This is a genomic window from Chromatiales bacterium (assembly GCA_024234935.1).
Lineage (GTDB): Bacteria > Pseudomonadota > Gammaproteobacteria > Steroidobacterales.
This window is the reverse complement of the sequence record JACKNI010000004.1, coordinates 173015-222555: the sequence shown is the minus strand read 5'-3', so window position 1 is coordinate 222555 and position 49541 is coordinate 173015. Positions and strand designations below refer to the sequence as shown.

The window sequence follows — 49541 nt, the reverse complement described above, 5'->3', positions numbered from 1 at the left end:
CTTTCCCCCTGCCGGAAGAATCGCGGCTGAAGCCGCTCCTACCGACGCTCCTACCGCAGCTTTTGTACCCAGCATCACCTGGATATCGGCCTCGGCGAGGCCGGCTTCGCGCAGGACTTCGACGGTGTGCTCGCCGAGTCGCGGCTGCAGGCGCCGCACGCTGGCCGGCGTTTCGGAGAAGGTCACCGGATAACGCGTCATGCGCAGGCGGCCTTCGGTCGGATGATCGACTTCCTGCCAGAAACCAACCGCATTGAGGTGCGGATCATCCTTCAGCCCCTGCAGCGTGTTCACCATGTTGGTCGGCACGCTGGTCTTGCTGAACATCTCCAGCCACTCTGCCGTGGTCCGCGTGAGCATGATTCTCGCGGTTTCCTGGTAGGTGTCGTCGATATTCGCCACCCGCTTCGACAGCGTGGTGAAACGCGCGTCGGTGATCAGCTCTTCGTGGCCGCTCAGCTTGCAGAACACTTCCCAGTGAGCGTCGAGGTACGGCAGGATCGCGATGTAGCCGTCCTTGGTCTTGTACGGCTTGCGGTGATGACTCATCAGGCGCGTGTAGCCTGGCCCGCCGATCTGCGGCTCGAAAGCCATGCCCCACAGGTGCTCGGCCATCGTGTAATACACCATGGTCTCGAACATCGGCACTTCGATTTCCTGACCATTGCCGGTGCGCTCGCGGCTGTAGAGCGCGGCGGTTACCGCCGAGACCACCTGCATCGCCGTGGTCTTGTCGGCGACGATGGTCGGCAGATAGCGCGGCTCGCCGAGCACCATCTCGTTGAGCATTGCGATGCCGCTGACCGCCTGGATGGAATCATCCAGCGCGCCCCGCGTGCCATAGGGGCCTGCCGCACCGTAACCGTAGGTACCGCAATAGATGATCTTCGGATTCACGGCCTTGAAGGCTGCATAGTCGAGGCCAAGCTTGGTCATCACCTGCGGGCGGTTGTTGTGTATGACCACATCGACATTCTTCGCCAGTTTCAGCGCCGCGGCTACGGCCGCTGGCTGCTTGAGATCAAGCACGATGCTGCGCTTGTTGCGGTTGCAGGTCAGGTAGAGCGCCGCCATGCCCTTGTTGCGGTAGGCGCCGAGCGAACGGTTGCTGTCGCCATAAGGCGGCTCGATCTTGATGACTTCGGCACCCATGTCGGCGAGCATCTGACAGGCCCACGGACCGAGCACGACTGCGGTGATTTCAAGTATGCGTACGCCTGTCAGGGGGCCGGACATCGGTGCTCTTCCATGCAAAAAAAAGCTGTGGGAGCGGCTTCAGCCGCGATCCCATGCAATTGTAGCCGGGAATCGCGACTGAAGCCGCCCCTGCGGCCGCTCTTACAGCTTCTTCAGCGCCGCGCGGGCTTCCTCCAGGCCGGGATAGTCGGACTGGGCCTCGTCTACGGCGCGCTTCAGCTCCTGCTTCGCGCCTACCTTGTTGCCTGAAGCAAGGTAGGCCATGCCGAGGTGGTAGTGGAATATCGGATACTGCCCGGCTTTCGCGACCACACGCTCCAGCACGCCGACCGCCTCGGCATACTGCCCGTTCCGATAGTGCGCCCAGCCGAGCGTGTCGAGTACCGCCGGGTTATCCGATTTTTCCAGTTTCTTCGCCAGTTCGAGGGCCCGCACCATGCTCGCTTTGTCCGTGCGATAGTCGAGCAGCAGCGCGGCCAGATTATTCGTGGCCGGCTCGACGTCGGGACTGGCTTTCAGCAGGTTTTCATAGAGTTTGATGGCATCGTCGCGCCGCGTGGCCCGCTCCAGTTCAGTGCCCAGCAGCATGGTCAACTCCACGTTGTTCGGGTTGGCCTTGAGGCCGCGCTCATAAACCTTGATGCGGGCATTGATATCGTTGCGATACGTGCCGGCCAGCGATTGCCAGGCAACGACGGAATCCGGTTTCTTCGCAACCACTTCCTCCAGATAGGACACCGCCTTGTCCGGCTCACCCTGCCCGCCGTAGATCCCGCCCAGCAGGAACTTCGCAAACAGCTCGTTTTCGGTATTGTTGAGTTCCTTGTTCAGCACCGCAATCGCATCATCCGGCTTGCCGGCAGCTAGCAACGAGCGCACCAGGCCCTCCAGCGGCAAGGGATCGTTCTTGCGCGCTGCGGCTGATTTCCTGAACGCCTCGGCAGCCCCGCTGTAGTCCTTCTTTTGCGCGAGCACACGGCCCAGCGAGAAATCGCCAACGCCCTCCTGACCGGACAAGGCGGCGAGACGCCGCGCCTCGGCTTCGGCCTTCTCGCTCTGTCCCTGCGCCATCAGGACTTCAACCAGCCGCCCGGACGCCAGTGCATCATCAGGCTTCAGCGCAACCAGCTTCCGCAACAGTTCTTCAGCTTCCGGAAATTCTCCGGCCATCGCATGCAGCACAGCCAGTTGCTGCAGACCCTCCTCGGACTTGGCATCCACCTCAAGCACACGGCGATAGGTGTCTTTCGCCAGCGTAAGGTCGCCCTTCTGCGCATAGGCCTGCCCGAGCAGCAACAGCGCCCGCTCATTGTCGGCCTCCTTGCGCAGCACCAGACGCAGATCCGCAATCGCATCGTCGTACTTCTTGTCCTGGAAACGCAGTCCGGCGCGGAACAGCAGCGCACCCGGATCATCCGGTGCATCCACGAGAATTTTTTCTATCAGCTTTGCAGCCACATCGAGATGACCGGCACGAATCTCGATCGCCACGATGCGGCTACGCGCTTTCAGACCTTCAACGCTCTTCGGGCTGCGCTCCGCCAGGCCCTGATAGGCAAGCTTCGCATCCTCCGGACGCTCGCGGGTTTCCAGCAACTGGCCGAGCGCCAGCCGCAACTTGTCGGCATCCGGATTCTGGTTGATGAACTCGCGCAACGCGGCCTCGGCCTTGTCCTGGTCGCGCTGGGTGGCGAGGAACTGCACATAGCCGAGCTGTTTGTCTGTGTCGGTCGGATCACGCTCGGTGAGTCCCTTCAACAGCTTCTCGGCATCGTCAACGCGGCCCTGGCTGGTATAGAACTGGGCCAGCTGAAACTGGTAGGACTGCTCCTTGGGGAAATCCGCCGCCAGCGACTGCAGGCTCGTCTCGACCTGGTCGAGGCGCTTCGCTTGAGAGAGCATGATCACGCGCAGCTCGCGCAGCGGCCGGCTCTTCTCGGCCGGCAACCGGGCGATGGCGGTGTCGAGGGTCTTCAGGCCCTCGTCAAGGCTCTCCATCGAGTCGGCGGCGGCTTTCAGGATGATCGCATCGGCGTAATCCGGATCGAGCGCCAGCGACTTGTCGATCTCGGCGATACCGCCGTCGCGATCGCCCTTCTGCACCAGTACACGCGCCTGCAGCAGGTGAACCCGGGCATCGTTTGGCGCCATCTTCAGCAGTTCGGTCGCCTGCTTGGCAGCCTCATCCCAGGCCTGGCCGAGAAAATACAGCGTACCGAGCTTGATGCGCGCTTCAATATTGTTCGGGTCGCCGTCCACAGCCACCATCAGGTGACCGAACATCTCCTGGTATTTCTCGTCCTTCTCGGCAACGAGCGCCAGCAGATAGCGGGCTTTGGAATTCTTCGGTTCAACCTGGGCCGCGTTCTGTGCCTCCAGTTTGGCCTTGACGTACTCGCCTTCGTCATAGAAAGCCTGCGCCTTGGCCAGATACTCGGCGGCACGCTCCTCCGGCGAAGCACACGCCACCAGCAGCAGCACCGCAACCAGTCCAGCCAGATATTTTCCGTACTTCACACCAAACCCTCTTTGTGGGAGCGGCTTCAGCCGCGATCCAGCCTCTTCAAACTCGCCACACACCGACCCGCCGTTTTTCCGTCCCACAGATCAGGCCGACGGCCCTGTGGCCAGTCGCCATCCAGCACGCGGGAGACTTCGGTCATCAGCATATCCGGCTTCAGCAGCCGGTTGGTACCTTTGGTCACCGTAACCGGGCGCTCGGTATTTGGCCGGAGCGTCAGGCACGGAATGCCGAGATAGGTCGTTTCTTCCTGCACGCCCCCCGAGTCGGTAATCGCCATCGACGCACTGCTGACCAGGCTCATGAATTGCACATAGCCCACGGGCTCGCAGAGCTGCACACCGGGCGTCGCTGCCAGCCGCTCATACAGACCAAACTCGCGCAGATTCTTCAGCGTACGCGGATGTACGGGAAATACCAGCGGCAAACGGGCCGCGACCTTCTGCAGTTCGTCAACCAGCGTGGCCAGCGTGGCACTGTCATCGACATTCGACGGCCGATGCAGGGTTACCACCGCGTAGCGTTGCGGCGTCAGGCCCAGTCGCCTGACCGTTCCATCAGCCTCGATCTGCCCGCGCAGCAGCTCATAGGAGTCGAGCATGATGTTGCCAACGCGCTCGATGCGAGATGCAGGGATGCCCTCATTGTGCAGATTCTCATCGCCGTCCGGCGATGGTGTCCAGAGCAGATCGGCAAGCACATCGGTGACCAGACGATTGAGTTCTTCAGGCATGCTGCGGTCGAAGCTGCGCAGACCTGCTTCGAGGTGCACGATCCGGATACCAAGCTTTGCGCAGACCATCGCCACAGCCGCCGTCGAATTCACGTCACCCGCCACGATGGTCCAGGCCGGGCGTTCAGCCAGCGCCACCGGCTCATAGCTCAACATCACGCGGGCGGTCTGCTCCGCATGGCTGCCACTGCCCACGCCGAGGTGATGATGCGGTTCCGGCAGGCGCAGATCGCTGAAAAAAGCATCGGACATGTTGGCATCGTAGTGCTGGCCGGTATGTATGAGCCGCGGATCGAAGGTCTGGTCCGCCACCAGCGCATGCCAGAGCGGTGCCACTTTCATGAAGTTCGGGCGCGCCGCCGCAACGAGATGGACCACAGGTCGCGTCATGGCGTTGCAGTCTTGAACGGCACAGATGCCCCTGGCAAGTAATAGCTGAGCTTCGGATCCATATCGTGCACGAATGCCTGCAGACGGGCGTCTGCCGCAGGCAGGTCCGCAACGTCACCGACACCGGTGGTGACGCGCACCAGTGCGCCGTCGGTCCGGTTCTTGGTCAAGCCGTCCAGGAAGATGTACCACTTGACCAGAAACTCGTTGGTCACTGTACGGCCGCGTTGGGCAAACCAGTAATAGACCAGCTGGCGTTGCTCGCCCATGGAGATGACCACGCGATTGACGCGCTGCGCACTGCCGTCCGGGTGAACATTCGGGACCTCATATTCGCCAATCGTCTCGATTTGCCATCCGCCCCCCGGCAGGCAGGCCCGCGGCGAATGTGCCGACACGCCCTGCACCTGGGTATCGTAATAGGCGATCCACATGCCAACCGGCGACGGGTCGCCTGACCGGGTGAACACCGACATCAGGTAGTCAGCAACCCTGAGCGTATCGAGAGACAGCTGATCGACCGGCGCATCGCGACCCTCCCAGTCACCGACCTGCATCGGGAAGGTATAGAGCGGCGCATGTACCGGAATGTGGGGTGCCGGACGAGAGACGGTCAACGCGGCGACACCCGCCACGACCAGCACTGCCGTACTGACGAGTACCGGAGCATTTGGCCGTACCCGGCCATTCAGTTTCAGCAAGTCCGGCAGCGACGGAATATCCAGGCCGAAGATCTGCAGAAACTTCTGCTTCTCCATGCGCGCAAAGACCCAGATCTCGGCAAAGAGGATCAGGACGCAGCTCATGAAGATGACCCAGCCTTCGAAGTCATGCAGAAAGCCTTCTGCCTGCTCGATGCCGTAGTAATTGACGAGAATGCCGATCACCCCGATCCGGAAGCTGTTCATGAGGATCGTGATCGGAATGGTGGACAAAAACAGGATGCCGCGTTGCCACCAGCGTCCGCGCATCAGTACGGCACACAGGAAACCGAAGCTCATCAGCGGGAACAGGTAGCGCATGCCGCTGCAGGCCTCCGCCACCTGCAGCTTGTAGCTGCCGAGATCAATCACGTTGCCTTCAAGAAACACGCTCAAGCCGGCACCACGGATCACCGCCACGCCGATCTGCGAGGACAGCAACTGCAGGCCGGCCGTCAGCCGCGCCTCCAGGAAGTTGGGCAGCGGCACCATGAAGAGCAGATAAACGAGTGGCACCCAGAGCACGGTCACACCACGCAGGCCCGCTGCTGCAACCGCTACGCCCCAGATGGAGATGATCAGACCGTACTGGGAAATTTCGAAGACGGCGCTCAGGGCACCAAGCACTTGCAGTACCAGGCCGACCCCCAGACAGCCCACCCCCAGCCACGAGCCAACGGGGTCCAGTGAGTCGAGATCCTTCGCCCGCAACCAGAACAGGTAGAAGGCCACAAAGGGGATCATGTAGGCGTGGTTGTACTCGTCGGCGCCCCAGCGTACGAGCATCCGGTCGATGGCGTCGGAGTAGGTCACCAGCAGACACATCGCGACCACCGCGATGATCGCCAGATTGAACAGCCCCGCCGGCGCTACACGAGGTGACCGTGCGGGCCCGGCTGCGTCGGCAGATGCTTGGGTCATGGCGATATCAGCTAACCATTTAGTGCGGGGTACCGGGCGAAATTATCCATAATCAGCAGGCCGCGCTCTGCCGGACGGTTCTCAGATTCACGGCGTCGCGGCAGCCGTCTTGTCCGGCGCCGACTCGCCGAGCCTGGCGAGCGCCGCACGAGCTTCGTCGATGCCGGCGTACTGCGCATCACCTGCAACCGCCTGTTTCAGCTGCTGTCGGGCGCCGGCCTGGTTGTTCATGGCGAGATAGGCCATACCCAGGTGATAGTGATAGACCGGTACCCGATCATCCTTGGCGACCACGCGTTCCAGGACGCTCGCGGCCTGGGCAAATTCGCCAGCCCGGTGGTAGGCCCAGCCGACGGTATCTAGCAGCAGCGGATCATTCGACGACTCGATCTTTCTGGCCAGTTCCAGCGCCCGCTGATAGCTCGCTGCATCGCTGCGATGATCGAGAATCGCCATGGCCAGATTGTTGACGACCTGTGGAATGCCGGGATTGTTCTTGTACAGCGATTCCAGCGAGCTGATCATCGCCTCGAACTGGCCGGCCTCCTCCAGTGCGACGGCCAGCGGCAACCCGATATAGGCATTGCCGGGCAGTGCCTTCATGCCACGCTCGTAGATCCGGATCTGCGCAGCCGGATCGCCCGCGTAGAGCCTGGCGAGTTGCAGATATCCATCGGCGATGTCGGGGCGGCTCTTGATCGCAGCTTCCAGGGCTTTTTCGGCTTCTGCCCGGTCGCCGCTCTGGCCATAGATATCGGCCAGCAGCAAGTCACTGAATACACTGTTGTCCTTGCCCGAACCAGCCTTCAACTGGTTCAGCAACGCAACGGCCTCCTGCCGCTTGCCGGCCGCATTGAGCGAACGCACCAGGCCCTCGATGGCCAGCGGATCGTTCCCGGCACCCATCGCCATGGACTTGCGAAACGCCTCTGCCGCCGCAGCGTAATCCTGCTGTTCAGCCAGCACGCGGCCCACTGACAACTCGCCGAGACCACCCTGGCCAGGCAGCGCCGCCATGCGCCGCGCCTCCGCGGCTGCTTCGTCTTTCTTGCCTTGCGCCAGGAACAGGTCGACCAGCGCGCGCGAAGCCACAACATCGTCCGGGCGAACCTTGAGACGATCAACCAACAGTTGTTCGCCTTCAGCATATTCTTCCGCGGCGACATACAGCTTGACCAGTTCAGGCAGTGCAACCGCGGAGTCCGGCTGAATCTTCAGTACCTGCCGGTAGACATCCTTCGCGACCGCTGGCTCGTTCTTGGTCTTGTGTGCCTCCGCCAACAGCAACATCGCCGTGACATTTTCCGGTTCCTTGCGAGTGACCAGGCGCAAATCGGCAATCGCTTCATCGGTCTCGCCGCTCTTCAGCCGGGAACCCGCCCGCAGCAGCAGCGCCGTCGGCTCATCGGGAATATCGACCAGCAGATCATCGACAACTTTCATCGCCGCCGCATCGTTTTTGGCCGTCGACTCGATCACGGCGATACGGATGCGGCCCTTGACACCATCAACGCTCTTCGGGCTGTGCTTGGCCAGCGCCTGATAGGCCGCCTTTGCATCGTCCGGGCGTGCGCTGGCCTCATACAGGCTGCCCAGTGCCAGACGCAGCGCATCGGCGTCCGGGTAGGCCGTGATGGAAGCCTGCAGAAACTTCTCTGCCTTCTCGCCCTGCTGCTGGCCGACCAGAAACCCGACGTAGTCGATGCGCCGTTTCGCATCCGCCGGATCAAGCTCGACGAGTCGCTGATATACCTTGTCGGCATCATCCAGCCGGCCCTGCCCCGCGTACATCCGCGCCAACTGGCCCGGATAGCTGCTCTCATCCGGATAGTCCCGCATCAGCGCCTGCAGTCCTTCCTCAACCTCCTTGATGCGGTTGTCCTGGGCAAGTATCAGGACGCGCTGCTCACGCAGCGCTTTTGCCTTCGCGGCCGGCATTCGCGCAATCCCTGCATCGAGAATCGCCAGACCCCGGTCCGGATTGTCGGCAGCTTCCAGCGCACCCAGGATCAGCACCGGATCGCTGTTGGACGGGTCCAGCTGTATGGATTTTTCCAGCCCCGCACGACCGGCGCTCAGGTTGCCATTCTGCAGATCGATGCGCGCCTGCAGCAGCACGACACGTGCATCCTCGGGTGCGAGCTTGAGCAGAGCATCGCTCTGTTCAGCCGCACTATCCCAGTCACCGATTGCAACGAAGACCATGCCCAGCTTGAGCCGCGCCTCGATATTGGCCGGATCCGCATCCACGGCCACCATCAGGTGACCGAACATCCCCTTGTAGTCTTCCTTGTGTTCGGCAATGAGCGCCATCAGGTATCGCGCCTTGGCGTTCTTCGGCTCCACCTGTACTGCGTTTCTCGCCTCGAGCGCGGCCGGCTCATATTCGCCCGCATCGTAGAGTTCTTGTGCCTTGGCGACATAGGCTGCCGCCTTTTCCTCCGGGGAGGCACAGGCAACGAGCAAGGCCAGTACGACAGCAGCAAATATCGTTCGCGTCAAAATCACAGAGTTCTCCTGCAGGGAAAATCCATTCTGCCGGGTCTGGCAGCGCAGTGATGTTACGGGTTGTTCAGTAATGGCTGGCGCAGCACGGCGTCCCTGCCCGGAACATAGTCACCGAGTACCGGTGCGATAGCCCGTGCAAAGCCCGTCAACCGGGCCTCGGCATCGGAAACCCCGGCCGTATCACTGATCCGGGTGGTCAGGCGAATGAGTGCTCCATCGCTGCGCTTCAGGAGCAGGCTGTCGCGGAGGATGTACCACTTGACAAGATATTCGTTGGTCAGATTGCGGCCGCGCTGCACATACCAGTAATAAACAAGTTGTTGCTCCTCGCCCAACGCGATAATCGCCCGGCGCACGTGCAGGGCGGATCCGTTCTGCCCTGCGCCCGGTATCGGATAATCATCCAGCGCCTCTACACGCCATCCGGATCCCGGCAAGCAAGCCATTGGAGAATGTGTGGAAGCCCCCGTGACCTGCATGTCATACCATGCTATCCATAGAGAAACCGGATACGAATCTTTCGGGCGTTCATAGAACAATGCAGCCTGGTCGCTGAGCTTCAGCGCTGCAACCTCGGCAGGATCAACCTCGGCTTCGCGGCCCGTCCAGTCATCCAGCTGACGGGGAAAACCGGCCAATAGCTGCCGCACCGGATACTGCAATGCCGGGAAAGCGAGGAGCTGCGAAGCCACCAGCGACGATCCCACCAGCAAGACAGCCGTCCACAGCGGCCGGGTGGACTTGATGCGACCGGCCGCGACCGGCGATGCCGGGGCCGAATCTGCAGCAGCCCGTCGCTTGCCACGGGCATACGTCACAAGCAGCAGCGCGAACAACCCGGCACAAACCAGATAGAGCGGCAGGCCAGCCGATGCTTGCAGAAACCCGTCGGCAAGTCCCGCGCCACGGTAGCCGGCCAGCAGGCCGGCTACCGCCAGACGCAAACTGCCAACCAGAACCGGAATCAGCACGGCGGACAGCAACAGCACACCGCGCTGCCACCAGTGACTGCAATACAGGACAGCAGAAGGCACCGCAACGCTCAGCAAGGGCACGACCAGCAGTACACTGCTGCAGGCCTCGACAACCCGGATCTGGTAAACACCGACATCGACAATATTGCCGCCGACAAATACCGCGAAACCCGCGACGCGAATCAGCAGCACACCGGGCAGCGTCGCAATCAGTTGCAACAGGGATATCAGCCGATTGCCCAGGAACTGCGGCAAGGGCACCAGAAAAAAAAGACACAACAGCGGCAACCACAGCTGGCGCAGCCGGCCAGGACCGCTCACCGACAGCAGCAGTCCCCACAATGCCACGATGAAGCCGAGCTGGCTGAAGGTATAGAGCGCGCTCAACTCACCGATGATCAGCAGTGCCATGCCGGTGAGCAGCAGCCCGCCGGTCCAGGCGCAGGCTGCACGATCACTGGCAACACGGGTGGGCCGATCCGTAACACGCCAGACGAGCAGATAGATGACCAGAGCCAGAATCACCAGGCCATGGCTGTGCTGAACCGTAAACCAGCTGCGGATCATCAGCTCGACGCCATCCCGGAACAGCAGCAGTAGACCGCACAGCGCGACGACAAACAGTCCGGGTACGAAAAACCGGCCCGCGGCTGGCATGGTCTGGCGAGAGATGGCGGTCATGCGGCGGAAATCTAGCAGAGCTGCAAAAGAAAAACCCCGCACTGGGCGGGGTTTTCCCGGTTTCTGTTGAAACCGCCGTAACTTGATTAGTTAACTAATCAGGCTGCGGCACGGCGACGCGCCACGCCCATCAGGCCGAGAGCGGAACCAAACAGCCAGACAGCTGCCGGGACCGGAACAACGGCGACGTTGAAGGTGAAGTCATAACCACCGACGCCAACAACACCGTTGCTGAGCTTCCAGTTGCCGCCGCCGAGGCTCGTCAGGGCCAGGCCGCTGTATGAATTGGCCAGGCTCTGCGGAGCGCCGAGGGAAACGTCATCACCACCGAGCGTAACCGTGGTCGCAGTACCGGAGTTGCCAACGGTGCTCTCGTTGGTGAAGTTGGCACCAAAGTTGTAGTTGCCGCAGATGTGTGCGCCAACGATGCCACCAAAGACACCTTCAACGCAGGCCCATGAGGCCGCCGTTGCGGTACCGGAGCTGAGCACGCCACTGGTCATGGTGTGCGACATCAGCGGGGTCGCGCCGACTTTGGCGGTCATGTTCAAGGTTCCGCCCGTCTGGGTGGCGACACCGGTACCGGTGTTCAGATCCCAGGTGCCGGCGCTGTTAATGGTCCAGACCGAGGTGCCGCTCTTGCTGTAGCTGGTTACGCCGGTGAGCGTGGCAGTTGCTGCCTGGGCACCAACGGCTACGCCCATCAGGGCAACTGCTGCTAATACTTTCTTCATTCTAGATATCCTCCAGAGGTTTCGAATTACAAGACTATTGCTTGTGTTTTCGAAGGGCGGCCCGACTGTCTTCCCCTATTACCACTCTCGCACCACTTTCTTGGTTGGTACGGAGAGCAAGACTCGCGGCTTTCCGCCCCGGACTCACGCCCGGTTTGGCTTGGACCTTCTTGGTTACGGAATGTACAGGATAATCCGCCTAAGGGAATACCCCTAGATTACATAATGGAAAATAATTCTGACCGATCGTTAATCTCGCAAACCGGCGGTCTTAGCACTCGCAGCAAGCCCTGTTCCATGCGCTCAGCCCTTCACGAAACCCGCAACCAGATCGCTCCAGGCCTCCGGCTGCTCATCGATGATATCGATGGTACCGCCCTGCAGCTCAGCCCAGGAAAAATGCGGGTAAAGCTGCCGCGCCCGCTGTGAAAAACTGTAGATCGCATCGCCCGTATTGGCGAGGATCAGGCAGGGTTGCTGGAGGCGCTGCATGGCTTCTTCATGCTTGTAGGTCATCACGGCATCGTGCGCGTACCAGACAGTCCTGCCCGCCAGCAGGCCGTGGATGAAATTGGCGTGAAAGGCTTCCAGATCCGTCCATTCCGGCTGTGCCCCGAAGCGGAAATTCCACAGTTCGCCGAGATGGCTGCCATCCCAGCGCAGGTTCCAGTCCTTCTCGCGGGCCAGCAGCTGCCGCCACATGGCCCGCTCTTCGTCGCTCATCGGCAACGGCCCGTTGAGGACCACTTTATTGACACGTGGGGCAAACTGCAGGGCCGCCTCCGTCACGATTACGGCGCCGGTATGGTGGCCGAGCGCGCTGGCGGTCGTGATGCCGAGCTGGTCGAGCACCGCCGGGACGATATGCGCATAGTCGGCAACGGTCGGTGGTGCCGAAGGGGTATCCGAGCCGCCGAAGCCTGGCAGGTCGATGGCGATCGCGTGGATGCCGCGCGCCGCCAGCGGCTGCATGACACGGGCAAACTGAACGCTGTCGGTCGGCGACTGGTGCAGCAACAGCAGCGGTAGCCCCTTGCCGCCCTCATGGCCGCCCTCGTGGCCGCACTCCATATAGTGAATCTGGCCCCAGCGGCCCTCGGCGTAGCCCTTCCTGATCCGCGGCATTCCGTCACTCCGTAGTTGTTGGGTGGCGCAGTTTCGCACAAGCCCGTGATTTCCCTGATCTTGCGGCGCAAGAAAAATTACGTAGGATGGCTGCCTTCAGAGCAAAGCAAGCCGGGAGTGGCTGATGAACCTCAAGGACAAGACCATCGTGATCACGGGCGCTGCCCGCGGCCTCGGCGCCGCCATGGCAAAGCGCCTCGCGCAGCATCAGCCGGTGCTGGCACTGGTCGACATGAAGGCTGAAGACCTGGCCGCCACCGCCGATGCCTGCAAGCAGGCCGGCGCCCGCGTCGAGTGCTTTGCCGCCAATGTCGCGGTTGAAGCCGATGTGATCAGGCTCTTCGACGATGTCGTCGCGCGCTGCGGCGCGGTGCATGCGCTGGTCAACAATGCCGGCATCACCCGTGATGCACTGCTGATCAAGTTCAAGGACGGCCAGGTCCAGTCAAAGATGAGCCTCGCCCAGTGGCAGGCAGTGATCGACGTGAACCTGACCGGCGTATTTCTCTGCGGCCGCGAAGCTGCCGAGCGCATGATCGTCAAGGGCAACCCCGGCGTGATCATCAACATCTCGAGCATCTCGCGCGCGGGCAATGCCGGCCAGAGCAATTACACGGCAGCCAAGGCCGGCGTCGCCGCGATGGCCGTCACCTGGGCAAAGGAACTCGCCCGCTACGGCATCCGCGCCGCATCGATCGCGCCGGGCTTCATCAATACGGAAATGGTCGCCGCCATGAAACCGGAAGCGCGCGAAAAGCTGACCTCGGGCATTCCGCTCAAGCGCATGGGCGAACCGGACGAGATCGCCCGGACCGTGGAATTCATCCTGCAGAATGACTATGTATCGGGCCGCTGCTTCGAGATCGACGGAGCGCTGCGTTTATAGGGGTAGGAGCGCCTTCAGGCGCGATTCTTCTTGATGACAGCATGGGATCGCGGCTGAAGCCGCTCCCACAGGAAGCCGCGCCTACCAGCCGCCGCTGAACTTGCCGGTGTCGTAGGGATTGAATGACTCGCCGTCGGGTCTGGGTTTGTCGATGACGTGTGCCCGCTTCAGCTCGCGCTCGCCATCCGGATCGGTCTGCAGCTCCCAGGTGTAGGTGTCGTAGGGGTTGGCACCGTAGCCCGCACCGCCTTGGTCGGTATCCCGCCGGCTGCGGCCCCGCTCACCCGGATAAGCGGCATGGCGCGCGCTCGCCACCGTCGGCTTCTTCTTGAAGATGTCCAGGATACCCACGGCCCGTCTCCGCGCTCAGTTCCAGACGGAAAGCTATACCGGTCGCGCAACAGGCTATGTGATGAAGCTCGCAGTTCGGGCAGCGGGAGGCTTCAGCCGGCGACCGGCGGCGGCGATTGACGCTCAGGCGGCTGCCCGGCTTGCGTCCCCGGCGGCGCGTCACGCACGTGCAAATCGAGCTGCGGAAAGGGTATGCCGATCCCCGCCTCACGCAATGCAGAAAATATCCGCACTCGCGCCTCGCTCTCGACCTTCAGCCGCTCGTCCACATCGGGCGTCCAGGCCAGCACGGCGAAATCCAGTGAACTGGCGCCGAAATCCTTGAACAGCACCACGGGCTCGGGATGCGTTGCCACCCCCGGGTGGCCGGCCAAGGCAGCATTCAGCACTTCCAGCACCCGGCGCGGCTCGCTTTCGTAATCCACGCCCACGCGGATTTCGATGCGCCGGGTACGATCGCTCAGCGTCCAGTTGGTCACCTCGGCCGAAATCAGGTTGGCGTTCGGCACCATGACCTCCGCCCCTTCAAAGGTACGGATCCGGCTGGCGCGCAGCCCGATCTCCTGCAAGCGGCCAGTGATCTGGCCGGTGGCGATCAGATCACCCTCGCGAAACGGATGCTCGAAGGCGATCACCAGGCCAGACACGAAATTCCGGACGATATCCTGCAAGCCGAAGCCGATGCCCACCCCGAGCGCGCTGACGACCATCGTCAACTGGCTCAGCTCCAGGCCGGCTGCGGCAAAGGCAAACAGCACACCGGCTACCATGATCCCGTAATAAACGAGTCGCGTGACGGCTGATGCCGTCGCAGCCGACAGCGGCAGGCGCGACACCACATCTTCCTGCAGCAGGAAGCGCACCAGGCGGGCCGCATTGATGGCCAGCACCACGCTCACCGCAAAGGCGATTACATCGCCGAGGGAAAGACCGATGGAGCCGAGGGCCAGGGGCGTGGCAAGCGCAGTCGAGACTGCATACCAGACCGGCTGGAGCAGCGGCAGCACAACCGGCAACAAGGCCACGAAGCCGATCACCAGCAGCACCCGGAGCACCAGCACGCTGTAGTGGATCGCCTGTTCGGGATGATTGCGTACGGCACGCAGCCAGTTGGCAGCCGGTCCGTTGACGATCTGCACAACGGCATCCTGTACCAGCATGTCGGCAGCAATCCAGGCAGCCAGCGCAGTACTCAGATACAGCACGCCGCTGGTCAACTGATTACCGAGAAGCTCGGCGCCGACGGTTTCGGCGAGCAAGCCGATCAGAAGCACCCATGGGGCGTATTGCGCCAGTCCGAGGCTGATTGCCTGCAGCAGCTTCGACACGCCGCGAGACGCAGCCTGACCCGGCACTCGAATCGGACCGGCAACCAGTTTTTTCTGCAGACGGCGGAACAGCCAGATGCCGATGATCGCCAGCGACAGGCTGAGCAGACGACCGTATAACGGGTCATCGAGCAAGGCACGCTCGGCCATGGTCAGGTAGGTCGCCGTCAGCAGGCCGCGCAAGGGCATCACGGCACCGCGCACCACGAACTCCGGCAACAGCACGGCCAATGCCGCCATGACAAAGCCGGTGCGCAGGGCCGACAGGCCGGCATCCAGTTCGGGCAACAGCAGTTCCGGCCCGAACAGCATCCAGAGCATCGCGAGGACCAGAAACGGGCGACGCAGCGTGATGCCAGGCGCACCATCGGCATCGGCCGTCGAACGCCCCAGGCGCCGCAACTGCAGGGCCAGCACGAACAGTGCGCAGGCGATCAGACCGAACAGCAGCAGCGCGCCGGAATGGCTCTCCAGGTATTCAGTGGTTCCACTGAACAGAACGCCCAGACTGCGCTCCGCAAGCGCGGCGAGCGACTCAGGCTCGGGCCTTGTCCAGACCTGCTCCCAGATCGGCGGCGCAGACAGTATCCCCGCACGCAGACCGGCCATCGCGCTCAGTTCGCCAGGCCGTCGTTTTCGTCGAGATGAATGCTGGCCAGCAATTCCGGCGGCAGACTGCTGCGTGCCTTGCTCAGGAGTGCGCGGATACGGGCCGCCGGATAGCCGGTATACACACTGCGGCGCTGGTCCGCGTAGGCACTGACCGTGAAATCCTTGCGGATCGAGAACTGGTGCGACCAGGTAACTTCGATGGCGTCCTCGGTCTGCATCACCTCGACCTCGATCGGCTGGCCAGCCTCGGCGACCTGCAGCGCATCTCCACCGGAAGCCTCCAGCACCCAGGCATCGCCTTCTTCAGTGCTGAAAAACACGAAGACGCCCTTGGTCCACATGACAGCATTCTTTTCGGCCACCTTCTGCCGCAGCTTGCTGATCTCGGCGCTCAGGGTCGGCTGCGGCTGGTCTGCGCCACCGCTTTCCGCCGCAATCAGCGCCGGATCACGGGCGCAGCAATTCTTGTACTTCTTGCCGCTGCCACACGGGCAGGCTTCGTTTCTGCCGATGTTTGCCATGATCGCTTACTGCGCTTCCATGCCATCCGACCAGTTTTCGAGCTCGTCTTCGGTTGCCTTGCGGACATCAGCAATGCTGCCCTTGAAGCACAGGTTCATCCCGGCCAGCGGATGGTTGCCGTCAACCGTGACGGATTCATCGTCCATCGCGATGATTGTGAACTGGCGCTCGTCGGTATCGCTGCGCCCCTGCACCTGCATACCAATCACCAGTTCCGGATTGTCCGGGAACGCCGACCGTGGCACCTTCGCGATCAGTTCCTGCTGCGGGGTACCAAAGCCATCCTCGGGTGCGATGTGCACCTCGAAGGATTCGCCGGCCGACTTGCCACCGAGGCCCTCTTCGAGGGCCGGCAGGATCCCGGAAACGCCGTGCAGATACACCAGAGGCTCACCTTCACGGGAACGATCCAGCAGCTCACCACGATCATTGGTGAGCTCGAAATTGATACTGACCACGCAGTCGTTGGCTATCTGCACTTTTCAATTCCCCGCTCGAACATGGGCTGATTTTAGCTGTAATCGTACAGGAATCGGCTGCTTCACGAGATCGGCTCGCGCTTCCGTGGTCGGGTCTGCTTATATACTGGCCCAATACAGCCGACTGGCCTGCCTCCAGGGTTCGACCATTATGAAAAATAGACCCGGCACCGATAACGGTACCGATAGTAGCTGGAACTTCGAGCCACCCTCGGCAACGGCGATGTCGGGTGAAAGCCCGGAGGCGCTGCTCAGCCGGGCCGCTGGCCTGCACCAGAGCGGGCAACTGGATCTCGCCGAACCACTGTATCGGGAGCTGCTGGGGCTACAGCCCGGGAATGGCGATGCCCTGCACCTGCTCGGCGTGCTGCGCTACCAGCAACGCGATCCGGCCGCCGCTGTACAACTGATCGAAGCGGCGCTGAAGATCATCCCGGACAACATTCATGCGCGAACGGGCCTCGGTCTCGCCCTGCTGCGGCTCAACCGCCATGAGGCAGCGCTGGATTCATTCGACCGGGCGTTGGCCATCAAACCCGACTTTGCCGATGCGCTCACCCGACGTGGTGATGCACTGCTTGGCCTCGGACGTCAGGCAGACGCGCTGGCAAGCTACAACCGCTCGCTTCGCTACCGGCCAGACGATCCCGAAACCCTCAACAACCGGGCCGCCATATTGATCGAGCTGGGCCGGCTCACTGAAGCGATGAGCAGCCTTGACCAGGCGCTCGCCCTCGCGCCCGGCTATCTGGAAGCGCTGAATAACCGGGCAACGGCGCTGATTGCACGGAAACGCCATGCCGAAGCGCTGAGCTGCTGCGACCAGGCTCTCGCCATTCAACCGGAAGCTGCCGAGGTACTCAATAATCGCGGCGTTGCGCTGCGTAACCTGAACCGCAAGGATGAAGCCATTATCGCCTTCCGGGCGGCGCTTGCGGGGCAACCCGACTCAGCCGACTTTCATGCCAACCTCGGTGCCACCCTTCTGGAAACCGGTCAGCTCGAAGAGGCTGAAGAGCATTTGCGCACGGCTCTCGCGGGCAGAAAAGTTGCGCTGGCATTCCAGAACCTGGCAGCCGTGCTCTACCAGAGGAAAAAGTTTTCCGAAGCGCTGGACATCTACCGGCAGTGGCGGGAGTTCGAGCCCGACAATCCGATCCCGCAGCATATGGTGGCAGCTGGCAGCGACATGGCGCCTGAACGCGCGGGCGATCGGTACATCGCCGATCTGTTCGACAATTTTGCCGACACTTTCGACACCACGCTGCTCGGCCTCGGCTATCGGGTTCCCGAACTGCTGACCGCACAGATCGGCACCGCGCGGGGCAGCGATACCACGCCGCTGCGCATTCTCGATGCCGGCTGCGGTACCGGACTCGCGGCGCCGCTGCTGAAGCCATTGGCCAGACGGCTGGTCGGTGTTGACCTCTCCAGCGCGATGCTCGACAAGGCACGCGAACGCAAGCTCTACGACGAGCTGGTGGTCGGCGAACTCTGTGCTTTCATGGCCAGCCGACCGGCGGCTTTCGACCTGATCATCCTTGCCGACACGCTGGTGTATTTCGGCGCGCTGGAAGAGGCATTCAGCACCGCGCACACTGCCCTCGCACCGGGCGGCATGCTCGCCTTTGCCGTCGAATCACGGTCAGACGGTCCGGACTACCAGCTGGAACTGCATGGCCGCTACAGCCATCGTCCAGACTACGTGACCCGACTGCTCGCCGACAGCGGTTACACGCTGCAGAGCCTGGAACCCATCGTGATTCGCCGCGAACTCAATGCCGATGTCGCCGGCATCGCCGTGGTCGCGCGGCGCAAGCCCGCATGAAATGAAAGCCAGATCACGACATCGCGGCCAACCGCGCCCAGGTACGCCAGCCACCACACCCGACGTCCATGCAGACAAGCTGCAGAACGCACTTCGCCTGCATCAGCAGGGACAACTCGATAGCGCCGAAGCACTGTACCGGGAAATCCTGCAAGCCAGCCCCCGGCACAGTGGCGCTTTGCAACTGCTGGGCGTGATCGCCGGCCAGCGCGGCCAGCCGCAACAGGCCATCGAACTGATCGATCAGGCACTTGCCATCGAACCCGCCAATGCAGCTGCCTGGTCGAATCGGGGCAATGCGCTGCTGGAACTCAAACAGTATACGGATGCGCTGAAGAGCTACGATCGTGCACTGGCAATCAATCCGCGGCATGCTGATGCGCTGCATAACCGCGGCCTGACGCTGCACAATCTCGAGCGGACCGAAGAAGCACTGGCGAGCTACGACCGCGCACTGAAGTTCAAACCCGAGTATCCGCAGGCACTCAACCACCGTGGCATCGCGCTGTGCAAACTGGGCCGCCAGTCTGAAGCGCTGACCGCGTTCCGGCGCGCGGTCGTCATGCAGCCGGATGTTGGCGAGTTTCATGCCAACCTGGGCAAGGCGCTGTTTGAATTACGCCAGCTGGAAGCGGCGGAAGACAGCCTGCGACAGGCGCTGAAAATCGAGAAAACAAGTACTGCCTTTGACAGCCTGGCTGTCACCCTCTACCAGCTCGGCCGGTTCGGCGATGCCGTCGACATCTACCGGCAATGGCTGGCATTCGAACCCGACAATCCGATTCCAAAGCACATGGTGGCGGCCGGCAGTGGCGAGGCACCCGAGCGCGCAGGTGATCAATATGTTGCGAACCTGTTCGACAAGTTCGCAGGGAGTTTTGAAAAGACGCTGCTTGGTCTCGGCTATCGGGTACCCGAACTGCTGACCGCACAGATCAGCACCGCGCGCGGCAGCGATACCGCGCCGCTGCGCATTCTCGATGCCGGCTGCGGTACCGGACTCGCGGCGCCGCTGCTGAAGCCATTGGCCAGCCGGCTGGTCGGTGTTGACCTCTCCGGCGCGATGCTCGACAAGGCACGCGAACGCAAGCTCTACGACGAGCTGGTGGTCGGCGAACTTTGTGCTTTCATGGCCAGCCGACCGGCGGCTTTCGACCTGATCATCCTCGCTGACACGCTGGTGTATTTCGGCGCGATGGAAGAAGCGTTCAGCACCGCGCACACTGCCCTCGCACCGGGCGGCATGCTTGCCTTCGCCGTCGAATCACGGTCAGACGGTCCGGACTACCAGCTGGAACTGCATGGCCGCTACAGCCACCGTCCGGACTACGTGACCCGACTGCTCGCCGACAGCGGTTACACGCTGCAGAGTCTTGAAGACATCGTCATACGCCGCGAACTCAATGCCGATGTCGCCGGCATCGCCGTGGTCGCGCGGCGGGAAAACTGAGATCCCGCGAGTAGGTCAAACAGTGCACTTCGCAGGCCTGTAACCCCTCAGGCCTGCATGAACCAGGCAACCAGCGAATTCCTGACGCCCTGCGTGACCGGCGCAACCCGATGTACTTCCCAGGAGTTGAACAGGACGATGTCACCCGCTTTGCGCAACTTCGGTGCGTCCATGGTCTTGAATTCGAACTCACCACCGGCAAAGTCATCTGTCAGCAATATGGATGCTGACACCAGACGCTTTACAGGATCCGTGTCACAAACATCGGGGTGCCAGTCGTAGTGGTGACCTTCCCGATAAGTGGCAAGCTGCATGCCCCCGGCAAAGCGCAGCGGTACTTTCACCCCGAGCCGGAACTGGTGCTCGAGGACGATCCGGCCGATCTCGTCATGCAGCGCAGGGTGATCCTCCTGCAAAACCCAGCGCACCTCTGTCTTGCGCAGAGTTGCGAGGCGCCTCTCGCCATCCGGAGCATCGGGATCATAGGTCCCGGCATCCAGCGGGTCGGACGTGCGCTTCAATGCCAATGCCTGCCGAATCAGGCTGCCACCGAGGCGGTATCGAACCTTGATAATCATGATTCCGACGCGACTGATACCATAAAACGGTGGCCCTGCCTGTCAACTGTAACCAGGGATCTGCATTGTGCAGCCAACCTCCGTCAGTGCCAATGATCGCAGAGCGACAATATCCGGGGGTGCTTTCCCCGCCGATTCTCCGTCCCTGAGAAGCAACTTGCCACCCTGAACATACTGAGCCTGCATTGATACAGGGGGGAACGGATACTGACGCGCCGCCTGCTCACGGCCGTGCCACCGTCAAACAACTTCATCCTCGCGGCTACCTGTATCTGATCGGTGCAGGTCAGTACGGTGTCACCGTTCCCGACTACTCCAGGCTCGGTTGAGCTTTTTCCGCACGCAGGAATCCATACTTGTACAACCACAGGATATTCTGGCTGACCTGAGCCGCACCCCCGGGCGCTGCGCTGACCAGCGCTTCAGACAGCCGTGCGACCGAGCAACCCTCCGCACATCGATCGAGAATCCCGGACATGAGTCCAGGAACCAGAAACTCGTCGGTCTCGAAGTAAAACTGTATCGTTTTCTTGCCTGCCCTCAGCACCTTGCCGGCGTGGGTCGTGCGGAAGCGATCCTCCGGCTTCAGCGTGGAGGTCGCATAGCTCACGAAGTCCCCGGTGAAGCGCATCGCGCTCGACCGCACCGGCATTCCGGCAACCGGATTTTTCCGCTCCGCCCGCATCCGTTCCCAGAGCTTCAGGTACTGCCCCATGACCAGCTTCCAGTCGAATCCGCCGGCCCGTTCCCGGGCAGCGGCAGCCATTCGGTCGCGCAGTGCCGTGTCCGCTGCCAGCCGGGCAAGCTGCTCGCAAGCCACATCCAGATCCACCGCTGTGGTCTGGGCGCTGAACAGATGGACCAGTGAATCGTAGCGAAGGGCCAGCGCGGCCTCCCAGTCTGCCGCAGGGGCGAGCCCCCGGGTAGGAACGAGAAAGCCGCTGACGCCATCTTCGATCAGCGACCGGTAACCGTCCCAGTCACTGGCGACCACAGGCAGACCGGCTGCCATGGCCTCGATCGGCGTAAGACCGAAAGTCTCCTGGATGTTATCGCTAAGGGACAGGAATACATCGGACCCGCGCAGCAGGCGGACCTTTCGTGGCTCGTCGGGATCAGTCACGAGCTCGACGATATTCTCCAGGCCCTCGGCCTTGATCTGCTCCCGCAGGAACCCGACGTACTGGCCATCGCCGGATGAGCCGGCGAGGATGAACTTCAGTGGCCGGCTGATCTGTCGCATCAGCAGCGAGGCCAGCCGGAGCACTGGCCGCAGATCCATCTTGAACTGGTAATTGAATCGCGCCAGCGAAGTTACGACGAATGTGTCGGCGGGAATGCCGATCTGCGCCCGGGCATCGCCCTGGGATCCGGCGAAATCGGCCAGCGATATGCCGAAGGGAATGACAGCCGTGGATGGAACGATGAAGTCGGGCTGACTGGCGCCGAGGCGCGCAAATACCGACTGGACGACCGACAAGGCCGTGGGCGTGCTGCAGACGAGGCAATCATCCGTATTCACACCGTTGGCATTGTTGAGCAAGGCCCATTCCAGGAAATGCTGGTTGCCTAGCGAGTGCGTGACACCGGTGATCGGAAACGACTGCCCCGACAACCGGGAGCGGATATGCGCTGCCAGCCACATGTTCGGATCCAGCATGTGCATCACATCAACGGGCCGCGCTGCCAGATAAGCCTGCAGTTGCGCAAAGGGCACGACAGTCACCTTGGCCCGGTTTGCCCCGAATTCTGCCATCAGCGTCTTGCCGACGACCTCGACATCGTGTCGCGACGGCACGAACAGGCTGAGACGAGTGCACCCTTTCGTATCCGCAAGTGCCCGCAGGAAGGTATGGTTACCCATCACCCGACCCCACATGCGCCCGGGCTGGCCCCATGACTGCTTGACCGTCTCGATATCGAAAGGAATCGCGATATGCATCAACTGCCCCTGGAAATCACAAGCTGCGAATCGCCCGGATATTCGCAGATATTGGCCGGTCCGGACAAACCTGCTGCTGCAAAGGGGATCCGCTGCACCGGTCTCGACTAGAATAGGCTGCAACGAAGGACAGCAGCCTCGCACCCATGTTCTACAAGCCAGACTGTCGGCATTTCCGGGGCCATGTTCCCTGTCAGCCCCATAAAGACAATGGCTATCATTGCGATAGCTGCCCGGCCTACTCCCCTGCGGACAGGCGCATCCTGATCATCAAGCTCGGGGCCATGGGCGATGTGATCCGCACGACCCCGCTGATCACCCGTTTCCGGTCACTCTACCCGCGCGCGCGGATCACCTGGGTGACCATGTTTCCCGACATCCTGCCGAAAAGCCAGGTGGACGAGATCCTGCGCCTGGGCCTCGAGGCAATGCTCTACGTCAGCAACACCGACTGGGACATCGCCATCAATCTCGACAAGGAGAAGGAAGCAGCTGCCCTGCTGAAGGGCGTGAACGCCAGGGAAAAGTTCGGCTTCATCCTCAAGGATGGCGTTACGCAGCCGGTCAATCAGCTCGCCGAGCACAAGTTCCGGACGGGCCTCTTCGACGATGACTCGAAGGCAAACACCAGGAGCTATTGCACCGAGATATTCGAAATCTGTGGCCTTGAGTACCGTGGAGAACCCTACCTGCTGGACCGCCCGGCCGATGCCGCCGATGCCTGGGATATCCCCGCCGACAGAGCCGTCGTCGGCCTGAACACCGGCTGCGGCGATCGCTGGACGACGCGCCTCTGGAGCCCGGAAAACTGGGTGGCTTTGGCCAAGGGCCTCGTTGACCGTGGCTACTACCCGGTGCTCCTCGGCGGCACCCAGGAACATGAGCGGAATCTGGCCATTCAAGCTGCCTCGGGCGCCTGCTATCCGGGCTGTTTTCCTCTACCCCGTTTCATTTCACTCATGGACCGGTGCGAGCTGGTGGTGACCCAGGTCACCATGGCCCTGCACCTGGGCCTGGGACTTGGCAAGAAAGTCGTTCTGATGAACAACATCTTCAACCCCCATGAGTTCGACCTGGGCAGCAACGGCACCATCGTTCAGCCCCCGCAAGCGTGCGACTGCTACTACCGGGGAACCTGTGTGCACGGCCTGTCGTGCATGGAATCCCTGGCGCCACAAACGGTTCTTGATGCCGTCGCGCAGCTTCTGGCACCGCGATAAACCAGAGAGGCCCCGGGCTGTCCCGGACACTGTGGTCGCGCAAACCTCACTGAACGGAGGACGCGCCGCCATCAAGCGCGCACAAGGTTCGTCTTTCACTATGGCGCGACCGGACAAGCCTCGCGCACATCCGGCGGACAGGCCACACGATCAGCCGTACTCCCCGGACGCAAGCTGAGCACGTGGATCGCCTTGGCCTCAAACACCGGGATATAGATCTCTGTACGCGCCGTGGCGCCGGCACCGTCGTAACGCACACTTGGCGTACCGATGGTCGAGATGACCTCGCCAGGAGAAATCCCGGACGGTCCCATGAGGGTCTGCGTGGTACCTGGCCCATAAGCATCGTTGATATCAAAGATTACCGCGGACAGATACTCCCAGTTGGTCTTGCTGGTCGCAACCTTTGGCGTCAACAGCCAGACCTTCGATGCTTCGTCACCACCGACCACGATCCATGGCTTGACCTTGCCCTGCTGGCCGGCGATCGGCGTGAAGGGTACAGCCAGTCCGGGCGCCAGACGACCGGGCGCAGCATCCGGAGCCGGAAAGGTCGGGTTCGGCCGGATGTCGTCCTTGAGTATGTGCATCGGCCACGCTGCTGAGCCCGCAAATACGTTGCCGCTGACTGGCTGCTCCAACGCCACGACCCGTCCCGGGACCACGCTTTGCGTTACGTCAAAACAGTTATCACGCTGGTGATTGGTAAACAGGATATCGACCTTGCCATCGAGATTAAGGTCGACGATCTCAAAACCGAAGGGCTGCCCCTGGCTGGTAGGACCTGCAACATTGGCCTGCCGGACAAAGGGGCCATTCACCGGATCCACACTGCTCCAGTTCATGCCGACCGGCGCACCATAGATGCGGATTGCGCCATTGCGATTGAAGAAATGACTGGCGACGACCTCGGGCACGCCGTCATTCTCAAAGTCATACATGCGGATCGACAGGTCCGGGCCGGTGAAGGCGCTGGGATACCCGAACAGCAGGTGCTCTTCCCACTCCGTATTGGGATTGATCGCCGGGCCCGGGTTCTTGAAATACACGAGGTCGCCGAAGAAGGCACAGAAGCTGCCAGGCCCCAGCGGCTTGAATGCCGAGCGCACGGTGACGATATCCTGGTAACCGTCAGCATCCATGTCCGCGTATTGCACGTCGTGATAGAAGCGCGGCTTGTTGGCGGCAGTCCCGTCACAGGGCTGATCGGCAATCGCCGTGCTCTGATGCACGATGTATTCCTGCCGGTTCGGATCATCCATATTGATCAGGCTGAGACGCCCCGGCGGCTCGGCAGCCAGAAAGCCCTGCGGTGATACGACCGCTTCGAAAGGCACCACACCATCGGGTACACGCGAGATGTGATTTGGCCAGACGGTCTTGTATGGCGGGCCACCGAGATCGGTCAGCACTTCGACGTCGCTGTCCTTGTCGAAAGCATTCACATCCAGGGTATCCAGACCCGGAATCCGGGCCACCAGATCGCGGCTGAAATACGAGGTGACGATCGTTCCGGTCGGATCCTTGGTGACGTTGTAGAAACTGCTGACCAGCAGATCGTCCTGCTGTCCACCGCCAGACACGTTGAACTTGTCGATATGCGTGAATGCCGGGTTGAAATTGAGCGGCAGCACCCCCTTCTTCCAGACAGCCGGACAATAGTTGGCCGCATTGGCCGGCATGGCCGACAGCAGAACCAGCGCAGCCGCCGAACCTGTGAGCGACACGGACCGCAGCAGCGTGCGGGCAGCCTGTAAAGACAGCATGGTGATCGAGCCCCCTCAATTTACGTCGTTTGGAAACAGAACACCCCGCATGAGCGGGGTGTTCTGTGCATCAACTCTTGCCGGCCGATACGCCCCGACTACTGCGTCTTTCGCCGCGTCCAGCCCAGCAGGCCGAGCGCAGAACCGAACAACCAGACCGCAGCTGGCACCGGCACGACAGCCGAACTGATCGAAAAATATGTACCGGCGCCAAACTCGGACTCCGGATCAAAGCCAATCGAGACCTGCATGTCCGGTGCAATGTCAAAGGCCAGGCTGAAACCGATATTGGCCAGCACATTCAGGCTACCCGGAGTACCACTGCTGTCAACGCAGCCCGCCGTATCGAAGTCCGCCACCATACAGCCGACAGAAATCGACGCCGCCGACGGGTAGTCGACAAAACCATTCACCGTCATGCTCAGGTCGCCACCCGCGGGACTGGCAAGCCCGGTACCCGCGGCGATCGTCGACGTCGCAAAGGCGCCCGTCGTCGGGAACAACACGGTAGCGAGCACCGACAGCGTTTCCGTTGCCGAGGCGTTATAGAAAAGGAAGGAACCGGCAACCCAGGCTGCAGGGTCAGCACTAAGTTCGAAGTAACTGACCACCAGATCGCCTTCGCTGCCCGAACCGACACAGCTGAAGCTGATGATGCCGTCACAAACCGTCAGCTCTTCGAAAGAAACTGCCGGAGCGCCGTTTACTGATACTGAAAAAACCGGCGCCGCACTGCCAGTCACTGCATACAGCGACAGCAGCAAGCTACCTGCGATCGCCACCAGCCTGCGATGATCGATTACAAACATCTGACGCCATCCCCCACTGGATATCCGGCAAAAAAAAGAGCCCGCAACTGCTGCGGGCTCTTTCCTGTTTCGCTTCAGTCGTGAACGACTCAGCTGGCCTTGCGACGGGCAAAACCCATCAGGCCGAGCGCAGAGCCGAACAACCAGACTGCGGCCGGCACCGGCACCACGGCAATGTCACCGTCGAGTACTGCCCAGGCGCGATTCAGCACGCTCTTGTCGAGCACCCGCTGTCCGCCCGACGGCGGACCGAAGTACCAGGCATTGTCGGGGTTGGCCAGGTCAGGACCCGGGTAATTGCTGGTCGTTTGCAGGCCATACCAGAACAGAAAGTACTCTGTGGTGTTGTTGCCCAGGCCGCTGAATGGACCCGAGTTCTGGATACCCAGCACCGACAGCTGAGGCACATCACCTGGCATCACACCCGAATAAGGCGCCGGCGCCCAATAGGCAAGATTGCCGAGCGTATCGTAGAACATCGAGGCCATTTCGGATGCGTTCGGTCCGACGCTGACGACGTTGTAGCCGCAATCGGTGTTCTGCCGGGCAAAATTGTCCTGGCAGCCATCGTTGTTGATGTCGACCATGTTCGGCAGGCGCCAGGTATTCGCACCCAGATAGTTCGCGCTGTTCATGGCAGCGATCCAGCTCTGCGCCGTGTCCCAGCTCATCCGGCCCTGGGCATCGATGCCGCTGACACCGAAGGTATTGGTCGCCGCCAAACCGGCATTCTGAAGCCAGGTGACGTTGAGCGTGTCGTCGTAATAGGCCTGCCCACCGAGACGGCTGTACAGCGCTGCATCAGCCGACACTGACGCCAGCACAAGGACAAGAGCTGAAAGAGTTATTTTCGTCTTCATTGTATTTGCCTATCGATCTGTTGCGACAAGAAAAGCCCGCAACTCGCGTTGCGGGCTCCTTCACTACTTCTCGTCGGGCCTCAGGCGCTCAGGCGGCCTTGCGACGGGCAATGCCCATCAGGCCAAGGGCGGAGCCAAACAGCCAGACTGCTGCCGGAACCGGAACCTGCGCAAAGGTCATCACGTAGGTCTGGGAAGCGGTAGAAGTCGGCGATGCCGAAAGCGCGCGCTTGATCGTGACAGTCAGGTTGCTGCCCAGGACGGCAACATCCACCCGGCAACGGTCATTGGCGCAAGCTGTCGCGTTATCACTGCCGATGCCCGTGTACATATTGCCAGCCATGCCGGCAATGTAGTTCGTCGCGCCGCAAACTGATCCAAGCGAGTCGACGCAGGTTGCGCCAGCCAGTTTGATCAGCGAGGTGCCGGCCGCCAGCGTGGTCGTGCCGCTGAAGGAGATCGTGTAGGCATTGCCACCGGCATTGAAGCCCCAGGCGATTCCCGTCAGATCGATATTGCCGGCAGTCTCAACAGCCGTGGCAACGCCGCAGCTCGTGCAGGACGCAACACTTCCAGGTGTCGGCGCAAAGGTATTCGCGTAAGTCACGCTCGAGAGCAGATACGTGGCAGCCTGGGCGCCACTCGACAGCAACATGAGTGCCGCCATGGATACAAGATACTTTTTCATCGAATTCCCCACTTGGTTTGAGTTGATTTTCCAGGCTTCCGGACAGACTTCTGTCCGCTCCCCCGTTTCGTTTTCTTCGGCACCGCTTCGGGACTTGCCTCCCTGACGTTGCGGCCGAAGATTGCCTGCTTGTAATGATCTTGGCAAGCTGCAACTGAACATAAGGCTGGTTCGCTTTCCGTGAAATACAGAATTCAGATTGCGTTGGCCTTGATGCTGCTCATCAGCCTTGCTGCGTGGTGGCGTTGGCAGCCGCAGGACGCTCCTGCGCAACAATCTCCGACTGCGCAAGCAGTTAGCGCCGAACCACAGAATGCTGCAGAAGATCCGCAACGGCGGGAACCTGTCGCCCTCCCCGATCCTCGCAGCACGGCAGCAGAGGATGCGCCTGCCCCGCCGATTCAGGACGCCGGGGCCAATCACCCGGCAGATGCGCAGGCGCAAGTCGCTCTCGGCGACAGTTATCTGACGGGAACCGGGGTCAAGGCAGACCCCGGGAAAGCAGCCTGGTGGTACCGACAAGCGGCTGAGCAGGGCAACGCTGGTGCCCAGGTTCGGCTCGGGCAACTCTACGAACAGGGTATTGGTGTCACGCAAGACCTGACCGAAGCATTCAGGTGGTATGGGATGGCGGCCGACCAGGGCGCCGCCGCCGCACAGGCCAACGTCGGTGACCTCTATGAATTTGGTCCGGGGATCCGCAGCAACAAGGCAGCCGTCCACTATTATCGGCTGGCCGCCGCACAGGGCTATCGCGACGCGCAGGCCGATCTCGGACGGATGTACGAACTCGGCAAAGGCGTCGCGGCGGATCCCGCACAGGCTTATCTGTGGTACGCACGCGCCGCAGACCAGGGGGATGAGCTTGCCGCAAGGAACCGCGACCGCATGCGCCGCCAGCTGAGTCCGGCGCAGATTGCCGAAGCCGAGCGGCAGGCCAACTAGGGGGAAGCTGCCCCCTGTCTGCCTACGTTGCCGCATCCCAGGCCCGATACCCGTATCAGCGACTTGCTGGTTGCACAGGGCACGATAAGCGAGGACACCCTGTATCGTGCCCTGAGCGCGAAGTTTGGCGTGCCATATGTGCGCCTGGGCGAATTCGATGTCGATCCCGGGGCACTGCACCTGTTGCCACAGAACATCGTTCGTGCATATCGGGTCGTGCCATTGATGCTCTATCAGGGGCGCGTCATCGTCGCGATGCGCGACCCGACCAACAGCGAAGCTCTCAGTGCAATCAGCGCTTCGACGCGGGTGCCCGTCGAAGCCGTGTTTGCGACGGGCAACGATATCGAGGTTGCGATCGCAACCCACTATCCGCCTTTTGATGACGCGGACCTGCAGGCTGAAGCGATACGTCTGGGCCAGCCGAAGAGTGACTCGCCGGAGCAACGCGCTGCCGAACTGCAGGCGCAGGAGCAACCGATCGTGCGGCTGGTCGCCAACATGTTGCACGATGCGATAAAGCTGCGGGCATCGGATATCCACATCCGGCCACGTGAGCACAATGCCCAGGTGCTCTATCGCATCGACGGCTCATTCGTTCGAATCCGGGATTTTGATCGCTCCTTGCTGCCTGCGGTCACCGCGCGCATAAAGGTCATCGCCGAAATGGATCTTGCGGAACATCGCCTGCCCCAGGACGGCGCGATCCACCTGAATGTCGCCGAAGGTTCTGTAGACCTGCGCATCTCTGTCATGCCTGCGATATATGGCGAGAACATCGTCATTCGTGTACTGGACCGCTCGGTGGGGTTGCGACGCCTCGCGGATGTGGGGTTCACGCCCACCGACCAGCAGCGATTTCGCAACCTCCTGAACCGCAACCAGGGCCTGGTACTGGTGACCGGTCCCACAGGCTCAGGCAAGACAACGACACTGTATGCGGCGCTCCAGGAACTGAATACGGGTGAGTTTCACATCCTCACGGTCGAAGACCCGATCGAGTATCGACTCGATGGCATCGTCCAGACGCAGGTGCGCCCGGTGATCGACTACAGTTTCTCGAATGCACTGCGGAACATCCTGCGACACGATCCGGATATCGTATTGATCGGCGAGATCCGCGACGGGGAAACGGCGCGCATTGCAAACGCCCCGAAGTGGTCGATGCGGATTTGCGTCAGTGGCTGAACGTATCGCCGGAGGAACCATTCTTTCGCGGTACAGGGTGCGCGGAATGCAACGGCACCGGCTATCGCGGGCGGATTGCAGTGTATGAACTGCTGGAATTGAGTCCTGCGCTCCGTGCGGCGATCGCCGCGGGTGCGGGCGATGACGAGCTGCAGGCGATCAGCGTACGCGAAGGGATGGTGCCCCTGACGCAGCAGGCATTGACGCTGGCCAGGACCGGGCAGATCTCGCTGCAGGAAGTATTCCGGGCACGGCTGGAATAAGTCATTCATGTAATGGCAGTCCTCACCCGGCCAGCGGCATAATCCAGGGAAATGCTTCGCCGGAATACGCCGGCGCGCAGACTACCGCCCCAGGCTGACAATGAGGCAAACAGTGTGACCAGGCGACAGGACTTCAGCGCCGAGGAGTGGCGGGCCTTGCGCAATGCGCCGCAGCTGGTGGCGATCGCGACAGCGGCCGCTGGCCACAGCGGCTTTTTCGGCACCCTGTCCGAGGGTATGTCGGCCGCTTCAGCCTTCGCAGCCGCGAGGCGCGCGAACAACGAACTGATCAAGGAGCTGTTTGGCCCAGAGGAAATCCGGGCCGCACACGGCGATATCGGCGAGTTGCTGGGTTCAGTGACCGAGCCTTCTGCATTTGGCACGCAGCTGCAGGACGGGGCAATTGCTGCAACTCGCAAGGCTCTGGCGGCCTTGGGCGCCCATCAAGCCACGGCTGATATGAAGGACTATCGCAAGATGCTCGCCTGGCTCGCCGAGGAAGTGGCCAATGCCGCCCGGGAAGGCAGTTTCTTCGGCTTTGGCGGGGTACGGGTGAGTGAGGGCGAACAGAAGTTTCTCGACAAGCTTTATGCGGTCGTGAAGACAGGGGACGCTGCCCCTTGACGGACATTCGACGGTCCGGAGCAGCCCCGGTCTCAGGCCATCGCCACGGCCAGCGCCTGATCGATATCCGCGAGGATGTCCTCGATCGCTTCGATACCCACACAGAGACGGATCATGTCGGGCGTCACGCCCGCACTCTTCAATTCAGCCTCGCTGAGCTGACGGTGGGTTGTCGACGCCGGGTGAGCCGCAAGGGACTTGGCATCGCCGATGTTGACCAGCCGCTTGAAGATCCGCAGCGCGTCGTAGAACTTCACGCCCGCATCGAATCCGCCCTTGATCCCGAACGTCATCAGGGCCGAGGGAGATCCCTGCGTATATTTCTGTGCGAGGCGATAGTACGGCGACGACCTGAGACCCGGGTAACTCACCCACGCGACCGCCGGATGCTTCTCCAGGTGCTGCGCAACTGCCATCGCATTCGAGACATGCCGCTCCATGCGCAGCTGCAGGGTCTCGAGACCCTGCAGGAAGAGAAAGGCGTTGAAAGGACTAAGGGCTGCACCGGTGTTTCGCAGTGGCACCGTGCGGGCCCGGCCGATATAGGCTGCCGGGCCAAAGGCATCGGTGTAGACCACGCCGTGATAGGACGGCTCCGGCGTGCTCAGCATCGGGAAACGCTTCTTGTGCTTTGCCCAGGGAAACTTGCCTGAATCGACGATCATGCCGCCGATCGACGTACCGTGGCCGCCGATGTACTTGGTCAACGCGTGCACCACGATATCCGCACCAAACTCGATGGGCTTCATGAGAATGGGGGTAGCGACGGTGTTGTCGACGATCACCGGCACGCCATACCGGTGCGCCATCGTGGTAATCGCCTCGAGGTCCGGAATATTGCCGGCCGGGTTGCCGATGCTTTCGCAAAACACGGCAGATGTGTTGTCGTCTATCAGTGCCTCCAGCGCTGCCGCGCTGTCGTCTTTGGCAAACCGAACCTCGATGCCCAGACCGGGCAAGGTATGTGCGAACAGCGTGTAGGTGCCGCCGTAAAGCATGGGTACCGAGACGATGTTCCGGCCGGCGTGGGCAATCGTGAGGATCGAGTAGGTTACGGCAGCCATGCCGGCGCTGACTGCAAGCCCGGCAACACCACCTTCGAGGGCGGCGACACGCTTTTCGAGCACATCGTTGGTCGGGTTCATGATGCGCGTGTAGATATTGCCCTCGACCGCGAGATTAAAGAGGTCCGCGCCGTGCTGTGAATTGTCGAATTCGTAGGCCACGGTCTGGTAGATCGGCACGGCCACCGATTTGGTGGTCGGCTCGGTCTCATAGCCTGCGTGTATCGCCAGCGTTGCGTCCTTCATCGGTGTCTGCGCTCCATCCAGAAAAAAATATGGTTGTCAGGCCGGCAACAGCCCGTCGAGTGGTCTGTGCGGATCGATGCCCGCCTTGAACGGCAGGCGACGGTCCAGATTGGTCAGTTGATAAACGAGGCCCAGCCAGTTGTCAAAGATCGTCCTCGCCGTATCGCCCCAGGTATTGTCGAGGAAAGGCACAACCTCCGCTTCAGGGAATGCCGGCAACGGCACACCTCCCGGTCTGGCCCGTTCGGCAAGCGCCAGATAGCGGTTGATCACGACCGCCGCCTCGGCGGAAATATAGTGCTCGGGAAAGGCGGGCAAGTCGCGCTCGCCAGAGAAGTAGCGCAGTACCTCGCGCTTGTATTCCTTGAGCAGGCTGTTGGCATCGTACTCCGGGTGCCCCTGGAAATAGACGTGGCGAAACTGATCAGCGCTGACGGCTGCGTGTACACCCGCTTCCGCGCTTTCGATCAGTATCGAGAGGCCTGCCGCCTCGAACTGCTCCCGTGTGATCGCGTTGTACCGGGAGTGCGGCACGTCGAAGCGCGTGTTGACGCCTCTCAACAGCGGGTGCTGAGGTGCAACCACGCGGTGGCTGTATACGCCCCACTGCTTGCGCGGCAGCGGCGTACGGTCAACATGGTGCAGATACTTCATCAGCGCATGCGTCGAGAGGCAGGAACAAAGCACTGACGTGACGTTCTCGCTGGCCCAGCCAATCACTTCCGTCAGTGGTTTGTAGAAAAGCTCCTGCTCGATACGCGGTTTCACGACATTGGCGCCGGTAATGATCAGCGCGTCCAGCCCCTGCGCACGGATCGAGGCGATGTCCTCGTAATGCTCGGCAATATAGGCCTGCGTGGCATCGCTGCGCGGCAAGCCGGCAACGGTAAAGCAATGGACGTAGAACTGTGCAATCTGGTTGGAGCCGCCGACGAGGCGCATGAACTGCTGCTCCGTCAACTGGAACGCCGCATCGGGCATCAGGTTGAGCAGGCCCACGTGCAGGGCACGGATATCCTGACGCTGCGCGTCCTCGAGGCCAAGCACCGTCAGCCCCTGGCGACGCAGGTCGCTGAACGTGGGGAGTCGCGAATGCTCGACAATCGGCATGGGCAGATCCTGCCTAACGAGACCTATCGGTTCAAGGAATGCATGGCAAGCACATTGCGAACCAGGTTGCCGGTCGTGGCGCTGGTTGGAAAGGTGGAAACACCGTTAATACGCAAGAGAAACGGCTTTTTGATGGTGGAGCCGGGGAGGATCGAACTCCCGGCCTCCGCATTGCGAACGCGGCGCTCTCCCAGCTGAGCTACGGCCCCACAGCGGCGCACAGTCTACTGAAAGCCGGCCCCGCTGGAAACCTCGGCCCGATCCGGTCTCAGGTGGCAAGTACGCAGCGGCCGCGGTCCAGGACGATGGCATCGCGCCTGGGGACACGGAGGCGGAACGAGACGACATTGGCGTCCTGCCACAGCTCGGCCTGCAGGCTCTCGCCCGGCGTGACCGGACCGGCGAAGCTGGCGGCGAATGAGTGGATCAGGGTGTGGTCGTACTCGCAAATCACGCGCAGTACGGCATGACAGGCGATTCCATATATACACGTGCCTTGCAGGGGGGGTGCAGCGGGATCCGCATACCGGGGATCGCGATTTCCGCACAACCGGAACAGCAGCGACTGGTCTTCCCGGGTCTCCAGCAAGGTAGTGAGGTCCGGGGCGCGCTCTGGTATGCGGTACGCCGCGATGCCGGCCTCCCCGCGCGGCCCGCCAAAGCCCCCGTCACCGCGTGCGAGCAGCGTGCGGCGCAGACTGAACAATGGCTGATCATCCTTTGACCTGCGCGCCCTGCTCTCGATGACGATCAGCGCACCGGTGTCCGCACCCTGGTCGACCACGGAAACCACTGCGCTGTCGACCAGCAGGGAGCCCGCTTCTTCCAGCGGGCGATCGAGCGTCAGGCTCTCGGCGTGGTGCACCACCTGCGCTGCATCCCAGCCACAATCCTGCAGCAGACCACCGGGTACGAGCGTACTGGCGAGCGTTGGCAAGGCATGCAGGCCGGCAAGCTCGGAGACAAAGGGCAGTTCGTCACGATTACTCAGATCGCGGCCGAGGCCAACGGCAAGCGCATAGAGCAGCGTATCGCGGTCAGAGTAGCTGACCGGTTCACTGCGACTGCGCAGCGACATCAGGTGTTCGTAATCGACGGGCATCCGGGTGGAAGTCTATTCCTCCGGCGCAACGATCAGCGTCATGCCATCAATCGCATCTGTCACCTTGACCTGACAGGCCAGCCGCGACTCGGGACTACGGTAGGTTTCCGTACCTTCGAGCAGCTCGGTCTCATCACTCTGCGGGCCCGGTACTTTGTCAAACCACTCCGGGCTGATGAAGATATGACAGCTCGCGCAGGAGCACATGCCGCCACACAATGCCTCGATGCTGTCGTCGATCTCCCGCAGCGGCTCCATCAGGGTGAGGCCGTTGTCCACTTTGAGCGTGTATTTCTTGCCGCTCCGGTTGGTCACGTAAATCGTCGGCATTGTCCCGCATCCGTATCAGAAAAAAGGCGCCGGAATATAGCACGAAGCATTTGGCCCCGAACCTGACCGGGATCAGGCCCGGCCGACATTCATGTCAAATGGCGTCTCGTAGTAGCTGCTCTCCTCCGCGCACCGCCGGGCTTCCTCGATCAGCTTGCGCATGCGCAGATCTGCGGTGCTGACCTCGGCGCAGTTTTCGCAGCGCGGATCGTCACAGGGCTGGCGGGAGTAAAGCCAGAACTGGATAGCACCGGCCAGCAGCCCATCGGCCACATCCCAGGAATCAGCGTCATCGTCGGCTTCAAGCATGCGATTGCCGAGCTCCACGACCTGCTCCGCCGCATTGTCGATAATGGTGTTGTCCTCTTCGTCCATTGGGCTGTACTCCGCTGGGCCGACCGGCCCGGATGGCTGAGCTTCATGCTAACCGATATGAACGCAGGCCGGCACCGGCAACCCGATCACAGCACGTCCTGTGCGGCAATAAAATCCGGGATCGTCACGGTGACGAGCGTCCCTTGCCCGACTTCGCTCTCGACCACCAGGCTGCCGTTGTGCGCTTCCGCGATGCGCCGCGCGAGATACAGGCCAAGGCCGAGGCCGCCAGTGCTGCGACAGCGCGCCGGATCCGCCCGATAGAAAGGCTGGCTGATCTTCGGCAGATGCTCGCGGGCGATACCCGGCCCGTGATCGCGAATCTGCAGCATGACCATGCCCGGCTTCACGATGAGCCCGACTTCGACCCGGGCCGCATCCGGTGGCGTGTAACGTAATGCATTGTCGATCAGGTTCCTGGCAACCAGGCGCAGCCGGACTTCATCGACCTCACGCACCACTGCGCCAGCAGGCAGCTTGAGATCGATCCGGCCGGCCTGCTCCTGGAACTCGTCCCTGATCAGCCCGGAAAGCATGGCACACAGATCCACCAGCGAACGCTGCAGCGTGGTATGGCCGACATTCATGCGCTCACTTTCGAGCAGATCGGCGATCAGCCGCTCCATCTCGCGAATATCGTCGAGCAGATCGCGCTTGACCTGATTGTCGTCGAGAAATTCAAGCGCCACCTTGGCACGGGTCAGTGGAGAACGCAGTTCATGACTGATCGCGAGCAGCAACTGCCGCTTGGCCTCAAGCATGTCGCGTACGTCGTCCGCCATGTGATTGATACCGGCAGCAAGATCACCGAGATCATCGCGGCGACTGGTCACGATCCGGTAATCCAGATCTCCCTGGCCAATACGCGAGGTACCAGCCTGGATCCACTTGATCGGACGCACCAGCCAGCGTACCGCCATGAAACACCCCGACAGCACGAGCAGGGACAGGAGCACCATGACCACCCCGGTGTAGTCCGGCGGCGGACTCTCGGCAAGTCGTGGTGATGCAAATACCACGACGTTCGGTCCCTCCTTCAATTCAGCAAAGATATGCCCCTGATAGCGCGCAAAGCGCACACGCTCGAGACCACGCGACCAGGACTCGATATCCTTGCTGCTCTTGTCATCCAGGCCGAGGTATGCGATCGGCCCGAAAGGAATCCTGGCGAGGTCCGGAAATCCGGGATCCGAGGACCAGTCGAACCCGGGACTGCTGATGCGGATATCCACGGGAATACGATCCACAATCGCCTTGGCCTTGGCCGGATCGGGCGGCGTGCCGATCTCCTTCAGCACCAGATCGGCGTGCAGGGAAATATGCGAACCGACAATCTCGCGCAGATAGTCAGTCTCGCGCACCTTGCTCACTGCATAGATGGAGCCGAAGCCGTAGACCAGGGAAGTGAGGAAGAATACCGCGACCAGGCGCGCCGACAGCGAACGCGTGATTTCCTTGATCATGTAGCCACCGGATCGACGCCGACAAAAGCGTAGCCGGTTCCCCATACCGTCTTGATGAAGCGCGGCTGACGGCTGGTGTCGCCGAGTTTTTGCCGCAGGCGGCTGACGAGAATGTCAACCGAGCGGGAAAACAGCTGCGCATCGATACCGCGCAGCTCGTTGAGGATTTCGTCGCGGTTGAAGGTGCGCCCGGGATTCGAGGCAAACAGCACGAGAAGCTGGTACTCCATCGTGGTCAGGTCCAGCGGTGTGCCGTCGAGCTCGGCAGTACGTCGTTCGGTATCCACCAGCAGACTGCCGAACCGCAGTGTCGTGTCATTCTCGGCCTCCGCGGCCTTGCTCCGCCGCAGTACATTCTGGATGCGCACCACCAGTTCGCGGGGCTCAAAGGGCTTGGAGAGATAGTCGTCAGCGCCGATCTCCAGACCCACGATGCGGTCAGTCACATCACCGCGCGCGGTCAGCATCACGACGGGAATCGAACTGGTCTTGCGAATCGTGCGGCAGACATCGAATCCGTCCTGCTCGGGGAGCATGCCGTCGAGAATGACGAGATCCGGCTTGTCGCGCTGGATCTTCATCAGGCCTTCCGACGGACGCACGGCGTTATCGAGCTGCATGTCGAAACGCTGAAAATAGGCCTTCAGCAGTTCGCCCAGCTTTTCGTCGTCATCGATGAGCAGAATTCGCGTCATGCGTCACGTTTTTTACCGGCCTGATGCCGTCTAATGCCCGGCTGTTCAAGGTTGTGGGTCAACCTTCAGGATCTATCGTAACCCTTTGTTAAAAAAAGGGGTTCGGCGTTACAAATTGTTACAGCGTGTTACCGGCCTGAAAAGACCGCGCAACAAACGGCCACTAGTCTTTGCGCCTAACAAGGAACTGTAGCGATTTTGCACAAGGAGTGCTGACGATGTTGAGGAATTTCATGAATCTGGGCCCGGACGAGTTCGAACTGCTCGGCGAGGTCCTGCTGGCAGCGGTGGCCGTGACCATCCCGCTGGTAACCCTGCTGCTCTTCCTGGCCAACTGATCAGGGCGGGTCGGAGTACCGCATAGCCGGCTCCGACTCGCCTCTGGTTACCCTCCGGGTCAGCTCTTCTGCCAGCGGCCCCGCGACTCCGCCATCTGCTGCGTACCGATACGCATCTCCAGACGCCGATTGAACTCCTGCTCGCCGAGCACCCTCTGCGGCAGCACGTTCATGGGATCCGTACGGTAACCGAGTTCCCGAACCTTGAAGTCGTACTCCTGCTGGGCAGCACGTTCGTGCTCGGGCACCGTTTCCGCATCGTCCAGCCAGCGGAACCAGCGATCGACGAAGCCGACCAGATACTTTTCGCAGGTGCCGATGTTCTCGTCATTGAGTTCGGCGTGCGAACTCGTGGCGACCGGTGACATCAGCGCACGGAGATAAGTCCCGTGACTGACGAACCGCGTCCAGGTCGGATCGCTGCGGAATTTCAGAAAATCCTGATTGGCCGGTTCGTAATACTTCTGCAGATAGTCGTAATTCGTGCGCAGATCCACCCGGGGCGTGTACTCGGCATAGAAATACAGTTTGGGGATTGTGCCGAAGATGACGCCCATATGCGGCACGCGCGTCTGCTGACTGAGGAATACGGTGGCATTCATGTCGAGCAGGCTCGCCTTGCGGTTACCGAGCCAGGAGTGCACGAGCCAGTCGACCGCCGGACCGGTATAACCCTTGAAGGCACCTTCGAGTTGCCCGTCCGGCGAACTCCAGTAATCCTGACCCTCGGTCTGTGCATGACGTTGCACGCCAAACCGCGCCTGTACACGTTCGACAATCCTGGAATGAATGTTCCAGCAACGCTCCCAGGCACGCGAGACATCCACGTTGGGATTCTCGGCCAGGAATTCCATAATGGTCTTGGTTTCAGTACCTTTGCTCACGGTAGTCGCTGCTCCTGTCCTGATCGTGCATGGTGGTTGCGGGCGGTGGCGCAGTGTAAGCGATGCACCGGCAGTGCCCAACCACCGGGTTGGGCGACGGCTGACCGGCACCGACAGGCGAACAATGGCCGACATATCTGACAGCGAACGGATTCTGCGGGTACGGATCGGGCAGCTGGGCATCAGCAGCATCCGTCGACACATCTTTCTGTGCTGCGACCAGAGCAAACCCAAATGCGCCTCGCGCGAGGAAGGCCTCGCCTCATGGGAGTACCTGAAGGGACGTCTCAAGGAACTGGGCCTGACCGGTGCGGGAGGCATCTACCGCACCAAGGCCAACTGCCTGCAGATCTGCATGCAGGGCCCGGTGGCTCTCGTCTACCCGGAAGGCACCTGGTATCGCCACTGCACGCCGGCCGTGCTTGAACGCATCATTCAGGAACACCTGATCGGCGGGGTGCCGGTTGCCGAATTCGAAATTGCCCGTCGGCCGCTGACTCCCCCGGCACAATAGTCTGCGATCCCGCCAGATATCCTGCTCGCCGCACCGCCGGTGAGCGCCGCATCCTCCTGCAGTCATTCAAGATGGAGGAGCGGCCACATGAATCGTTTTCGACTGAGCCCGGCACTGACGCTGGTTCTGCTGGGCCTCTGCATGCCACCGGCCATCGGTGCCGCACGCAATCCGGAGGACAAGGTCCGCTGTGTGAAGCTGGAAGGCCGCATCGCCGAGATCCGTCTTCGGCTGCGTATGGGCTACACCGCCAGGCAGGGCCGCCTGTACAGGCAGAAACTCTCCGCGCTGGAAGCAGAGTACCGGGCGAGTTGTCGATGAGAAGGGGGCCCGACGATCCGAAAAAATCCAGTCAAACCCCGACACGGGACTGGTGACCAGACTGCGATTCGGACCGCCGGGCCTGACCGGTGGTGTCAGCCCGGAATGTGGGAAACCGGGCTAACAAGAATCTGGAAGAGCCTGCCGTGACGCTGTTTTTTACCGTTTGCGAATTGTTGCTCTGGAGCAAAAACAGGCCCTGCATTCAGCAGACGGGTCAGAGTATATACAACTGACTCATGACTGCACCCCGGATTCTGCCGGGCTTTAGACACGGCGCACTTATGCCCGTCAGGTATTAGCTATCTATCTGTTTATATTGACTTGTAGCCCTGTTCAGACTGATCGCACGGACCCCTGCCGCACCGCAAATAGTGCGGTAAACCGGGTAAATTTCGGGCTTGACATTACGGTTTCAGGTTCAGGAAATCAGAACCCGGCCCGGCTGGGACAACCGCTATGCTGATCGCATGTCAGAGGTGCAACACGGAGCCGCGGTACTGGTGATTTTCTGTCGCCGCCCGGTCATGGGCATCGGGAAACAACGGCTCGCCAACCAGATCGGCTCGGCGCTCGCCGCGGAAATTGCCGAGCTCTTGCTGGCTGCAACGCTGGAGGATGCTGCCAGCTGGCCAGGTCCGGTGGTACTCGCACCGGCCGAGACCAACGACGCCGCCTGGGCTGCCACCTTGCTCGACAGATCCCTCCGCGTGATCCCGCAAGCTGCGGGGAATCTTGGTGAACGTCTGCAGAGTGTCGATCGCATCGTACGAACCGGGAGACCCGGCGCCGTCATCTATATAGGCAGCGACGCACCGGTGCTCGGTGAAAGCGATTACATGGCGGCGCGCACCGCTCTGGTGCATCACGATGTCGTGCTCGCCCCTGCGCTGGATGGCGGCGTTACGCTGATGGGCGCACGATGCCCCTGGCCGGACCTCGCTGACCTGCCCTGGAGCAGCGAGCAGCTGTATGCGGCACTGAAAGAGCGCTGTACGGCGCACGGCCTGAGCGTCACCAGTCTGGCTTCGAGCTACGACGTGGATACCGCGGCCGATCTGCCCCGGCTTTGCGCAGACCTGCGTACCGACCAGCGACCGGCACGACAGGAGCTGTACCGGAGACTTTGTGGTCTGGGATACTCCGCAAATCGGGATTCAGCGGCGCAGCGATCATGAGTCTGGCGAACAATGTCTTCGAGATTACGCGGCCGCTGCGCTTGCGCCGCAGCGACGCCACTGGCCCGTCAGTCAGCGTGATTATTCCGGTGGTGGCGGACAACGAAGCCCTTGCGCGCCTCCTCAACCGCTTGCACAGCATGGAAGGTCCGCCGGACGAGATCGTGATCGTCGATGGCGGAGCCAGCACCGGTTGCCGCAGCCTGGCGCGCCGCTTCAGCTGCATTTATGTCAGCGCCCGCCGTGGGCGCGGACATCAGCTGCACGCCGGAGCATTGCGCGCCTCCGGCGACATCCTGTGGTTTCTGCACGCCGATGCCACACCGCCAGCCAATGCCATCGCCCTGATCCGCGCACAGCACACCGCCAGTTCTGCCGGCGGCTACTTCGGTTTTCGCTTCACCGGTCGGGGCACCTGGCACAAGTCAGCGCTGGCGCGGCTCATCAATCTGCGCGCCCGCTTCGGCACACCGTACGGGGACCAGGGACTGTTCGCGACAAGAACTGCCTACGATGCGGCCGGTGGCTTCGCCGATGTGCCACTCTTTGAAGAGGTGCCGCTGGTACGCGCACTGCGCCGGCACGGCAGTTTCGCCTGCATGCCGGCCGAGATCGGCGTGTCACCCCGACGCTGGGAACGCGATGGCTGGATCCGGCGCACGCTCGGCAACCGGCTGCTGGCACTTGGCTACGCTCTCGGGATTCCGCCGCACCGCCTGGCCCGACGCTACCAGCCGCTCAGCAATGAGGACGACAGAAACAATCGTCCCGCGCCGCCACACGACCGTGGGTGAGGCATGCTGACCCATACCGAAACGAGCTGGCTGCAGACGGATGAGGGTACGCCGCGCGGCTGGATCCAGCCGCATGCGCTCGATGAACTCTGGCTGCATACCGGAACAGCTTGCAACCTCAGCTGTCCATTCTGCCTGGAAGGCTCGCGGCCTGGCGATAACCGCCTGCAGCGCATCACGCTCAAAGACGCACGGCCCTTTATCGAGGAGGCGCTGACCCTTGGCGTGCGGCAGTTCTCTTTCACCGGTGGCGAACCGTTCATCGTGCGGGACTTTGTACGCATCCTCGACTACGCCAGCCGGTACCGGCCCTGTCTGGTACTGACCAACGGCAGCGAGGCGCTGCTGAAGCGCCTGCACCAGATCGCACGACTCAAGGACGCGCCACAGCCGGTTTCATTTCGCATCAGCATCGATTTCCCCGACCAGGCCAGACATGACGCCGGTCGCGGTGCCGGCAGCTTTGCCCAGGCGCTCGAGTCACTGCGCGCGCTGCACGGAATGGGCTTTGGCATTTCGCTGGCCCGACAGATGCCGGCCGATGAAGACAGCACGAGCGTGGACGCTGCGTTCCGCAGCCTGCTCGCTGCCAACGGTCTGCCAACGACTACCCGTATCGTCGCCTTTCCGGATTTCGGCACTCCCGGCGAAACGCGCAGCGTTCCGGCAATCACCAGCGACTGCATGACCCGCTACCAGACCGAAGAGACACGCCGGGCATTCATGTGCGCATTCAGCAAGATGGTAGTCAAGCAGGCCGGCGAGATGCGCGTGTACGCCTGCACGCTGGTCGACGATGATCCCGACTATGATCTTGGCCGCACACTGGCCACCGCCATGCCGGCCCGCGTGATGCTTCGCCACCAGCGCTGCTACAGTTGCTTTCGCTACGGATCGAGTTGCAGCGAACTGACCGGATAACAGTCCGCCTGCCACTCACGCTCGGTAACCGGCATGAAGCGAGGCATCCCATGATCGAGATTGACCCGGCCTGGGCAGGCAAGGTGCAGTTTTACGAACTGGTGTTCGGGCTCTGGACGGCCTACATCTTCCTGGTTCTGCTGTGGGAGAAGGTCCTCAAGGTACCGTTGCCCGAATGGCGCTACCTGCTGCTCAACTTCATGGGTGGCGGCGCATTCTGGGTCAACCACTATTTCCAGAAGGCACCGTTCTGGAGCCTCATGCTCAATCTCTACACAGTCGTTTTTCTTGCCACCTGGTGCTGGCAGGGAATCGCCGGTCATGCGCGCTCATGGGGCTGGAAGATCGCGGCCTTCATCGGCGCGATCGCCTACACGGTGGTGTTCATCGCTTTCGAGCAGCTCGCACGCTACGGCGTCGAACAGCATGGCGTGAGTGAATTCTGGTTCATGGCGGCGAGTTACATCGGCTTCATCGCCGTCATCGTCTGGCGCGGCCGGGCCGTCACCCGCGCCTGAACTGACGGGACTCAGGCCGGGAAGAAATCGATGGGCTTGGTGGTCGTCACCGGCGGCACATCCTTTTCCAGGAAGCGGAACATGCGGATGCGCTGCACCAGCTTGCGCTCCAGCTCCTGGTCCTCAAGCTCGCTCGACACGACTTCCACCTGCGAGACCTCGCCCGAGGCTTCGATGGTCAGCTTCAGGACCAGTTTGCCCTGCAGCTCCGGATTCTCGCGCAGCGCACGATTGTAGAGCGCATAGATCGCGCCCTTGTTCTGGTCGAACACCCGCTCGATTTCCTCACGGCTGCGCGAAGCGCGCTGACCACCGGCCGAGCCGCCTTCACTCGCACCGCCGGAACCGCCGCCACCCAGCGCCGCCAGTCCGCTACTGACCTGCGTGGTCGACCGGCCACCCAGACCGGAGCCTCCGGTGTTGCGACTCATGCCAGCAGTATTGATACCACCGCTGCCGACACCGGCCTTCGATGTGATCAAGGCGCGCTCTACTTGCGGTGAATCACCGACCGCTCCGGTATAACTCGTACCACCCGAAGTGATGCTGTTGAGCGCCTTGCTGTCGCGCAATTCGGCCAACTGGTCGACGAAAGGCAGCAGGCCCGCTTTGCCCGCCTTCTCGCGCGCCGTGTTCTTGCGGTCGGCAGCCGGCCTCGTTTTGCTCTCGGTGGCGCGCTCGGTCGGCGCCACCGGTTCCTGTCGTTGCTGCTCGGGCTGCACGACCGGCGGCGGTGGCGGCGGAATAGGCGCCGGTTTTTCGATCAGCAAACGCGCGAGCCGCGGCGGCACTGGCCGCGCAAGCTGCGGGTCACGCTCGGGCACCGGCAGAAGCGACATGAGGATGCACAGCACGAGTGTCGCGACCCCGATCCGCTGGAGAATGGCGCGGAAGCGCTGCTCCTGATCGCCGGCATCGTCCCACGGCAGCAGATAGCTGCGGTAGTAGATGTTGATCTTTGCACTGCTCATAAGGCGGCCACCTGCGGTGCGGGCGGTGCACCGTCCTTCTGCACGACTGCCAGCGAGATCTGCCCGAATTCGGCGGCAGTACAGCTCGCCATCACACGCTTCAGCAAACGATACGGCAGCTCACGGTCGCCGAGAATCGTCACTTCGCGGAGCGCGATATCGGCCTTGGCCTGCTGGATCATCACGCGGTCGGTCTGCTGGCGAAGCGCGGCTTCAAGTTCCGGAATGACGACCCCGTCACCGCTGAGTGCCTGCGTCACAGTCGCGACCGGGCGCCCCTGCACCAGGATGCTGTCAGCGGTCACCATCACCACCACGGTCTCCCGCGCCCGTTCCAGCGCCGCAGACTCCGGCAGCTGTATATCTTTCGGATTCGGCAGCACCTCGGTCTCGCCCGAGCTGACCAGCAGGAAAAACACCAGAATGGTGAAGATATCCATCATGGACACGAGGTTGAGCCCGGTCCCGGAACGCTTCATCCGCTTGTGATGGCGTTCCATGCGGAGCGCCCGCCGTGACATCTTCATGAGTCAGCTTCCCTTCGCTACCGCAGCGCCTGGCGCCGGCGCATCGCCGATTGAAATGTCCGGAAACAGTTCGGCGTGCACAAGCTGCCGGCCTTCGCCAACCTGATAGGAGCGCAGCACGTCCATCACCTGCACCAGCGTGTCGTAGGGCACATCCGGCTCAAGCAGGACGGTGGCGTTCGACATGTCCGGATAATTCGACTTCACGCGCTGCAGATAGGCCGCCAGTCCGGCGAGGTCGTAGTTTGCGTCCGTACGCGGCAGCCGGGTCAGCAGGCCCTGACTCCGCTCACCCACCTCCAGGCCATCTGCGCGCACCGTCACCTCAAGCTGAAAGGTCGGCTCCTCGTCCACGACCGACGATGCCGCCGGCAGGTTCAGCTCGATGATGGCCAGCCGCGAGAACACCGCCGTGATGAGCAGGAACGGCACCAGCACCACCATCAGGTTCATGAAGGCGGTGATATTCATCTCCGGCGTCTCGGCCTGCCGTCGCTTTCGCCAGTTGCTGCGCATGGTTGATCCCCGGTGGTATTCAGGCTGCGGTCTGCTGGCGCCGGCGCTCGTCGACCGCGTTGAGGAACTTCACCGACACCATTTCCAGGCTGTCGATGATCCGCGTGGTCTTGCTCTGCAGGACGGTATGGACGAAGAGCAGCGGAATGGCGACGATCAGACCGAAGGCCGTGGTGTTCATCGCCACCGAGATGCTCGCTGACAGCAGATCAGCCTTTTCGGCCGGATTGGCCTCGGCAACGGCCGTAAAGGCCTGGATCAGGCCGATGATCGTGCCGAGCAGGCCAAGCAGCGTGGCGATGTTGGCAAAGGTCGCCAGGTAGTGCGTGCGGCTTTCCAGACGCGGCATCACCTCCATCAGGCTTTCTTCCATCGCCTTCTCGATGTCATCGCGCCGTGTGGTGGTCCGGCTGCGGTCCAGGCCGTAGGTCAGGATCGAACCGATCGCGGCATTCGATTTGGAGGTAACGCTGGCAGCCTCGGAAAATTTTCCCGCCTGGATGAACGGCGTGATCTTCTTCCACAGCGCCTGATTGCTCACCGCCGTCTTTGAAAGATACACATAGCGCTCGATCGCCACGGCCAGCCCGACAGCAAATACCAGCGCAATCGGGTACATGAAGAACCCGCCGCTCTGCAAAAAGGTGACTATCGATGTATACGTTTCCATGGTCTCCGGATCTCCTTATGAACCCAATTTGCCGAACTCAATTTGTCGGACGCGGCGGCTCCACGTCATAGAGTTGATGGAAGTAGCGCGTCTGTCGTCGAAACACTTCACGGTCTACGGGTGCGAGGACTTCCTCGACCAGGCTGTTGACTGGCCGGCCGGCAAGCTCTGCCATGGCCGCATCCTTCCAGGGCACGATGTACATGACCTTGGGCAGCTCCTGGTTGCCGCGGATGGCCGTGGCATCCAGGTCAAGCGCTGTCGCCTTTGACGAAGGAGCCGCCGTTGCCGGCTCTTCGGCGCCGGCACTGCCGGCCATCAGCAACGCGCACAGCAGAAAGACAGTCTTGCCTGCCCGCATCCGCTTCACGTTGCGCCCTCCGCCCTCGCCGTTGTGGGCGTCGCGGAGACGCGGCGCCGGAGATCGGCAATCCACCGTTCGACTTCCGCAGTGCCGTCATCTGGTTCGAGACTGAGGTACTGCTGGTAATTCTCCAGCGCAAGCTCGGGTCGCTGGACGTAGAGGTCATAAAGGATGGCAAGGTTGTAGTAGGCCAGCGCGTAACCTGGCTCCAGCGTGATCGCCTTCAGGTACGCCTGCTCGGCTTCCCGGAACTGACCCTGCTGCCGGTACAGCACACCGAGGCCATTCCACACCGGGGCGCAACTCGTGCAAACGGCGCCTGCTTTCGTGAAATAGTCACGCGCCGCAGTTTCGTCACCCTGGCGCATGCGCAGCAGCGCGAGATTCAGCAGCGGACCTGCGAGCTCCGGATGTTCGGCACTGAAAGCCTGCAATGCGCTTTCGGCTGCGGCGTCATCTCCGCTCTGCACGATGGCAAGCGCCGCCGAGTAGTCCGCCATCAGCTCCGGCGTCGGGCCCGGGACTGCAACGGCCGATGCGTTTCCTGCCGGGTGTTCGCCACCGGCAAGACTGCAGCCAGCGCTCAGCAACACCGCAAGAATGGCAGCCGCCCTAGTCAATCCGTGTAATGACATCTTCGCTCCTTTCGGTTCGCGACCAGCGCGCCGGAACCATCACTGCAAGGCGCGCGTAGCTCGCCCGTACCCATTCGTCATACACGCCATCGCCGGCCCGTTCGGCGTTGACGCGATAGAGATCGATGGCTTTTTCCTCGAAGGGGAAGGCCTGCTCTTCAAGCAGCACGTCGTATTGCTCCGACTCGTCCGCATCCAGGCCCTTTGGCCGTTCCGAGGCCAGCAGGTCGCGGCTCAGCTGGTAGTAGAGGTCGGCCGTTTCAAAAGTCGCTGCCGTGGTGACCTGTGCGACGCCATAGTCGGCAGCCTGTCCATAGGCCTGCAGTGCCTGCTCCATGCGGATCTTTTTCAGCTTGAGGCTCTTGTCCAGTGGCGCGGTCAGCACCACGGCGTTGAAGGCATCACGCAGTGGCCTGGCAAGTTCGATGGCACTGCTCGCTGCCAGGAAGCGGCTCCGGTCGTTGCGCTCCGCGCCCATTTCACGATCCGCTTTCACGATGGCTTCGAGCCAGCGCTTGCGGGTTGGCCAGTCACCGTCTGCCGCGGCGAGATCAGCCAGTTTGAGCCGTGCCTCCAGCGCTTCGCGCGCCGGCGCCGGGAAACGCGTGACGAGCGCGGTGTAGACCCGCGCCTCGCCGTCGTGCTGACCTGCAGCCGCATACAGCTCCGCCGCCTGCCATAGCGCAGACCTCTGCACATCCGCGGTTTCATTCGCGCTGCCGGCGATGCGCTCATATTCAGCCGCAGCCTCCGCACCGCGCCCGCCTTCGCGCAGTGCAACCGCCAGCTTGGCCGTGACATCGCTGTTGAAACGGTGTTCTGGAAACTCCAGACGAAAGCGCTGCAGGAGTTCCACCGACTCGTCCCAGCGCTCGCTGGTCAGGAGCAGCGTCGCGGCATCAAAGAGCGCACTCGGGCGGATGTCAGCATCCGGCGCAGCAGCATCGATACGCAGGAAATCAGCCACCGCCGCATCCACATCGCCATCGGCCCGGGCAAGTTCCGCCTGACGATAGATCGAAGCCGCGATCCGGCCTTCCACTTCGCGTCCGGCAGCCGGATCCGCTGCCAGGCCCCGCAAACGGACATAGGCGGACTCCGCACCGGCATAGTTGGCGAGATCGAACTGTGCGTGACCCATGACGGTCCATGCGACACGTTCGAGTTCCGGAGTGACCGGCGGCTGCATGGTGACCACCAGACCGGCGACCTGGGCAGCCCGCTCGGGCTGTTGACTGGCGTAGAGCTGTTCGGCGACGTTGGTGAGTACCGCACCGGCCTGCGGGTGGGCAGGAAAATCACCTGCAAAGCGCAGTGCCTGCTCGATGTGTCCGGCGTGCCAGGCGAGCTGTGCGTCACCGGCAAGCCGCTTTTCATGTTCGCTCGAGGCCAGCAGCGCGGCATAGCCCGCCTCTGCCGATTTTTCCTGCCGTCCATAGTCATAGGCTGCGTGCAGATAGGCGTCACGCGCAGCGTCGAAATGCTGCGCCTCAAAGAGCAGTTCACCGAGCAGGAAGCTGCGCTCGGCCGATTGCGGGTCATCAGGGAAGTAGGCGAGCGATAGCCGGTACCAGCCGGCAGCCCGTTCATAGTCAGCCGGCAACTTGCTGCGCTGGGCAAGCGCATGATCGTACTGCGCAAGATCGCCCAGGTGCAGTTTCAGCTGCGCGACGAGTTGCGGGTAATCGGCGGCATTGCGCCCCTGCCAGAACGGCGCATCGAGTCCGTAGGTCGCAACGTATCGTTGCTTGGCCTCAAGCACGAGATCCGGGAACTTGCCACGCGTATAGGCATCGATCGCAGCCTGCAGCAGGTTCGGCGCCTGGGCATTGACCGGATCGCGTGCCACGAATGCCGCGTAGCTTTCAGCCGCATCCTGGAAACGCTCCTTGTCCAGGTAGAGGTCACCCAGCGCCGTGTACAGCAGGTAGGTCCAGGCCGGGTCACCGTAATCTGCCAGTGCAGGCGGAATGGAATCCGCGCCATCGAGCCAGGACAGGCTGATGCTGACCACCCGCAGCGTGTCGTCGAGCAGCTCACGCTCGGGCCGGCTCATCGCCTGAATCTGCAAGTCGGGAGCAGTGGCACTGCTGTTCAGCCGACGATCGATCAGGCCCAGGAAGGCAGTGAGTCCCTCCTCGTAACGGCTTTGCTTGAAGAGCGCCCAGCCATATTTGTAGAGCGACTGCTCGTAGAAGGGCGACTGCGGACCGCTGGCAAGCACCGCCGCATAGGCCTGCTCCGCCCCGGCATAGTTCTGCCGTATCGAATAGGTCTCACCACGACGGAACTGGGCTTCGTCGCCATGCACTGCAGACGGTGCCTCGAGAACAAGGCGGTCCAGCATGGCGAGAGCTTCGTCGCCACGGCCCGCGCCCTCCAGGGCCCGGGCAAGCTGATAGATGACTTCGCTGCGCTGTTCTCCTGAAAGCGCTGTTTCCGTGTCACGCATTTCGAGCAGCTGGCCATACAGGCTGATGGCTTCCTCGTAATTGCCGGTGCCGGCACCAGCCTGCTCCGCGGAACTCTCCTGCTCGACCGCCGCATCCAGATTCAGGTCGGCAAGGCGGCGCATGGCTTCGGCGCGCATGCTCGCCGGCCCGGTATCCAGAGCGAGAAAGCGACGGTATTCCTGCATCGCCTGCGCGGTACTGTCGACGGGCGGCAGGCCGGTACGGATGTCGAGCGGTTTTGCCTTCAGGCTGCCGATGGTCTGCCGGTCGGCCTCCGGCGTTCTGGTCGCAAACGGCCAGAGACCGCCAGCCAGCGTCACCCCGAGCATCAGTGCGGCGGTGGCGCTCATGGGGCAGGACCTGCGACCGGAGCGCTACGCGCGGAAGAGGCCGCGCGATCGTAGATCGTCGCCAGCGCAAACCGCGCCTGTACGCGATAGCTGAGGAGCCGCTCACGCTGTTCGTTGAGTACATCAGTCGCCATCGCCTGCAGCCGCTGCTCTTCGGCGTTGCGGTCACGCGCCAGCACCGCCTGCATCCGGCTGATGCGCGGGGCAAGACCGGCGATACGCTCAGCGAAGCGATCCAGCTCTGCCGGCGTGTCCTGCCAGGCCGCCACGCCCGATGCATGGGCGGACTGCGCCCTGGCCAGCAACGCGTCGATCCGGGCGAGGTTGCGCTGCTGCTGCCACAGTCGATATTGATAATCGCGGTCCAGATCCCAGCTC

The 49541-nt window shown here is 62.0% G+C and carries 48 protein-coding genes, 1 tRNA gene and 1 riboswitch (1 of these 50 cut by a window edge); of the genes, 14 read left to right on the top strand and 35 right to left on the bottom strand.

Annotated elements, in window-relative coordinates; translation table 11 throughout:
• The 8 genes from H6979_10765 to H6979_10730 all read right to left on the bottom strand — a co-directional run.
• Nucleotides 1–1236, bottom strand: a 1236-nt coding sequence (locus tag H6979_10765) for a CoA transferase (protein ID MCP5140329.1), incomplete at its 3' end; no start/stop codon positions are given.
• 102 nt (nt 1237–1338) lie between these two features.
• Nucleotides 1339–3714 carry a tetratricopeptide repeat protein gene (locus H6979_10760; protein MCP5140328.1) on the bottom strand — a complete coding sequence of 792 codons (2376 nt, stop codon included), beginning with the start codon at nt 3712–3714 and terminating at the stop codon, nt 1339–1341.
• 26 nt (nt 3715–3740) lie between these two features.
• Nucleotides 3741–4841, bottom strand: coding sequence for a UDP-N-acetylglucosamine 2-epimerase (non-hydrolyzing) (gene wecB / locus H6979_10755; GenBank protein MCP5140327.1), 1101 nt, complete (start codon nt 4839–4841; stop codon nt 3741–3743).
• Nucleotides 4838–6463 carry a VPLPA-CTERM-specific exosortase XrtD gene (xrtD, locus tag H6979_10750; GenBank protein ID MCP5140326.1) on the bottom strand — a complete coding sequence of 542 codons (1626 nt, stop codon included), beginning with the start codon at nt 6461–6463 and terminating at the stop codon, nt 4838–4840. The genes wecB and xrtD overlap by 4 nt, the downstream gene beginning before the upstream one ends.
• Before the next feature lie 87 nt (nt 6464–6550).
• Nucleotides 6551–8965: a tetratricopeptide repeat protein gene (locus H6979_10745; protein ID MCP5140325.1), complete on the bottom strand. Its 2415-nt coding sequence runs from the start codon at nt 8963–8965 to the stop codon at nt 6551–6553.
• A gap of 59 nt (nt 8966–9024) precedes the next feature.
• Nucleotides 9025–10626 (bottom strand): EpsI family protein, encoded by a 1602-nt coding sequence (gene epsI, locus H6979_10740; protein ID MCP5140324.1) that lies wholly within the window; start codon nt 10624–10626, stop codon nt 9025–9027.
• Between the two features lie 98 nt (nt 10627–10724).
• Entirely contained in the window at nt 10725–11360 is a 636-nt protein-coding gene (locus tag H6979_10735; protein ID MCP5140323.1) for a hypothetical protein, read from the bottom strand.
• A gap of 52 nt (nt 11361–11412) precedes the next feature.
• Nucleotides 11413–11530: riboswitch (cyclic di-GMP riboswitch) on the bottom strand.
• 133 nt (nt 11531–11663) lie between these two features.
• The gene (locus H6979_10730) at nt 11664–12485 is read right to left on the bottom strand and encodes an alpha/beta fold hydrolase (GenBank protein MCP5140322.1); all 822 of its coding nucleotides are present in this window, start codon (nt 12483–12485) and stop codon (nt 11664–11666) included.
• A 124-nt stretch (nt 12486–12609) separates the two neighbouring features.
• On the opposite strand from H6979_10730, the gene H6979_10725 reads away from it, so the two are divergent.
• Nucleotides 12610–13371, top strand: a complete 762-nt coding sequence (locus H6979_10725) for an SDR family oxidoreductase (GenBank protein ID MCP5140321.1) — start codon at nt 12610–12612, stop codon at nt 13369–13371.
• Between the two features lie 81 nt (nt 13372–13452).
• Here H6979_10725 and H6979_10720 read toward each other — a convergent pair whose 3' ends face one another.
• The 4 genes from H6979_10720 to H6979_10705 all read right to left on the bottom strand — a co-directional run bounded on the left by H6979_10720 (nt 13453) and on the right by H6979_10705 (nt 16663).
• Nucleotides 13453–13722, bottom strand: coding sequence for a hypothetical protein (locus H6979_10720; GenBank protein ID MCP5140320.1), 270 nt, complete (start codon nt 13720–13722; stop codon nt 13453–13455).
• Nucleotides 13723–13814: 92 nt separating this feature from the next.
• Nucleotides 13815–15659, bottom strand: coding sequence for a mechanosensitive ion channel (locus tag H6979_10715; GenBank protein ID MCP5140319.1), 1845 nt, complete (start codon nt 15657–15659; stop codon nt 13815–13817).
• 5 nt (nt 15660–15664) lie between these two features.
• Nucleotides 15665–16186, bottom strand: coding sequence for an SEC-C domain-containing protein (locus H6979_10710; GenBank protein MCP5140318.1), 522 nt, complete (start codon nt 16184–16186; stop codon nt 15665–15667).
• A 3-nt stretch (nt 16187–16189) separates the two neighbouring features.
• Entirely contained in the window at nt 16190–16663 is a 474-nt protein-coding gene (locus tag H6979_10705) for a peptidylprolyl isomerase (protein MCP5140317.1), read from the bottom strand.
• 151 nt (nt 16664–16814) lie between these two features.
• On the opposite strand from H6979_10705, the gene H6979_10700 reads away from it, so the two are divergent.
• Both H6979_10700 and H6979_10695 read left to right on the top strand, forming a co-directional pair.
• Complete coding sequence (locus tag H6979_10700; protein ID MCP5140316.1) at nt 16815–18491, top strand: tetratricopeptide repeat protein; 1677 nt, start codon at nt 16815–16817, stop codon at nt 18489–18491.
• A gap of 1 nt (nt 18492) precedes the next feature.
• Nucleotides 18493–19941, top strand: coding sequence for a tetratricopeptide repeat protein (locus H6979_10695; protein ID MCP5140315.1), 1449 nt, complete (start codon nt 18493–18495; stop codon nt 19939–19941).
• A gap of 47 nt (nt 19942–19988) precedes the next feature.
• Here the strand turns inward: H6979_10695 and H6979_10690 are convergent, their stop codons facing one another.
• Nucleotides 19989–20519 carry a 2OG-Fe(II) oxygenase gene (locus tag H6979_10690; protein ID MCP5140314.1) on the bottom strand — a complete coding sequence of 177 codons (531 nt, stop codon included), beginning with the start codon at nt 20517–20519 and terminating at the stop codon, nt 19989–19991.
• Between the two features lie 310 nt (nt 20520–20829).
• Nucleotides 20830–22461 carry a glycosyltransferase family 4 protein gene (locus H6979_10685; protein MCP5140313.1) on the bottom strand — a complete coding sequence of 544 codons (1632 nt, stop codon included), beginning with the start codon at nt 22459–22461 and terminating at the stop codon, nt 20830–20832.
• A 146-nt stretch (nt 22462–22607) separates the two neighbouring features.
• On the opposite strand from H6979_10685, the gene H6979_10680 reads away from it, so the two are divergent.
• Nucleotides 22608–23681, top strand: coding sequence for a glycosyltransferase family 9 protein (locus H6979_10680; protein ID MCP5140312.1), 1074 nt, complete (start codon nt 22608–22610; stop codon nt 23679–23681).
• A gap of 98 nt (nt 23682–23779) precedes the next feature.
• Here H6979_10680 and H6979_10675 read toward each other — a convergent pair whose 3' ends face one another.
• From H6979_10675 to H6979_10660, 4 genes are all read right to left on the bottom strand, one after another.
• Nucleotides 23780–25447, bottom strand: coding sequence for a VCBS repeat-containing protein (locus tag H6979_10675; protein MCP5140311.1), 1668 nt, complete (start codon nt 25445–25447; stop codon nt 23780–23782).
• 98 nt (nt 25448–25545) lie between these two features.
• Nucleotides 25546–26256, bottom strand: coding sequence for a hypothetical protein (locus tag H6979_10670; protein MCP5140310.1), 711 nt, complete (start codon nt 26254–26256; stop codon nt 25546–25548).
• A gap of 89 nt (nt 26257–26345) precedes the next feature.
• Complete coding sequence (locus H6979_10665) at nt 26346–27116, bottom strand: DUF1566 domain-containing protein (GenBank protein MCP5140309.1); 771 nt, start codon at nt 27114–27116, stop codon at nt 26346–26348.
• Between the two features lie 88 nt (nt 27117–27204).
• Nucleotides 27205–27804 carry a hypothetical protein gene (locus H6979_10660; GenBank protein ID MCP5140308.1) on the bottom strand — a complete coding sequence of 200 codons (600 nt, stop codon included), beginning with the start codon at nt 27802–27804 and terminating at the stop codon, nt 27205–27207.
• Nucleotides 27805–27984: 180 nt separating this feature from the next.
• On the opposite strand from H6979_10660, the gene H6979_10655 reads away from it, so the two are divergent.
• From H6979_10655 to H6979_10640, 4 genes are all read left to right on the top strand, one after another.
• Nucleotides 27985–28749 carry a sel1 repeat family protein gene (locus H6979_10655; GenBank protein ID MCP5140307.1) on the top strand — a complete coding sequence of 255 codons (765 nt, stop codon included), beginning with the start codon at nt 27985–27987 and terminating at the stop codon, nt 28747–28749.
• A 27-nt stretch (nt 28750–28776) separates the two neighbouring features.
• Nucleotides 28777–29937 carry a type II/IV secretion system protein gene (locus H6979_10650; protein ID MCP5140306.1) on the top strand — a complete coding sequence of 387 codons (1161 nt, stop codon included), beginning with the start codon at nt 28777–28779 and terminating at the stop codon, nt 29935–29937.
• Between the two features lie 80 nt (nt 29938–30017).
• Nucleotides 30018–30200, top strand: coding sequence for a hypothetical protein (locus tag H6979_10645; GenBank protein ID MCP5140305.1), 183 nt, complete (start codon nt 30018–30020; stop codon nt 30198–30200).
• Between the two features lie 114 nt (nt 30201–30314).
• Nucleotides 30315–30824 carry a hypothetical protein gene (locus H6979_10640; GenBank protein ID MCP5140304.1) on the top strand — a complete coding sequence of 170 codons (510 nt, stop codon included), beginning with the start codon at nt 30315–30317 and terminating at the stop codon, nt 30822–30824.
• Nucleotides 30825–30856: 32 nt separating this feature from the next.
• On the opposite strand, the gene H6979_10635 is transcribed toward H6979_10640, so the two are convergent.
• The 9 genes from H6979_10635 to H6979_10595 all read right to left on the bottom strand — a co-directional run bounded on the left by H6979_10635 (nt 30857) and on the right by H6979_10595 (nt 38431).
• Nucleotides 30857–32134, bottom strand: coding sequence for an O-acetylhomoserine aminocarboxypropyltransferase/cysteine synthase (locus tag H6979_10635; GenBank protein MCP5140303.1), 1278 nt, complete (start codon nt 32132–32134; stop codon nt 30857–30859).
• A 36-nt stretch (nt 32135–32170) separates the two neighbouring features.
• The gene (locus H6979_10630) at nt 32171–33244 is read right to left on the bottom strand and encodes a homoserine O-succinyltransferase (GenBank protein MCP5140302.1); all 1074 of its coding nucleotides are present in this window, start codon (nt 33242–33244) and stop codon (nt 32171–32173) included.
• Between the two features lie 133 nt (nt 33245–33377).
• Nucleotides 33378–33453, bottom strand: a tRNA-Ala gene (locus H6979_10625).
• Between the two features lie 59 nt (nt 33454–33512).
• Nucleotides 33513–34346 carry a MaoC family dehydratase N-terminal domain-containing protein gene (locus H6979_10620; GenBank protein ID MCP5140301.1) on the bottom strand — a complete coding sequence of 278 codons (834 nt, stop codon included), beginning with the start codon at nt 34344–34346 and terminating at the stop codon, nt 33513–33515.
• Nucleotides 34347–34358: 12 nt separating this feature from the next.
• Entirely contained in the window at nt 34359–34676 is a 318-nt protein-coding gene (locus H6979_10615; protein MCP5140300.1) for a 2Fe-2S iron-sulfur cluster binding domain-containing protein, read from the bottom strand.
• Nucleotides 34677–34748: 72 nt separating this feature from the next.
• The gene (locus tag H6979_10610) at nt 34749–35051 is read right to left on the bottom strand and encodes a hypothetical protein (protein ID MCP5140299.1); all 303 of its coding nucleotides are present in this window, start codon (nt 35049–35051) and stop codon (nt 34749–34751) included.
• 86 nt (nt 35052–35137) lie between these two features.
• On the bottom strand, nt 35138–36514 hold the full coding sequence (locus H6979_10605) for a HAMP domain-containing histidine kinase (protein MCP5140298.1): 1377 nt from the start codon (nt 36512–36514) through the stop codon (nt 35138–35140).
• Nucleotides 36511–37209, bottom strand: a complete 699-nt coding sequence (locus tag H6979_10600) for a response regulator transcription factor (GenBank protein ID MCP5140297.1) — start codon at nt 37207–37209, stop codon at nt 36511–36513. The genes H6979_10605 and H6979_10600 overlap by 4 nt, the downstream gene beginning before the upstream one ends.
• Nucleotides 37210–37606: 397 nt before the next feature.
• Complete coding sequence (locus H6979_10595; protein ID MCP5140296.1) at nt 37607–38431, bottom strand: hypothetical protein; 825 nt, start codon at nt 38429–38431, stop codon at nt 37607–37609.
• 124 nt (nt 38432–38555) lie between these two features.
• Between H6979_10595 and H6979_10590 the strand changes: the two genes are divergently transcribed.
• From H6979_10590 to H6979_10565, 6 genes are all read left to right on the top strand, one after another.
• Complete coding sequence (locus tag H6979_10590) at nt 38556–38945, top strand: (2Fe-2S) ferredoxin domain-containing protein (GenBank protein ID MCP5140295.1); 390 nt, start codon at nt 38556–38558, stop codon at nt 38943–38945.
• Between the two features lie 87 nt (nt 38946–39032).
• Nucleotides 39033–39266, top strand: coding sequence for a hypothetical protein (locus H6979_10585; protein MCP5140294.1), 234 nt, complete (start codon nt 39033–39035; stop codon nt 39264–39266).
• 470 nt (nt 39267–39736) lie between these two features.
• Complete coding sequence (locus tag H6979_10580; GenBank protein ID MCP5140293.1) at nt 39737–40444, top strand: glycosyltransferase; 708 nt, start codon at nt 39737–39739, stop codon at nt 40442–40444.
• A complete protein-coding gene (locus H6979_10575) occupies nt 40441–41238 on the top strand; it encodes a TIGR04283 family arsenosugar biosynthesis glycosyltransferase (protein ID MCP5140292.1) in 798 nt (265 codons plus the stop codon). The genes H6979_10580 and H6979_10575 overlap by 4 nt, the downstream gene beginning before the upstream one ends.
• A 3-nt stretch (nt 41239–41241) precedes the next feature.
• A complete protein-coding gene (locus H6979_10570; protein MCP5140291.1) occupies nt 41242–42159 on the top strand; it encodes a radical SAM protein in 918 nt (305 codons plus the stop codon).
• 50 nt (nt 42160–42209) lie between these two features.
• Nucleotides 42210–42677 carry a hypothetical protein gene (locus H6979_10565; GenBank protein MCP5140290.1) on the top strand — a complete coding sequence of 156 codons (468 nt, stop codon included), beginning with the start codon at nt 42210–42212 and terminating at the stop codon, nt 42675–42677.
• Nucleotides 42678–42688: 11 nt separating this feature from the next.
• Here H6979_10565 and H6979_10560 read toward each other — a convergent pair whose 3' ends face one another.
• The 8 genes in view from H6979_10560 to H6979_10525 are tightly spaced (at most 37 nt apart) and all read right to left on the bottom strand, a layout consistent with a single transcriptional unit that may run on beyond the window.
• Nucleotides 42689–43648, bottom strand: a complete 960-nt coding sequence (locus tag H6979_10560; GenBank protein ID MCP5140289.1) for an AgmX/PglI C-terminal domain-containing protein — start codon at nt 43646–43648, stop codon at nt 42689–42691.
• On the bottom strand, nt 43645–44175 hold the full coding sequence (locus tag H6979_10555; protein ID MCP5140288.1) for a biopolymer transporter ExbD: 531 nt from the start codon (nt 44173–44175) through the stop codon (nt 43645–43647). Before H6979_10555 ends, H6979_10560 begins: the two co-directional genes overlap by 4 nt.
• Before the next feature lie 3 nt (nt 44176–44178).
• Complete coding sequence (locus H6979_10550) at nt 44179–44691, bottom strand: biopolymer transporter ExbD (protein MCP5140287.1); 513 nt, start codon at nt 44689–44691, stop codon at nt 44179–44181.
• 19 nt (nt 44692–44710) lie between these two features.
• Nucleotides 44711–45361 (bottom strand): MotA/TolQ/ExbB proton channel family protein, encoded by a 651-nt coding sequence (locus H6979_10545; protein ID MCP5140286.1) that lies wholly within the window; start codon nt 45359–45361, stop codon nt 44711–44713.
• Nucleotides 45362–45398: 37 nt separating this feature from the next.
• Nucleotides 45399–45731 (bottom strand): hypothetical protein, encoded by a 333-nt coding sequence (locus tag H6979_10540; protein ID MCP5140285.1) that lies wholly within the window; start codon nt 45729–45731, stop codon nt 45399–45401.
• Nucleotides 45728–46360: a tetratricopeptide repeat protein gene (locus H6979_10535; GenBank protein MCP5140284.1), complete on the bottom strand. Its 633-nt coding sequence runs from the start codon at nt 46358–46360 to the stop codon at nt 45728–45730. Before H6979_10535 ends, H6979_10540 begins: the two co-directional genes overlap by 4 nt.
• Entirely contained in the window at nt 46338–49163 is a 2826-nt protein-coding gene (locus tag H6979_10530; protein ID MCP5140283.1) for a tetratricopeptide repeat protein, read from the bottom strand. Before H6979_10530 ends, H6979_10535 begins: the two co-directional genes overlap by 23 nt.
• Nucleotides 49160–49541: the 3' portion of a CDC27 family protein gene (locus H6979_10525; protein MCP5140282.1), read on the bottom strand. It continues 1529 nt past the right edge of the window; only the last 382 of its 1911 coding nucleotides appear in the window; the start codon falls outside the window, past its right edge; it ends in the stop codon at nt 49160–49162. The genes H6979_10530 and H6979_10525 overlap by 4 nt, the downstream gene beginning before the upstream one ends.

Coding starts and splice junctions, on each gene's coding strand:
- xrtD (MCP5140326.1), bottom strand. CDS start 6,463: ATGACCCAAGCATCTGCCGACGCAGCCGGGCCCGCACGGTCACCTCGT.
- H6979_10690 (MCP5140314.1), bottom strand. CDS start 20,519: ATGATTATCAAGGTTCGATACCGCCTCGGTGGCAGCCTGATTCGGCAG.
- H6979_10685 (MCP5140313.1), bottom strand. CDS start 22,461: ATGCATATCGCGATTCCTTTCGATATCGAGACGGTCAAGCAGTCATGG.
- H6979_10660 (MCP5140308.1), bottom strand. CDS start 27,804: ATGAAAAAGTATCTTGTATCCATGGCGGCACTCATGTTGCTGTCGAGT.
- H6979_10580 (MCP5140293.1), top strand. CDS start 39,737: ATGTCAGAGGTGCAACACGGAGCCGCGGTACTGGTGATTTTCTGTCGC.
- H6979_10575 (MCP5140292.1), top strand. CDS start 40,441: ATGAGTCTGGCGAACAATGTCTTCGAGATTACGCGGCCGCTGCGCTTG.
- H6979_10725 (MCP5140321.1), top strand. CDS start 12,610: ATGAACCTCAAGGACAAGACCATCGTGATCACGGGCGCTGCCCGCGGC.
- H6979_10620 (MCP5140301.1), bottom strand. CDS start 34,346: ATGCCCGTCGATTACGAACACCTGATGTCGCTGCGCAGTCGCAGTGAA.
- H6979_10670 (MCP5140310.1), bottom strand. CDS start 26,256: ATGTTTGTAATCGATCATCGCAGGCTGGTGGCGATCGCAGGTAGCTTG.
- H6979_10735 (MCP5140323.1), bottom strand. CDS start 11,360: ATGAAGAAAGTATTAGCAGCAGTTGCCCTGATGGGCGTAGCCGTTGGT.
- H6979_10610 (MCP5140299.1), bottom strand. CDS start 35,051: ATGGACGAAGAGGACAACACCATTATCGACAATGCGGCGGAGCAGGTC.
- H6979_10565 (MCP5140290.1), top strand. CDS start 42,210: ATGATCGAGATTGACCCGGCCTGGGCAGGCAAGGTGCAGTTTTACGAA.
- wecB (MCP5140327.1), bottom strand. CDS start 4,841: ATGACGCGACCTGTGGTCCATCTCGTTGCGGCGGCGCGCCCGAACTTC.
- H6979_10590 (MCP5140295.1), top strand. CDS start 38,556: ATGGCCGACATATCTGACAGCGAACGGATTCTGCGGGTACGGATCGGG.
- H6979_10605 (MCP5140298.1), bottom strand. CDS start 36,514: ATGATCAAGGAAATCACGCGTTCGCTGTCGGCGCGCCTGGTCGCGGTA.
- H6979_10615 (MCP5140300.1), bottom strand. CDS start 34,676: ATGCCGACGATTTACGTGACCAACCGGAGCGGCAAGAAATACACGCTC.
- H6979_10680 (MCP5140312.1), top strand. CDS start 22,608: ATGTTCTACAAGCCAGACTGTCGGCATTTCCGGGGCCATGTTCCCTGT.
- H6979_10665 (MCP5140309.1), bottom strand. CDS start 27,116: ATGAAGACGAAAATAACTCTTTCAGCTCTTGTCCTTGTGCTGGCGTCA.
- H6979_10550 (MCP5140287.1), bottom strand. CDS start 44,691: ATGCGCAGCAACTGGCGAAAGCGACGGCAGGCCGAGACGCCGGAGATG.
- H6979_10585 (MCP5140294.1), top strand. CDS start 39,033: ATGAATCGTTTTCGACTGAGCCCGGCACTGACGCTGGTTCTGCTGGGC.
- H6979_10555 (MCP5140288.1), bottom strand. CDS start 44,175: ATGAAGATGTCACGGCGGGCGCTCCGCATGGAACGCCATCACAAGCGG.
- H6979_10630 (MCP5140302.1), bottom strand. CDS start 33,244: ATGCCGATTGTCGAGCATTCGCGACTCCCCACGTTCAGCGACCTGCGT.
- H6979_10545 (MCP5140286.1), bottom strand. CDS start 45,361: ATGGAAACGTATACATCGATAGTCACCTTTTTGCAGAGCGGCGGGTTC.
- H6979_10570 (MCP5140291.1), top strand. CDS start 41,242: ATGCTGACCCATACCGAAACGAGCTGGCTGCAGACGGATGAGGGTACG.
- epsI (MCP5140324.1), bottom strand. CDS start 10,626: ATGACCGCCATCTCTCGCCAGACCATGCCAGCCGCGGGCCGGTTTTTC.
- H6979_10675 (MCP5140311.1), bottom strand. CDS start 25,447: ATGCTGTCTTTACAGGCTGCCCGCACGCTGCTGCGGTCCGTGTCGCTC.
- H6979_10635 (MCP5140303.1), bottom strand. CDS start 32,134: ATGAAGGACGCAACGCTGGCGATACACGCAGGCTATGAGACCGAGCCG.
- H6979_10695 (MCP5140315.1), top strand. CDS start 18,493: ATGAAAGCCAGATCACGACATCGCGGCCAACCGCGCCCAGGTACGCCA.
- H6979_10535 (MCP5140284.1), bottom strand. CDS start 46,360: ATGTCATTACACGGATTGACTAGGGCGGCTGCCATTCTTGCGGTGTTG.
- H6979_10715 (MCP5140319.1), bottom strand. CDS start 15,659: ATGGCCGGTCTGCGTGCGGGGATACTGTCTGCGCCGCCGATCTGGGAG.
- H6979_10600 (MCP5140297.1), bottom strand. CDS start 37,209: ATGACGCGAATTCTGCTCATCGATGACGACGAAAAGCTGGGCGAACTG.
- H6979_10530 (MCP5140283.1), bottom strand. CDS start 49,163: ATGAGCGCCACCGCCGCACTGATGCTCGGGGTGACGCTGGCTGGCGGT.
- H6979_10560 (MCP5140289.1), bottom strand. CDS start 43,648: ATGAGCAGTGCAAAGATCAACATCTACTACCGCAGCTATCTGCTGCCG.
- H6979_10730 (MCP5140322.1), bottom strand. CDS start 12,485: ATGCCGCGGATCAGGAAGGGCTACGCCGAGGGCCGCTGGGGCCAGATT.
- H6979_10700 (MCP5140316.1), top strand. CDS start 16,815: ATGAAAAATAGACCCGGCACCGATAACGGTACCGATAGTAGCTGGAAC.